The following is a 56,401-nucleotide window of genomic DNA, read 5'->3' as shown; positions in this document are numbered from 1 at the left end:
GGAACTCCCCGCCGCCATGGCCCGGCAGGTGGGCTACGGCCCGCTCCGCTCCGTCCTGCCCGTCCGGCGGCGCGACGGCTACTCCCGCGAGCGCACCCCGGCCGACGTCGAGGCGATCGTCATCGAGAACGACCGGCTGCGCGCGACGGTCCTGCCCGGCCTCGGCGGCCGCGTCCACTCCCTGGAGCACAAGCCGTCCGGCACCCAGCTGCTCTACAGCAACCCTGTCGTCCAGCCCGCCGAGTTCGCGCTGAACGGCGCGTGGTTCTCCGGCGGCATCGAGTGGAACATCGGCGCGACCGGCCACACCCCGCTCTCCATGTCCCCGCTGCACGCCGCCCGCGTCCCGGCCCCCGACGGCGGCGAGATGCTCCGCCTGTGGGAGTGGGAGCGGATGCGCGACCTGCCCTTCCAGGTCGACCTGTGGCTGCCCGACGACTCCGACTTCCTCTATGCGGGCGTCCGTATCCGCAACCCCCACGACCGGCCCGCTCCCGTCTACTGGTGGTCCAACATCGCCGTGCCGGAGAGCGCCACGAGCCGGGTCCTCGCCCCCGCGCGCGAAGCCTGGCGCTTCGGCTATGAGCGCAGTCTGCGCCGCGTCCCCGTGCCCGAATGGGAGGGCGCCGACCGCACCTACCCACTCAACAGCGAGCACGCCGCCGACTTCTTCTACGACGTGCCGGACGGCGCGCGCCGCTGGATCACCTCCCTGGACGCCGACGGCCGGGGCCTGGTGCAGACCTCGACCGATCTGCTGCGCGGCCGCAAGCTCTTCGTCTGGGGCGCCGGGCCCGGCGGCCGCCGCTGGCAGCAGTGGCTCACCGAGCCCGGCACGCCCGGCTACGCCGAGATCCAGGCCGGCCTCGCCCGCACCCAGCTGGAACACGTCCGGCTCGAAGCGGAGGGCGAGTTCGCCTGGCTGGAGGCGTACGGCCCGCTCGCCGCCGACCCGGCCACCGTGCACGGCGCCGACTGGCGCGCCGCGTGCGGCGAGGTCGAGACCCGGCTGGAAGCCGCGCTGCCGCGCGCCGACGTCGAGCGGGCGTACGCCGCGTGGCGGCCCTACGCCGACCTCGACCCCAAGGACAGCCTGGCCACGGGCTCCGGCTGGGGCGCCCTGGAGGTCGAACGCGGCCGCTTCGACCTGCCCGGCACGCCCTTCGCCCCCTCGACCCTCGGCGAGGAACAGGCCCCCTGGCTGGAGCTGCTGCGCACCGGCTCCATGACCCTGCCGCGGCGGGCGCTGCCACCGGGCCCGACGCTGGTGTCGCCCTACTGGCGCGACCAGTTGGAGACCGCCGAGACCGGCAACCCCCACTACGACCACTACCTCGCCTACCACCTCGGCGTCGCCCGGTGGCACGCCGGCGACCGCTCGCAGGCCGTCCGCAGCTGGGAGCAGATCGCCGACACCCACTGGCCCTCGATGCGCTGCCTTGCCGTCGCCGACGAGGAGGACGGCCACCCGGAGCGGGCCGCCGACCGCTTTCTGCGGGCCTTCACCGATGCCTGCGAGGCGGCGGGCGACGGCCCCTCCTGGACGGCCGCCGTCGCCGCGCTCGCGCGGGAGACGATCGAGGCCCTCCTCGCCGTGCACCGCCCCGCCGACGCCGCCCCGGTCCTCGCGGCCCTGCCCCCCGCTGTCCGCTCCCGCGGCCGCTTCCGACTCCTGCGCGCCCGCGTCCTCCTCGCCCTCGGCGACGCGCAGGGCGCGCGTGAGATCTTCGACGAAGGTTTCGAGGTCTCCGACCTGCGGGAGGGGGACGAGACGCTTTCCGATACGTGGTACGCGATCGCTGAGCGCTTGCTTTCGGGTGAGGGGCCGGTGCCGGACGAGGTGCGGCGGCGGGTCCGGGCGGAGGGTGTGCCGCAGGGGTACGAATTCCGGATGCGGCCGGAGTAGGGGGGCTTGTTGGCGCCTGCGGCGGGCTTTTCCCCTACCCGCCCCTTCCCGGAACTGGGGCGCGTGCCCCAGACCCCCGGCTGCGGGTTTCGTTACCGCCTGCGGCGGGAGCGGCCTGCGGCCGCGTCCTCAAACGCCGGACGGGCTGATATTCAGCCCGTCCGGCGTTTGAGGACAACGCGCGAAGCGTGTTGCGGGGGTCTGGGGGCTTGCCCCCAGTTCCGGGAAGGGGCGCGGGTAGGGGAAAAGCCCGCCGCAGGCGAGAGGGCTGGGCGCGCCGCCCAGGCCAACGCTGAGGGCGGGGCACCCCACACCCGCCCTCAGCCCGGCTTGCGGTCCACGTATTCGAAGATCAGCCCATCCGGATGCCGCGCCACCAGGTTCCGCCCGATAGGCGTCGGCACCGGACCCGCGATGATCTGCGCCCCCACCGCCCGGAGATCCGCCAGGGACTCGTCGACGTCCGAGACCGCGATCGTGGCCGTGATCTTCCGCAGGATCGACAACTCCCGCTCCGGACCGCTCATCAGAAAGAAGCATCCGACGGCGGCCACCGAGACACCACCGCGCTGGAAGCGGGCCGCTTCCGCGCCGGTGAGGCGTTCGTAGACGGCGACGGCGGCATCGAGGTCGTCGACGCACACCCTTAGCGAGGTCCCCAGAATGTTCATGGGAACAAGGCTAGTTGGAGGCGGTGCCCCCGCGGGCCCGGCGAACGGAACAAGCCCCCGGTCCCGTAGGCGTCATACCCTGCACAGGAGTTCGGCGTTCAGGACCGCGAACCACGCGTCCGGCGAGCCGCCCCAGGTGTGCCACGCCCCGGCGATCCGGCGCAGGCCCGCCTCGTCCGTGAAGGAGCCGGACACGGCGAGGTCCGCGAAGGACGACGCGACCGTGCGGTCCGCCCACAGGCCGCTCCACCACGCCCGCTCCTCCGGGGAGGCGAAGCACCACGCGGAGGCGGTGGCGGTGATGTCGGTGAGCCCGGCGGCGCGGGCCCAGGAGAGGAGGTGGCGGCCGGCGTCGGGTTCGCCGCTGCCCCTGCGGGCGACCCGGTGGTAGAGGTCCAGCCACTCGTCCAGCCCCGGAACCCGGGGATACCAGGTCATGGCCGCGTAGTCCGCGTCGCGCACCGCGATCACCCCGCCGGGCCGGCACACGCGCCGCATCTCGCGCAGCGCGCCCACCGGGTCGCCGAGGTGCTGGAGCACCTGGTGGGCGTGGACGACGTCGAAGGAGTCGTCGGGGAAGTCCAGGGCGTGGACGTCACCGACCGTGAAGTGCGCGTTCTCCAGGCCCCGTTCGCCGGCCACCGTGCGGGCCCGGTCCAGGATCTCCTCCGCGGTGTCGAGACCCACGACCCGGCCCTGGGGCACGAGCGCGGCGAGGTCGGCGGTGATGGTGCCCGGACCGCAGCCGATGTCCAGGATCTCCAGGCGCGGCGTCAGTGCGGGCAGCAGATACGCGGCGGAATTGGCGGCGGTGCGCCAGGTGTGCGAACGCAGGACGGATTCGTGGTGTCCGTGGGTGTAGACGGCGGACGTTTCCGGCATGGCGGTCCCCTCGGCGTGCGCCCGCTCCGGTGCGGGCGGGTCCCCTCACCGTACGCAGCACTCCCGCATCATGAGAACACCGTCTCGCCATTCGGTCAGGGTGTCGTCGGGAGGCGGTAGACGACCAGCGCCTCGTTCTCCTTCGAGAGAGTCAACGACCGTGGCGCCCGGGCCAGTTCACCGTCGTACGCCAGGTGCGTGCCCGGCTCGATACCGTCGATCCGCAGGCGCCGCAGCCGGGCGGATCTCAGTACGGGCGAGTGCTTGAGGTCGCCGGTCAGCGCCGCCAGGAGCAGCCGCGTACGGGCCAGCCGGCCGCCGGAGACCGTGCGGACGTCCAGCACGCCGTCCGCCAGGTCGTGCCGCCGCAAGGGCGTGAGCCCCAGGCCCCGGTAGGTGCAGTTGCCCGCGAAGAGCATCCACAGCTCCCGTGACCTGCCGTTGATCTCGATCCGCGTCGGCCGTGCCGTGCGCAGCACCTCGACGGCGGCCAGCACCCCGGCGGGCCAGGCGCCGATCCGCGGGGCCCAGCGCTCCCGCACCCGCACCAGCTCGGGGTAGGCGCCGATGCTGAAGGTGTTCAGGAACCAGCCGTGGTCACCCAGCCGCACCAGGTCGACCGCCACCGCCTCCCCGGACTCCACGGCCCGGCAGGCGTCGGCGACGGTCTCGATGCCCAGGTCGTACGCGAAGTGGTTGAGCGTGCCGCCGGGCAGTACGGCCAGTGGCAGCCCGTACCGTCTGGCGGCGGCGGCCGCCGCGCTGACGGAGCCGTCGCCGCCGAACACCCCGAGCGCGCCGCCGAGTTCGAAGGCGCGGTTGGCCGCCCGCTCCAGCGCCTTGTCCAGCGGCTCGCCGGGCCCGTCGGCGTTCGGGCCGGTCTCGATGACCTCCGCGCGCGGGAGCACCGCCCGCACCTCGTCGGCGGCGTCCGTGCGCATGCCCACCCGCTGCCCGGCGGCGGGGTTGGTGACCACGACGAGCCCCGCGCCGCCGGGCAGCGCCGGCGCGTCCGCCCGGGGCCGCGCGGGCGGCGCGAGCTGAGCGCGCGTGGGCGCGAGGCCGCGGACGGCGAAGGCGGCACCCGCGCCGAGCGCCGCGCCCGCGAGCACGTCACCCGGATAGTGGACGCCGGTGTAGACCCGCGAGAAGCACACGGCCGCGGCGATCGGCGCCAGCGCCAGCCCCCACCCGCGGTTCTCCAGGGCGACCCCGGCCGCGAAGGCGACGGCCGAGGCGGAGTGCCCGGAGGGGAAGGACGTCGTGACCGGCTGGCGGGCGAGCCGGCGTACGAGCGGCACGGCGTCCAGCATGGGCCGCACGCGGCGCACGGAGCGCTTGCCGAGGGTGTTGACCGTGGCGGAGGCGACGGCCAGCGAGGCGATGCCGCGGAGCGCCGCGCGCCGGGCGGGCCGGCCGCCCGTGGCCGCGGCGCCCGCCGCCAGACCGAACCACAGGAGGCCGTGGTCCGCGCAGCGGGAGAGCCGGGGCAGGGTGTGGTCGGCGCCCGGCCAGTGCCGTCCGGCCACCGCCAGGAAGGCTTTCCGGTCCCAGGTGTTCAGGGTGCTGTTCAGTGTGCGGCGCATGGAGTGCCGGGTACCCCCATGCGCCGCTTCGATGCCCCTCATGTCTGCGGAAGACCTCCGCGGAGGCCGGACGGGCCCGCTCCCGCGGCCAGTCGGGCCTCCGGGCGGGTCAGGACGTCATGGGAACCTTCGGGACGCCGCCGCGGTCGTGGTGGCGGCTGATGTTCTTCTCCAGCAGGGCCAGGCACTCGGCCACCCCCACGCTGTCCGCCGTGAATTCCGGCAGCCGGCCGTCCGCGGCCTTCAGGCCGGTCAGCGCCGCGTCCATCGCGGTCTGCGCGGCGAAGAGGCACGGCGTGCTGTAGATCGCCACGTCGACGCCGAGCGCGCCGAGCTCCGGCAGGGAGAGCCGGGGGGACTTCCCGCCCGCTATCTGGTTGAAGAGCAGCGGTTTGTCGCCGATGACCTCGCGGACCTTGCGTATCCAGTCGACGCTGCGGACGCCGTCGACCAGCACGACGTCCGCGTCGGTGGCCGCGAGCGCCTTCGCGCGGCGCAGGATCTCCGCTTCCTCCGTGGCGTCGGTGCGGGCCACGACGACGAGGTCGCGGCGGGATTCGAGGACCATGGTGAGCTTGTCGAGGTACTCCTCCAGCGGCAGCACCTGTTTGCCGTCCACGTGGCCGCAGCGCCGCGGCCGTTTCTGGTCCTCCAGGATCACCCCGGAGGCGCCGATGGCCTCCAGGTGCTGGACGACGTGGCAGGCCGTCTCCGGGTCGACGTAGCCGTCGTCGATGTCCACGAGCAGGTGCTGCGCGGGGAAGGCGAGCCGCAGCCGCTGGACGAAGGCCACCAGGTCGGGCCAGGCGATGAAGCCGATGTCGGGCAGGCCGTAGTGGGACGCGGCGAAGCCGAAACCGGAGACGAACATGCCGTCGTAGTGCTGGGCCGAGGCGGAGGCGGAGAACATGTCGAAGACACCGATCAGGGGTGTCGTTCCGTCTTCGGCGATGGCCGCACGTAGCCGATCGGGGTGGTTCACGGGTACCCTCCGGAACATTGGGTTGCGTCGATGCGACGCCCCGGCCAACTGCCTGCGAAGCTCCGGCCGGTACGCGCGCATTCACGGGACACATCTGGGAAACGCAGCAAGGACAGGGCCGAGACCCACGCCGGCGGGCGAGGGGTCCCGGCCTTTGTTCGTGTGGATCCGTGTTCGGGCGGTGCCGTCCGGACATTAGTCAAGGAATGGTCATGCGGCAATGTTGGGTGAGTAAAGAAGAGTTCGCCGCGATGCTTTTGAGCCGATCGGCCCAACGCCCTTGAACCACCGGCGCGTCCACCGCCGGGAGGCCCCCGGGCCCGCTGTCTCGACGCATTCCGGAGACCGGGGGAGAAGGGCGCGTCCGGGCGGCCCGCCCACAATGGCGCGTTCACCCCGCCCGCCTCGCCGCCGTCCGCATCCGCGCCGAGAATGGGTGCCATGAGTTCCGACACGCTGCTCGCGCGGCACGCCGAGGCCCTCGCCCTGTTCACCGACCGTGTGCACGCCGTCGGCCCCGGTCAGTGGGGTGATCCGACGCCCTGCGCCGAGTGGACCGTACGCGACCTGGTCAACCACCTCACCGCCGAACAGCTGTGGGTGCCGCCCCTGTTGGACGGCGCGTCCATCGCGGACCTCGGCGACTCCCTCGACGGCGACGTGCTCGGCGAGGACCCCGTCGCCGCCTGGGACGCCGCCGTCGCCGCGGCCCGCGAGGCGTTCGGCGCGCCCGGCGCCCTGAAGCGGACGGTCCAGCTCTCCTACGGCCCCACCGAAGCAGGCGCCTACGCCTCGCAGATGGTCTCCGACGCGGTCGTGCACGCCTGGGACCTCTCCCGGGCCATCGGCGCCGACGAGCACCTCCCCGCGGCCCTCGTGGAGTTCACCCTGCGCGAGGTCGAGCCGTACGCCGGCACCCTCTCCGGCACCGGCCTGTTCGCCGACCCGGTCGAGACGCCCAAGGACGCCGACGCCCAGACCCGGCTGCTCGCACAGCTGGGACGGAAGGTCTGAACCACCGGGCGCGCGCTCGGTCGCGCATCATCTCCTACGACGGCCGGGTGCCGAGCGGCCCCACCGCCCCGGTCACCTACGGCAGTTCGTCGCTCAGCGCGGCCTTGCCCAGCAGGGCCTTGGCGGCGCCCGCCCCCAGCGCCTGATCGACCTCTGCCCGATCAGGATCGCCGCCTGCGCACCGGCGTTGAGCATCTCCGCCGCCCGGTGCGGCGACTCGGCCGACGGCACCGTCCGCCGACCGCTGAGGTCCAGACCGGACGGCACCATCCTGAAGGCGTCCGCGGGCGGTGTGCAGCCGAGGTCCTGGACGTCGCCGGGGATGATGACGGGGCGGTCGACCGGGCATGTCCTCCTGGCAGATGCGGCGGTACGGCGGACGGGCGCGCGGCCGGGCACCCTCCATCGAAACCCCGCGGGCGGCACCGCGCCGGTCCGCCGACGGGCCCGGTTTACCCCCGGCGGCCCCGGGCAAGCGCACCGTGTGCTCCGGACCGGAAGCACGTCCGCGGGAGCCGTCACCGTGCTCCGGGCGTGCGCGGTTCCCGTCCGGAAGCCCCTCGTGCCGGCACTCCCGTGGTCACCGTCACACCGTTCCAGGGAGACCTCCATGCCCATGACCCGTGCGACGACAGCCCTCACCGCCCCCGCCCCGCGCGGCGGCGCCCACCGCGCCACGCCCCGCCCGCACCCCCACCACGACGCGCCCGACACCCAGCCCGCCTTCCGCCGCCTGGCCGCCCTGCCGGACGGGCCCGCCAAGGACGCCCTGCGCCAGCAGATAGTCCGCGCCTGGATGCCCATGGCCGAGCGGCTCGCCCTCCAGTTCCGCAATCGCGGCGAGACGGTCGAGGACCTCCGCCAGGTCGCGTTGCTCGGCCTGGTCAAGGCCGTGCACCGCTACGACCCCGACCGCGGCTCCGCGTTCGAGAGCTTCGCCGTGCCCACGATCGTCGGGGAGGTCAAACGGCACTTCCGCGACCACATGTGGGACGTCCACGTGCCACGCCGCGTCCAGGAGCTCCGCAACCGCGTGCGCGCCGCCTGCCACGAGCTCACCCGCTCCCCGGACGGCCGCGGCCCCGGCGCCGAGGAGATCGCCCGCCACACCGGCCTCACCGAGGACGAGGTACGGGCCGGGCTGGAGGCGCTCCAGAGCTACAACACGCTCTCCCTCGACGCGGAACTCCCCGGTACCGACGACAACTACGCCCTCGTCGACACCCTCGGCGAGCCCGAGCCCGGCTTCGACCTCGTCGTCGACCGGGAGTCCCTCAAACCGGCGTTACGCGCGCTGCCGGAGCGTGAACGCGAGATCCTCTATCTGCGCTTCTTCTGCGACATGACGCAGAGCCGCATCGCGGATCATCTGGGCATCTCCCAGATGCACGTCTCCCGCCTGATCTCCCGGACCTGCAGCCGGTTGTGCGAGCGGGTGTGTGCGCAGCAGGTGGCTTGACGGTTCCGGGTGCGGGTTGCTTGCGCCTGCGGCGGGCTTTTTCCCCACCCCGCCCCTTCCCAAAACCGGGGACAAGCCCCCAGACCCCCGGCAACACGCTTCGCGCGTTGTCCTCAGACGCCGGACGGGCTGGAAAACCAGCCCGTCCGGCGTCTGAGGACGCGGCCGCAGGCCGCTGGGGTCCGGGGTCTCCCCGGTTTCGGGAAGGGGCGGGGTGGGGAACAAAAAACGCCGCCGGGAGTCACCCGCGCAGCCCGTGTCGAGCCGCCCGCATGCCCGGGATCTGCCAAGGTGGTCGCAGAGCCAAGGTGGTCGCGGAGCCGAGGCGGGCGGAGGTACGGATGCAGGCGAGCCTTCCGGCGCTCCCGGCCGTCACCGCCCCCGAACGCGGGCTCCCCGTACTCCCCGAGCTCGCCGCCCACCTCGCCGAGGCCGCCGCCCGCAGCGAGCCCGAACCTCTCGGCGGCGGTCCCGCACTGCGCGCCGCCGCCTGCGGCTACTGGTCCCGGCGCGGCCTGCCCACCGGACCGGACCAGGTCGTCGCCGCCCCCGGCGGCCCCCCGCTGCTGCTCGCCCTGCTCGCCGCGGCGGGCGGCGACGTCCTCCTCACCCGCCCCTGCGCCGCGTGGTATCTGCCGCTCGTCCGGCTCGCCGGGCGCCCCGCCTTCCACGTGCCGGTGCCGGCCGAGTGCGGCGGCGTCCCCGATCCGTTCGCGCTGCTGGAGACGGTGCGCCGGATCCGTGACGAGGGCGGCAGGCCGCGGCTGCTCGTCCTGTCCGCCGCCGACGACCCGACCGGCACCATCGCCCCGCCCGAGATCCTGCACGAGGTCTGCGAGGCCGCGGTCGCCGAGGACATGACCGTCGTCAGTGACGAGACCTGGCGCGACACGCGCCACCACCGGGGCGGGACCGTCTTCCTCGGCCCCGCCGAGATGTGGCCCGAGCACGTCGTCGTGCTCACCGACCTCGCCGGGGCCCTCACCCCCGCCGCCTGGCCCGCCGCCGTGGCCCGCTTCCCCGCCGGCGGCCGCGGCCCCGTCCTGCGGGCCCGGGTCACCTCGGTGCTCGCCGCCGTAGGCGCCGAACTGGCGCCCCCCGTCGCCGCGGCCGCCGCCTACGCCCTGGCCGAACCCGGGCCCGTACGCGCCCGGACGGCCGCCGCCGCCCGGCTCTACGGCACCCTCGGCGCCGCCGCCCGCGAACGGCTCGCCATCGCCGGGGTGCTCAGCCGTCCGCCGCAGACCGGCCCGTATCTCTACGCCGACCTCGGCGAGCTCCGCACCGCCCTCGCCGCCCGCGCCATCACCGACTCCGTCGAACTGGAGGCCCACCTCAGCGCCGCGCTCGGCCGGCCCGTCCCCGGCGGCCACCGCTTCGGGGACGCCCCCGACGACCTCCGGGTCCGGCTGTCCACGCCACCCCTCCTCGGCACCACCGAGGCCGAACGGCAGCGCGCCCTGGCCGCGCCGGACCCGCTGGCCCTGCCCGGCGTCCGGGCGGCGCTGACCGAATTCGGCTCGGTCTTCGGCGCACTCGCCGACGGCTGACCTACCGTCGATGCCGACCGTGCGTACCGAGCCTCCAGCGCCCGCCGGGCCGCCGCCCCCGAGGCCGGCCGCGCGCGGCACCACAACGGTTCCCCATGGAATGGAGCCCTCTCGATGACCGAACAGACCGAGCGCTCCCTCACCGAGCCCCCCGACTCCCTCACCCGGCCCCGGCCCCGCCCTCTCGGCGAGAACCGCCTCTGGCCGCGGTCCTTCGCCCACCGCCTCACCACCCCGCTGCCCGGGATCCGCGCCCTCGCCCGGCTCGCCCGCGAGCGCAGACTGCGGCCCGACCCCGCCGCCCTCGGGCAGGTCCCCGCCCTGCCGGTCGAGCTCGGCCCGCTGCCCGTCGTCGACGCCACGACCACCGCCGTCACCTGGGCCGGGCACGCCAGCTGGGTGCTGCGCGTCGGCGGCCTGACGGTCCTCACCGACCCCGTCTGGTCCCGCAAGATCCTCGGCACGCCCGCCCGGCTCACCCCCGTCGGCGTCCGCTGGGAGGATCTCCCCGCCGTGGACGCGGTCCTGATCAGCCACAACCACTACGACCACCTCGACGCCCCCACCCTCAAGCGCCTGCCCCGCGACACGCCCCTGCTCCTCCCGGCGGGCCTCGGCCGCTGGGCGCGGCGGCGCCGCTTCACCCACGTCACCGAGCTCGACTGGTGGGAATCCGTCGAACTGCCCGGCCCGGCGGGCCCGGTCCGCTGTGACTTCGTCCCCGCCCACCACTGGAGCAAGCGCACCCTCACCGACACCTGCCGCTCCCTGTGGGGCGGCTGGGTGCTCACCTCCCCCGGCGGGCACCGGGTCTACTTCGCGGGCGACACCGGGTACGGCCACTGGTTCGAGGCCATCGGCCGCCGCTACGACGGCATCGACGTCGCCCTGCTGCCCATCGGCGCGTACGACCCGCGCTGGATGCTCGGCCCCGTCCACACCGACCCGGAGGAGGCCGTACGCGCCTGCGGCGACCTGGGCGCGCGGGCGATGGCGCCCATGCACTGGTCGACGTTCGTCCTCTCCGCGGAACCCCCGCTGGAACCGCTGCACAGGGTCCGCGCGGCGTGGGAGTCGACGGGGCGCCCCAGGGAAGACCTGTGGGACCTGCCGATCGGGGGGAGCCGGGTGCTTTAGCCGCCCGGCAGCGGGCCCCTGCCGTCACGCCTCCAGCACATGGACCCGTACCGGCGCCCCCGACGCCGGTGCGACCGTCTCGCGCTCCCGGCGCATGCCCAGCTTCCGCATGACCGCCTCCGAGGCGTCGTTGCCGACCTGGTGCACGCCCACCACCCGGGCGAGCCCCCGGTCCCGCAGGGCGAAGTGCAGCACGGCCCGCGCCGCCTCGGTCGCGATGCCCCGGCCCCAGAAGGGGCGGCCCAGACGCCAGTCGATCTCCACGGCGGGCAGGATCTCGGGCAGATAGTCCGGCACGGTCAGCCCCGTGAACCCGGCCAGGCGCCCCGTCTCCCGCACCTCCACCGCGAAGAGGCCCACCCCTCGCTCGTCCCACTCCCGCTCCCACCGCGCGATCACCTCGGCGGTCTGCTCACGGTCCCGCACGGAGCCGTCCACGACGCACCGCATCACCTCCGGATCGGCGTTGATGGCCGCCATCGGCTCCAGGTCGTCCTCGCGCCAGCGGCGCAGCGTCAGTCGGGGCGTACGAAGCGAGGTCATGCCCGCATCCTGCCCAGGGCCCCCGCCCCGGATGCCACGGCAAGCACTCTTCTCCCTTGGCCGACACCCGAGTTCAGCGCTGGAGCCGCGCCCGCGCGAGGTGCGCCACCCGGCGAGGACGCGTCCAGCCGCAGGGGTCGGCGTTGCCGTGGACGGGGGCGGTCCCGTCCGCCGTCCGCCACGCTTCGCGGGACGCCGCGCCCGCCACGGTGTCCCAGGTCACATGGGTGCCCGCGGCCGCCCCCGGGCGGGGGCGGCGGACGAATGACGGTGGGCGGGGGGCCTCGCAGCACCTTTTGCGGTCGGCGGTGCCGCTCCGCGGGACAAAAATCACGGATTTTGCGGAGGTCAACCCTCCGGTCACCATGTCCTGTCGCACAGATCCGCGACCTGCCCGCAGGACGAGAGGCGCACCACCTCATGCACGACACCGACGGCAAGAACAGCCGCCGTTTCGGCCTACCGACCGCGGTCGCCCTGGTGATGGGAAACATCATCGGTGGCGGCATTTTCCTGCTGCCCGCTTCCGTCGCGCCGTTCGGCACGGTCAGCCTGCTCGCGTTCGGCGTTCTCACGATCGGCGCGATCGCGCTGGCCCTGGTCTTCGGCCGGCTCGCCGAGCGCCATCCGCGTACCGGGGGACCGTACGTCTACGCCCGCGCGGCCTTCGGCGACTTCGCCGGGTTCCTGTCCGCCTGGTCGTACTGGACGATGACCTGGGTCAGCAACGCCGCCCTGGCCGTCGCCGGCGTCGGCTACTTCCATGTGCTCACCGGGGGCACCTCCTCCAAGGGCACCGACCTCGTCGTGGCCCTGGCCGCCCTCTGGCTGCCCGCGCTGGTCAACCTCGCGGGCACCCGCTGGGTGGGCGCCATCCAGCTGATATCCACCGTGCTGAAGTTCGTCCCGATGCTGTTCGTCGCCGTCGTGGGCCTCTTCTACTTCGACCCCGCGAACCTCGGCGCCTTCACCGAGGGCGGTGGTGACTGGGTGGGCGGCCTGACCGCGTCGGCCGCGATCCTGCTCTACAGCTACGTGGGCGTGGAGTCCGCCGCCATGAGCGCGGGCGAGGTCCGCGACCCGGAGCGCAACGTCGGGCGCGCGAGCGTGCTCGGCACCATCGGCGCGGCCGTGGTCTATCTGCTGGGCACGCTGTCCGTCTTCGGCACCGTCCCGCACGACAAGCTCGTGAAGTCCACCGCGCCGTTCTCGGACGCCGTGAACGCGATGTTCGGCGGCCACTGGGGCGGCACGCTGATCGCGGCCGCCGCGGTGATCTCGATCATGGGTGCCCTCAACGGCTGGACGCTGATGAGCGCCCAGGCCCCGTACGCGGCGGCGAAGGACGGCCTCTTCCCGGCGGCCTTCGGCAAGAAGCGCCGCGGGGTGCCCACGGTGGGCGTCCTCGCGGCCGCCGTGCTGGCCTCGCTGCTGACCCTCGTCAACTACACCCTCGGCGAGGGCGGCGTCTTCGAGATCCTCGTCCTGATCACCACCTTCTCCGCGACCGTGCCGTATCTGCTGGCCGCGGCCGCGCAGGTGTACTTCCTGCTGACGGGGCAGCGCGACAAGGTCCGCACGGGCCGGCTGGCGCGGGACATGGTGCTCGCCCTCGGCGCGTTCGCCTTCTCCTTCTGGCTGGTGGCCGGCGCGGGCTACGCGGCGATCTACCAGGGCGTGCTGTTCCTCTTCGCGGGCATCCTCGCGTACGTGTGGATCGCGGCCCGCCGCCCGGCCTCCGGCACGCCCCAGGAGGACGCGCCGGAAGCCGCCGAGCCGGTCGCGGAGGCCGTCAGGCGGTGATACCGCCGTCGAGGAGGAGGTCGGCACCCACGGTGAAGCCGGCCTCCTCCGACGCGAGGTAGAGGACCGCGGCCGCTATCTCGCCGGGGGCGCCCGCGCGCCCCGCCGGAACGGTCTGCCGCATCCGCTCCGCCTTGTCCTCCGCGGACTCGCCGGGGCGGCTGGACATCGGGGTGTCGACGGGGCCGGGGCTGACCGCGTTGATGCGGATCCCGTCGCCGATGTGGTCCCGTGCGGCGTTGCGGGTGAGCGCCGAGACGGCCGCCTTGCTCGTCGCGTACGCGCCGAGGCCCTCCACGCGCAGATGGGCGCCGAGGTTGGACGAGACGTTCACGATCGCGCCGCCGCCATGGGCCCGCATGTGGCCGATCTCGTGCTTCATCGACAGCCACACGCCCTTGACGTTGGTGGTCAGCGCCGAGTCCCAGTCGTCCTCGGAGATGTCGGCGACCTTGGCGGGCGGCACGAACAGACCGACGTTGTTGACGGCCACGTCGAGGCCGCCGAAGTGCTCGACGGTCCGCGCGACCAGTGCCTGGACATCCGCGGACACGGTCACGTCGGCGGTGACCGCGAGGGCCTCGCCCCCTTCCTTCTCCACCAGCGCGACGGTTTCCGCCAGCGGCTCGGCCCTGCGGCCCGCGACCACGAGCCGCGCGCCCTCCTGGGCGAAGGCGAGCGCGATGGCCCGGCCGATGCCCGTACCGCCTCCGGTGACGAGAACGGTCCTGCCGGTGAAGCGTGCGGTCATGACGACTACCCCTCGGTTTCTCTCAAACAAGCTTGAACAAGAACGATCGGTCTTGAATAAGGGCGGCGGTGGGCCCGGCCCCGAGCGGGAGCCGCGCTCAGTCCAGCAGGGACAGCGCCTGCGCGGCCGCGTCCCGCAGCCTGGCCGGCCCCGGGTCCGCCTTGCCCACCACGCGCATCCCCTGCATGAGCACCATCAGCATCCGGGCCAGCGCGACCGGGTCCCGCCCGGCGGGCAGCTCGCCCTGCGCCCTCGCCCGCATCAGCGCCGAGACGAGCGCGGTCTCCAGCGCGTGCCAGCTCTCCCCGACCCTGCGGGCCGCGGCCGCATCGTGCGCCGCGAGCTCGACGGCCGTGTTGGTGACGAAACAGCCACGCCGCAGGACGTCGCGGGTGGCCTCGTCGGCGAAGCGCCGCACCAGGGCCCGCACCGCGGGCAGCGCGGGACCGGGCTGCGACAGCTCTTCCACGATCCGCACGTCACCCTGCTCCCCGTAGCGCTCCAGGGCCTTCAGATAGAGCTCGCGCTTGCTCCCGAAGGTCGCGTAGAGACTCGCCCGCGCGATGCCGAGGTGCTCGACGAGATCCGTCAGCGACGTCGCTTCGTAACCGCGCTGCCAGAACAGCTCCAGGGCTGACTGAAGGGCGGCGTCCGGGTCGAATTCCTTGGTCCTGGCCACGCGTCCGACCGTAGACCTATCCAGAACGATCAGTCAATAATCGGCGGGCGGTGCCGCAGTGGGCTATCCGACGTCCAGCGCGTTCGGCAGCCCCAGGCCGTACCGCACCTCGTCGTTCCCCCTGAAGAACTCCAGCTCGGGCGCGCGGTACAGCGGGATCACCGCGCACCGCTCCGCTCCCGACCCCACCGCGTCCAGCAGCGCGTTGACCGCCGCGCGGGCGGACGCGTTGGCCCCCTCCATCGTGGCGAGGTCGATATCGGTGGCGATGTAGTCACCGCAGAGGAAGAGGTTGGGGATGGCGGTTCGCGCCTGCGGGCGATTGAACCAGGTGCCCACGGGGTGGATGAGGAGCTGCTCGTCGTTGACGGGTCGCGGGCCGCCGATCTCCACGGCCGGGTCGAGGAACCACGAGTGCAGGGAGGCGTCGCTCAGCACCGTGCGCCCCGTGTCGTTGAGCCCCGCCTTCATCTGCGCCCACACCTCGCGGGCGACCTCCTCGCGCGTGCACTGCTTGGCGGTCCTGCCGTAGAGGATGCCGGGCTTGTCCCACTCGGAGACATCCGCCGACAGGCAGTCGACGGCGACGCCGTCACCGTAGTCGGCGCGGAAGTCCCGGCCGGACCAGAACTGCGCCTGCCCCACGGAGGTGATCGACCAGGGGGAGTCGATGTGGTTGACGTGGCCGTGGACGATGGGTACCGGCTCCGTCAGATAGAATTGAATGCCCGTCATCCAGTCGGTCCGCAGCGCGTCGCAGCGGCCCAACTGCGGTTCGGCGGCGCGCACTTGCGCGTTCCAGGTGGTACGGGCGTGCTCCACCGGCATGGCCGAGACGAAGTGATCGGCGGTCACCGGCCGCCGGACCCCGGCAGGGTCCTCGACGACGGCCTCGGCGATCCGGCCGCCGTCGAGGCGGAGGTCCCGCACGGTCCAGCCGATGCGGAAGGTGACACCGAGCGAGCGCAGGCAGCTCACCCAGGGGTCTATCCACGCCTCGTCGGTCGGGGCGTTGAGCACCCGGTCGGGCTCGCCGTCCGCGCCCCGGCCCAGCACGTTGAAGAGGAACGCCTCCACGCAGGTGCAGACGGTCCGGGTGCTGGCGACCTCCGCCTTCGTCGCCACGATGTTGCGGGTGATGCCTATGGCCAGCAGCCGCTGGTAGTTCGGCGACATACGGGCGGCGCGGATGAACTCCCACCAGGGCATCCGCTCCCACGCGTCGAGCCGCCGCCGCTCACAGCTGGTGAACCAGACGAGCATCCGGTCGGCGAAGTACACCAGCTCGCCGGCCGGGATGTTCCCGAACGCGTCGAAGAAGCCGAGGAGCGCGCGGCGCAGGGCGTCCGGGGTGAGGACGGCGGGTGGCCGGCCGAGAGTGTGGAAGGGCAGCCGGATGTCCTCGTGGCCGATCCGGGCGAACAACTCCTCGGAGGACGGCACGAGATTGTCGTGGCAGCCGCCCGGGTTGCCGGGGAAGGGGATGCGGCGCATGGTGTCGGGGAGGTTGCGGTAGAAGCCGGGGAAGAAGCGGAAGCCGTGCTCGGCGGGCAGGGGCCTGCGGTTGCCCCGCGCGCTGCCCGGCACGTCCATGCTGCGGGCCTTGCCGCCGGGGGCCTTCTTCTCGTACACCGTCACCTGGAAGCCGCGCTCGGCGAGTTCATGGGCCGCGGTCAGTCCGGCGACGCCGCCGCCGAGCACCGCGACGCTCTGCCCGCCGGGTCTCCGGCGGGGGGCCGCGGCCGCCCGGCCGCCCGCGAGCGAGGTGGTTCCGGCCGCCGCGGCGACCGCCGCCGCGCCACCGATGAAACCCCTGCGTGTGCTGCCCGTTCCGCCCATGTGCCCAGCCCCCTGCCACCGGTGAACCGTCACTTCCGGCGCCGGAGCATATGGGTGTCACCCGCACCCCGGAAGGCTTCAGGGGACTCGCTGTGCGTCGCCCCGCACATTGACGCGAAACCGCCCCCGTCCCGTGGGACGCTTGGGTAACCGGCACCCGCGACGAAGGGGATACCTCATGGCCGTCGAACCGCTCTCGCAGAAGGACGTCGAGGACCGCCTCCAGGAGCTGCCCGGCTGGACGACGGACGGTGACCGGATCAGCCGCACGTACTCCTTCGAAGGGCACTTCCAGGCGGCGGCGATGGTGATTCACATCGCCCAGATCCAGGAGGAGTTGGGGCATCACTCGGATCTGACGCTGGGTTACCAAACGATTCGTCTGAGCGTGAACACCCACAGCGTGGGCGGGAAGGTGACGGGTCTGGACGTGGAGCTGGCGCGGCGGGTGGAGGCGATCGCCTCCGGGCACGGGGCGCGGCGGCCGTAGGCGGCCGGATTCCGGCCGCGGGCCGGACGGCGCCCGCGGCGGGCGGCCTCGCACGCCGGCCGGGCTGGTTGTCGCGGACCGTAAGTCAGCGGATTCAGCCCGCCCGGCGTGCGAGGACAACGCGGCGAAGCCGTGTTGCGGCGCGCCCGTGTCGTGGCGCGCGGCCCGGTCAGGGCAAGGGTCAGTGAACCCTGGCCTCCGATTCCAGCGGCTCGTCGTCGTCCGGCAGGCGGACGTCCACCACCGCTATGTTGACCTCGACCACTTCCAGGCCGGTCATCCGCTCGACCGCGGCGATGACGTTCTCGCGGACCTCGCCCGCGACCGCCGTGATCGGAACGCCGTACTCGACCACGATGTCGAGGTCGACCGCCGTCTGGCGCTCGCCGACCTCGACCTTCACCCCGCGCGTGACGTTCGACCGCGCGCCGGGCACCCGCTCGCGCACGGCGCCCAGCGTGCGGGCGAACCCGCCGCCGAGGGTGTGCACGCCCGGCACCTCACGGGCGGCCAGGCCCGCGATCTTCTCCACGACGCCGTCGGCGATCGTGGTCCGGCCGCGGGTGGCCGCCGGCGCGTCGGCACCGGGCGTGCTGGGCTGGACCGTCCTGCCCTGCTCGCCGGACGTGGCTGTGGACGGGCTCGTCGTCATGACCGTCTCTCCTCGACTCGGTGGTACGGCCGGTTTCCGCACCCGGACTTCTGTCCGGTACCGCCGAGCTCATCCATGCCCGTCCGTCAGAGGTCGAACTCGTCCGGATCCGGACCGAGCCGGGTGCCGTTGTCCAGCCCGGCGAGTGCCCGCAGGTCCTCGCCGTCCAGCTCGAAGCCGAAGACGTCGAGGTTCTCCCGGATCCGGGAAGGGGTCACGGACTTGGGGATGACCACATTGCCCAGCTGGAGGTGCCAGCGCAGCACGATCTGGGCCGGGGTCCGGTCGTGCTTGGCGGCGAGGCGGACGACGACGGGGTCGGAGAGCAGCCCCTTGCCCTGGCCGAGCGGGGACCACGCCTCCGTGGCGATGCCATGGCGCGCGTGGTAGGCGCGCAGCTCGGACTGCGCCAGGTTCGGGTGCAGCTCGATCTGGTTCACCGCGGGGACCACGGAGGTCTCGGCGATCAGCCGCTCCAGGTGGGCGGGCTGGAAGTTGCAGACGCCGATGGCCCTGGCCCGGCCGTCGGCCTGGAGCTTCTCCAGGGCCTTGTAGGTGTCCACGAAGGTGTCCCGCGCCGGCACGGGCCAGTGGATGAGATAGAGGTCCACGTAGTCCAGGCCGAGCCGCTCCAGGGACGCGTCGAAGGCGCGCAGCGTGGGGTCGTAGCCGTGGTCGGAGTTCCACACCTTGGTGGTCACGAAGAGCTCGCCGCGGGGGAGGTCCGACGCGGCGATGGCCTTGCCCACGCCCCGTTCGTTCTCGTAGACCGCGGCGGTGTCGATACTGCGGTAGCCGGTCTCCAGCGCGGTGGTGACGGCATCGAACGCCTGATCGTCCGGCACCTGCCATACGCCGTAGCCCAGCTGGGGCATCTCGACGCCGTTGTTCAGGAGGATGGAGGGGACCTTGCTCACGAGCATGGATCCTTACGTCGGTCGTGCAGTGACGTCCATCGTCAACCGGAATGTACGCAACCGCATTCCCGGTTCCCGTGCCACTCTGTGAGGTCATCCCTGGTAGAGCGCCTCCACCTCCCGGGAGTAGGCCCGCTCGACGGCCCGCCGCCTGAGCTTCAGCGACGGCGTCAGCAGCCCGTGCTCCTCGGTGAACTGGGCGGACAGTATCCGGAACGCGCGTATCGACTCCGCCTGGGACACCTGGGTGTTGGCCGCCACCACCGCCCGCCGCACCTCGGCCTCCAGCTCCGGATCGCGCACCAGCTCGGCCGGCTCCCGCCACGGCTTGCCCCGCAGCCGCAGCCAGTGCCCCACCGCCTCCAGATCGAGGGTGACCAGCGCGGCCACATACGGGCGGTCGTCGCCGACCACGACGCAGTGGGATATCAGCGGGTGCGAGCGCACCCGGTCCTCCAGCGGCAGCGGTGACACGCTCTTGCCGCCCGAGGTCACCAGGATCTCCTTCTTCCGGCCGGTGATGGTCAGATAGCCCTCCGCGTCGAGCGCGCCCAGGTCCCCGGTGGCGAACCAGCCGTCGCGCAGCACCGCGTCCGTGTCCCGCCCGTCGCCGAGGTAGCCGGCGAAGACCTGTCCGCCGCGCAGCCAGATCTCGCCGTCCTCGGCGATGCGCACGGTCGTGCCCGGCACGGGCTGCCCCACCGTCCCGAAGCGGGTCCGCTCCGGCGGGTTGGCGGTCGCGGCGCCCGTGGTCTCCGTCAGGCCGTACCCCTCCAGGACGCTCACGCCCGCGCCCGCGAAGAACAGCCCCAGCTCGCGGCCCATCGCCGAGCCGCCCGACATCGCGTACCGCACCCTGCCGCCCAGGGCCGCGCGCACCCGGGCGTAGACGAGCCGGTCGAAGACCTGGTGCTGCACGCGCAGCCCGGCGCCCGGCCCCGGTCCGGTGCCGAAAGCCCGTTCCTCCAGCGCCCGCGCGTACCGCACCGCCACGTCGACGGCCTTGTCGAAGGCGCCGCCCCGCCCCTCGGACTCCGCCGCGCGGCGGGCCGCCGCGAGGATCTTCTCGAAGACATACGGCACGGCGAGCACGAACGTCGGCTGGAAGGCCCGCAGGTCCGGCAGCAGCGCCGCCGCCGTCAGCTCGGGCTGGTGGCCCAGCTTGACCCCGCCGCGGACCGCCGCGACCTGCACCATCCGCCCGAAGACGTGCGCCAGCGGAAGGAAGAGCAAGGTGGCGGCCGTCTCGCCCGGCCGGGAACGGAAGACGCCCGCGTAGCGCTCCACGACGTTGTCGGCCTCCGCCATGAAATTGGCGTGGGTCAGCACACAGCCCTTGGGGCGGCCGGTGGTGCCGGAGGTGTAGACGACGGTCGCCGGGGTCGAGGCGGTCAGCGCCAGCCGGTGCCGGTGCACGACCTCGTCCTCGATCCGCTCGCCCGCGGCCGTCAGCGCCTCGACGGCGCCTGCGTCCAGCTGCCACAGCCGGGTCAGGCGCGGCAGCCCGTCGACGACGGAGCCGACGGTCATCGCGTGGTCCTCGTGCTCGACGACGCAGGCGCTGACGTCCGCGTCGCGCAGGATCCAGCCGACCTGCTCGGGCGAGGACGTGGGATACAGCGGCACGGACTGCGCGCCGACCGTCCACAGGGCGAAGTCGAAGAGCGTCCACTCGTAGCGCGTGCGGGACATCACGGCGACCCGGTCACCGAACCGGATCCCCTCCGCGAGCAGGCCCTTCGCCAGCGCCAGCACCTCGTCGCGGAAGGTCGCGGCACTCACGTCCCGCCACCGGCCGTCCGGGCCCTTGCGGGCGAGCGCGACCTCCTCCGGGTGCTCGGCCGCGCGGTCGAAGACGACGTCCGCCAGTCCCCCGACATGGGGTGCCGTCACCAGCGGTGGGACCGTGAACTCGCGCAACTGGCCAGCTCCTGCTTGTTTTCTCGTGACGCTCCGTGCAGCGCCGTGACCGTACCCGATCCGGGTGGGTCATGAACCCTTTTCCGTACGGCCTTGCCCCGTCCCGGCACGGAATCCCCACGGCGTCTGCGCTTGTCGTCCACCCCTGGGGCGGGTATCACCCCGCGCCGCCGGGCGGACCCGGGGTCTGGAGGCGGTCGCCGGAGGCCAGGATCGCCGAGGCCAGCGCCTCCGCCGGGCCCCGCGCGGCGGCACCCGGGCCGTACATGAGCACCACGTCGATCCCGCCCAGCTCCGGCAGGCCCGCGCGGGCCGGGATCCGCACCAGGCCCGGCGGGATCATGCCCTGCGTGTGGGCCATGACGCCGAGCCCCGCGCGGGCCGCCGCCACCAGGCCGTTGAGGCTGCCGCTCGTGCACGTCACCCGCCAGGCGCGCCCGTCCCGCTCCAGCACCTCCAGGGCGCGGGCCCGGGTCACCGCGGGGGGCGGGAAGACGACGAGGGGCAGCGGCCGGTGCGCGTCCAGGCGCAGCCGCTCGCTGCCGATCCACACCAGCCGGTCCCGCCAGACCAGCCGCCCGTGCGGCTCGTCGGGGTGCCGCTTGACCAGCACCAGATCGAAGCGCCCGGCCTCCAGCTGCTGGTGCAGCGTCCCGGAGAGGTCCACGGTCAGCTCCAGATCCACGTCCGGGTGGTCGCCGCGGAAGCCCTCCAGGATCTCGGGCAGCCGGGTCAGCACGAAGTCCTCCGACGCCCCGAACCGCAGCCGGCCGCGCAGCCGGGTGCCCGCGAACCAGCCCGCGGCGCGCTCGTTCGCCTCCAGGATCGCCCGGGCGAAGCCGAGCATCGCCTCGCCGTCCTCGGTCAGCTCCACCCCGTGGGTGTCCCGCGCGAACAGCTGCCGCCCGGCCGCCGCCTCCAGCCTGCGCACCTGCTGGCTCACCGTCGACTGCCGCAGCCCCAGCCGCCGCGCGGCCTGCGTGAAGCTCAGGGTCTGGGCGACGGCCAGGAACGTACGCAGCTGCACGGGATCGAACACCCCGCCAGGCTATCGCCATCCGTGATAACAGTCAGTGCGGTGAACGGGGTTCCCGATATCGCAGGTCAGAGGCAGGCTGAGGGCCATGCGACGCCCCGCCTTCCTCTCCCGCGTGCCCGTGGACCCCTACATAGCCGCCCTGCTCGGCACGGTGCTCCTCGCCGCCCTGCTCCCCGCTCGCGGCGCCGCCGCACCGGTCGCCGGCGGCAGCGCCACGGGGGCGGTCGCGCTCCTGTTCTTCCTCTACGGCGCCCGCCTCTCCACCCGCGAGGCGATGGACGGCCTGCGCCACTGGCGGCTGCACGTCACGGTCCTGGTCTGCACGTTCGTGCTCTTCCCCCTGCTGGGCCTGGCCGCCCGCGGCCTCGTCCCCTACGTCCTGACCCCGCAGCTCCACTCCGGACTGCTCTTCCTGTGCCTCGTCCCCTCCACCATCCAGTCGTCCATCGCCTTCACCTCCATCGCGCGCGGCAACGTGGCGGCGGCGGTCTGCGCGGGCTCCTTCTCCAGCATCGTCGGCATCGTCCTCACCCCACTCCTCGCGGCCCTGCTCCTGGGCAACAGCGGCGGCGGCTTCTCCGCCCACTCCCTGCTCTCGATCGTCACCCAGCTGCTGATCCCCTTCCTCGCCGGCCAGCTGCTGCGCCGCTGGGTGAGCGGCTTCCTCGTCCGCCACAAGAAGGTCCTGGGCTACGTCGACCGGGGCTCGATCCTCCTCGTCGTCTACGCGGCGTTCAGCGAGGGCGTCATCCGCGGCATCTGGCACCAGGTCACTCCCGTACGCCTGCTGGCCCTGGTCGGCGTCGAAGCGGTCCTGCTGGCCGTCATGCTCACCGTCACCACCTATGGCTCCCGCCGCCTCGGCTTCAGCCGCGAGGACCGGATCGCGATCATCTTCTGCGGCTCGAAGAAGAGCCTCGCGGGGGGCTTGCCCATGGCCGGGGTGCTCTTCGGGGGGCAGGCGAGTCTGGCTGTGCTGCCGTTGATGCTTTTCCATCAGATGCAGTTGATGGTTTGCGCGGTGCTTTCGAAACGGTACGCGAGGGCGGCGGTGGTGGGTGATCCGGTGGTTCGTGAGGTGGCGGGGCGGGTGTGAGTGACGCCTGCGGCGGGAGCGCCCTTCGGGCGCGTCCTCAAACTCCCCCAGCTACCGCTGGGAGGTGCCCCCGACGGGCTGATTGTGCGGACCGTAGCCAGCACAATCAGCCCGTCCGGCGATTGAGGACAACGCGGCGAAGCCGTGTTGCTGGGGTCCGGGGCGCGTAGCCCAGGTTTCAGGAAGGGGCGGGGCTGGGGGAAAAGCCCGCCGCAGGCGTCAGCGCCCCGCCCGCCCATCCAGCGGCAGCCAAGCCAAGAGCCCCCGCGCCCCCACCCCGCCATCCGACCCCCGCAAGAGAGAAAGCTCGCCGTCCGTCAGCCCCCGCCCATACACCCGCACTTCATCCATCGATCCCAGGAAATACCCCCGACCGTCCGGCCGTTGCCCCACATGCACGCCGAACGTGGACGTACGGCTCACCGACCCGGCAGCACCCCCCGCCCCCACCGTCGCCCCGTCCACCGTGAGGGTGAGGCGGTCGCCCCCGCGGCGCAGTGCCACGAAGTGCCAGCGTCCGTCGCGGTACGCGCCGGGCAGGCGTGCCGTCGCCGAGTGGGCCGGGCCCGGGCCCGTCACCGCGGTGAGGGAGCCGGTGACGCCCCGGGCGTCGCTCCGCAGGGACACCTGGGGCGCGCCGCCGACCCCGCCCATCCACAGCAGCGGCTGCTCCCCGCGCGCGGAGGCCGGCGCCCGGAACCACAGTGACGCGGTGAAGTCCCGCTCTCCCAGCGGGAGTTCCCGCCGGAAGGGCAGCCGCACCGCGTCGTCCGTGCCGTCGAACGACAGCGCCCCGCCGAAGCGGCCCTCAACAGGCCGGGCCCCGCCGAGGACGTACGCGGCCGGCGCGCCAGGGGCCCGGTCCGGTGTCGTCGGGTCGGGGCCGCGGCGCGGGCCCAGCCACTCCTCCGTGAAGCGGGCGAAGCGGATCTCGTCCTTCGCGTCGGCCTTGCCCGCCTCGTAGAGCAGGCCGGCCGTCCCGGGGGAGATGACGGCCAGGTCGGAATAGCCGGACCAGTCGGCGGTGACGCGCCTGCCGCGTTCGACGCTCTCCCAGGTGCGCCCCTGGTCGTAGGAGGAGCGGACGGTCATCGCGCGGCGGCGGTCGGGGTCCGCGGGCGCGGAGAGCAGCCAGCGGCCGTCGCGCAGCGGCACGACGGCTCCCTGCACCATGGGGGCGTAGAGGCCGGGCAGCGCGCGGAAGGGATGCTCGAAGGTCTCCCCTCCGTCGCGGCTGACCGCGACATCGCGGTTGCCGAGGTCGGTGCCGCCCTGTTCGCGGCCGTTGACGTGGATCGCGCCGTCGCTCCGCTCGGCGAGGGTGAGTTCGGAGGGCATCTGGTCGTACGTGCCGTCGGGTGCGATGCGGTGGGTGTCCACCGCGCCCAGCCGCCAGTGCGCGCCCCCGTCGTCGCTGAGGGCGAGCGCGGCGTGGGCGGCGGTGACCCGGGTGCCGTCGTGGCTCTGGGCGTTGACCCCGACGACGAGGCGGCCGCGGTGCGGCCCGCGGGCGAGCTGGATGCCGTGGCCGGGGCCGGTGGCGTACCAGGAGTTCCAGCCGCGCGGCCGGATCTGCCCGGTGATGTCGCGCGGCCGCGACCAGGTCGAGCCGTCGTCGTCGCTGTACTGCGTGTGCGGGGTGCGGTCGCAGGGGACGTCGCAGTTGCCCGCGTCCGGGCGGCCCGCGTTGTAGGTCGTCGTGACCACGATCCGGCCGGTGCGCCGGTCGACGACGGGCGCCGGGTTGCCGTGGGTGTCGCCGTGCCCCTCGTCGACGATCCGCAGCGGCCCCCAGGTGCGGCCGCCGTCGGTGGAGCGCTTGAGGACGAGGTCGATGTCGGTGGCGTCCCCGCAGTTGTGTCTTCGGCCCTCGGCGAAAGCGAGCACGGTGCCGCGGGCCGTGGTCACGAGCGCGGGGATGCGGAAGCAGGCGTAGGTGCTCCCACCGTCCTCCCCGGTCTCGCCCTCCTCCCCGGCGTCGGGCTCGTCCCGGCCCGCCGCGAACAGCACGCGCTCCTCGAACCCCGCCGGCCCGGCCGCCCCGGCCCGTACGGGCTGGAGCGCGAGGGCGAGCAGCGCGGCCGACAGGGCGGCCGCCGCCGTGCACCCGGCGGCGCGACGGGTGCGGGGGAGCGGGGAGGTGACGGTGTGTCGGTGACCTGTGCGGGGGAGCGGCGCCATGGCCCGGCCCTTTCGCGTCGAGGCACTGCGGGAGCTGTCGTGACACGCGGGAACCGGGCAGTGCGTCCGCCGCTGCCCGGTGAGCCCGAACGTACGGGGCGGGCCGTGGTCCCACAAGGCCGATTGCGCCAATGAGCTCACACGGGGCGCAGCACCACCTTGCCGAGGTTGACGCGCGACTCGATGATCCGGTGCGCCTCGGCGGCTTCCTCCAGCGGGAGTTCGGCGTGGATCCGGGGGCGCAGCCGCCCGGCGGCGAAGAGTTCCCACAGCTCCCGGCGCCACTGCTCCATCAGCGCGGGCCGGTGCCGGGCGATGAGCGCCATCTGGAAGCCGATCGCGGACTTCGCGCCGACCAGCAGGTCGTACGCCTCGATCGTGCCGCCGCCCGAGCTGTACGCCACCAGCCGCCCGCCGGGCGCGAGCGCTGTGAGCGCCGGGGAGAGGAGCTCGCCGCCGACCGCGTCCAGGACGACGTCGACCGGCGCGACGTCGGCGAGCGCGTCGTACGTCACGACCTCGTCCGCGCCCAGCGACCGCACGAAGCCGGCCTTCGCGGCCGAACTCACCGCGCCCACCACCCGCTTCACGCCGCGCGCCCTGGCGAGCTGTACGGCCAGGTGGCCGACGCCGCTCGCCGCCGCCGTCACCAGCACCGACTCGCCCTCGGCCGGTCGTGCGGCCGCGTAGGCGCCGAGGGCGACCAGGCCGCAGCGCACGAGCGCGACGGCGTCCGTGGCGCTCGCGGAGGCGGGCACCGGAGAGGCCATGGAGGAGTGCAGGAGGGAGTGATCGGCGTAGCCGTCGGCGAAGCACAGGCCGGTGACGCGGTCGCCGACGGCGAAGCCGGTCACCTCCGGGCCGAGGGCGACGATCTCGCCGGCGACCTCGCCGCCCAGGCTCGCGGGCAGCGCCGGGCCGCCCTCGCGCACCTTGCGTACGACGGGCAGGGTCACGCCGACGGCCTCGGTGCGCAGCAGGAGCTCGCCGGGGCCGGGGCGGGGGACGTCCGTGGTCTCGACGCGCAGGACCTCGGGGCCGCCGTTCTCGTGATACCGGACACGGCGCATGGATGCCTCACAGATGTCGTTGGGGTTCCCAATGTATACCTGTTTCATTGGTGGCTCCAATGTTTTCTTCGGTAGGCTCCCGCCATGGCAGAGAACGAGCCCGCGCTCACCCGGATCCGCGCCCTTCCCAGCTGGCTGCTCAACCGCGCCTCCGCGCGCGGCCGCCGCCTCGTCGGCGAGGCCCTCGCCCGCGAGGGGATGCGCATGCCGCACCATGCCGTGCTGTCCGCCGTCGCCGACCTCGGCCCGGTCGCCCAGGCGGAGCTCGGCCGCACCACCGGCTTCGACCCCAAGGACATGGTCGGCATCCTCAATGACCTCCAGGCCGCCGAGCTGATCACCCGCGCCCCCGACCCCGCCGACCGCCGCAAGAACGCGATCTCCCTCACTCCCGAGGGGCGCCGGCTCCGGGCCCGCCTCGCGATCCTCGGCGAGGAGGCCAACGAGACGCTCCTCGCCGTCCTCTCACCCGCCGAGCGCGAGCAGTTCCTGGCCCTCCTGACCCGGGTCGCGCAGGTGCGGGACTGAGCGCGGCGGCCGGTCCGGCGGCACCTGTGGCTCAAGGGCCGCCGTCAGTCCAGTACGACCCGCTGCTCGCCGGCGTACACGTTCATCGACGAACCCCGCAGGAAGCCCACCAGCGTCAGCCCGGTCTCCACGGCCAGGTCCACCGCGAGCGACGAAGGCGCCGACACCGCCGCGAGCACCGGGATCCCCGCCATGACCGCCTTCTGCGCGAGCTCGAACGAGGCGCGCCCCGACACCAGCAGCACTGTCCCCGACAGCGGCAGCAGCCCCTGCTGGAGCGCCCGCCCGATGATCTTGTCGACCGCGTTGTGCCGGCCCACGTCCTCGCGCACGTCGAGCAGTTCGCCGTCCGCGGAGAACAGTGCCGCGCCGTGCAGGCCGCCCGTCCGGTCGAAGACCTGCTGCGCGGCGCGCAGCCGGTCGGGCAGGACCGCGAGAAGTCCCGGCTCCAGCCGCATGGGTGACGGTCCGTCGGAGACCGGATGCCGCGCGGTCGTCCGTACGGCGTCCAGGCTCGCCTTGCCGCACAGGCCGCACGACGACGTGGTGTAGACGTTGCGCTCCAGCGCGATGTCGGGCAGCGGGACGCCGGGGGCGAGCCGTACGTCCACCACGTTGTACGTGTTCGAGCCGTCGTCCGTCGCACCGGCGCAGTAGACGATCTGGGCCAGCTCCTCCGCGCTGCCCAGCACACCCTCGCTGACCAGGAACCCGGCCGCGAGCGCGAAGTCGTCGCCTGGGGTGCGCATGGTGATCGCGAGCGGCTTGCCGTTCAGCCGGATCTCCATCGGCTCCTCGGCCACCAAGGTGTCGGGGCGGGTGCCGACGGCTCCGCCCCGGATGCGGATGACGCGGCGTCGCGCGGTGACCCGTCCCATGTCGATCAGTCCCGGTGCTGGTGGTGGCGGTGGACGCCTCATTCTCTCCGGTACGTCGCGCTTCGGGGTGGGCGGGGTTCGTGGCGCCTGCGGCGGGCTTTCCCGGCTGCGGGTTCGTTGCCGCCTGCGGGTCCGTTGTGCTTTCTGTGGGGTGGCCTCAATCGCCGGCCGGGCTTGGTTTGTGGTGGGTGCCGGGGGTGGGTCTTCCGGGCTGGGGACCTGGAACGCGGTGCGGGTGCCGTTTTGCGTATTGAGTGCCCCGAATTCGCACCGCGTTCCAGAACCCCACCCTCCAGCCCCACCCCCTCCCACCGGAGGGCGACATTCGGTTGTGGGGCGCGCCGGTCTTTCCTTTCAGCCCGGGTGCGCCGTTCTTTTCAGCCCGTCCGGCGTTTGAGGACAACGCGCGAAGCGTGTTGCTGGGGGTCCGGGGCGCGTAGCCCAGGTTTCGGGAAGGGGCGGGGCTGGGGAAAAAGCCCGCCGCAGGCGCCACCGACCCGCAGCTCGCAACGGCGAAGCCCCCTCACCCGATCCCCTGCCGGTCCGGCAGCAGAGCGAACGCCCGGTCCGCCGCCTCCGGCACCACCCGCTCTACCGCCTGCCGCAAAAGCACCCGATGCCGCAGCAACGGCACGCGCCGCTCCTCAGGGGCCAGCGCCGACAGGTCGTCCAGGGCGGCCATGAGCCGCCGGGTCACCTGCGGCGCGCCCGTCGCGCAGCCGCGGATCTCCGCGAAGCCCAGGTCGACGAGGTCCGTCCAGCCGGGCAGGTCCTGCACCAGCCGCACCGTGCCCTTGCGGTCGGGGTGGCGCAGCGCGCCCAGGGGGCGGCCGGCGACGGTGGCCAGGATCTGCATGATGCGGTCCAGGCACTGCACGGCTGTCGTCGGGTCGTTCACGGCGGGGGACAGGGCCCGCTGCGCGATGTCGGACAGCTGCCGCAGCCCGAACCCCAGGTCCTGGTGGAAGGTCCGCTCCACGCCCACGGACACGGTGTAGCGCAGCGCCCGCGGGGGCGGTCCCGTACCGCCGTGGACGGCGAGCACCGGGGTGCCCGGCACCACGAAGTCCCCGATGCGCGGGATGAGCCGCAGCACGACGCCGTACCGCCGGGCCACCCGCACCAGGCGCGCGATGTTCACGTCCCGCAGCACCCCCGCCCGCCCGCGGTGCGCGATCTCGGCCGAGGCGGGTCCCAGCTCGGGGACCTCGCCGCCCGCGGCGCCGTGCTTGTCCAGCACCCGGAAGGACTCCCACGCGATCCGGTCGATGACGTGGCTGACGCGCATCAGCCGGATCGTGGAGTTCACATAGGCGACGAACAGCACCAGGCTCACCATGACCATCACCACGCAGGCGATGCTGGAGATGATCGGCACCGTGCTGACCGTCCGGGGATCGGTGTCCCCCTGGTAGGAGGCTTGCACCAGCAGGGCGAAAAGGAACGTCGCGAGGAAGACCGCGAACGTGCACTTGGTGATCCGGCTGCGGACATAGAGCCGCACCACGCGCGGCGAGAACTGCCCGCTGGCCATCTGGAGCGCCACCAGGCTGATCGAGAACACCACACCGATGAAGGTCAGCATCGCGGACCCCACGGTGGTGATGATCGACTTCGTGTCGTCGGCGAGGTCGATCAGGGAGGAGACGGTGTCGTAGTCGCCGTCGCGCTGGAGACTCTCGATCAGCAGCCAGTCGAGCTCCAGCGCCACCCCGGCCGTCACCGCGGCCCCCACCAGTCCCACGGCCGGGGCGAACCAGAACGTGTCCCGCAGATGCTCCCGCAACGGCGACAGCGGCCGCGGTCTGCGCCGTGTGACGCCGCTCGCTGGCATGGTTTGCCCGGTATTGCCCATAAATGGAGCTTATGGCCCGCGTGGATACCCAGGTGAAAGGCACTCCGAAACCTTGGTATTGTTATCCATGTCGCCGCGGGGAACACCCCGCAGAGACACACACCTGGTCCGGGTGGCGGAATGGCAGACGCGCTAGCTTGAGGTGCTAGTGCCCTTTATCGGGCGTGGGGGTTCAAGTCCCCCCTCGGACACCAGTAGAAACCCCAGTTGATCTGGGGTTTTTCTGTTTCCTGGGTAGTGGCGTGACCAACCACGTGACCAACGGCCCAGCGGACTTCCTGGTCGGACCAGGGGTGGCAGACCGATCCGGCCCGCTCCGGAGGCGAGCCAGGCGCCGCGCTCCGTCCTTCCGTGAGGGCCCGTAGCGGGCCATGGTGCGGCACGGCGGAGGGCGCCTCTTCCGGGCCGGCGGGTGGTCCTGTCTCGCCTTCGCGTTCATCGATGGCCGGCATGCTGACCTCGGCCCTGGGACGGGCGACCTGGCGGCGGTTGCGGTCGCACCGCGGCGCATGCGGGTGTTCAGCGCTTCCGGCTTCCCCGCCCCGCCCCTTGGCCGCGTGCCGGCCCGAAATCGGTTGAGGCATTCGTGCACGTCACATGCCGGCATTGGACAGCACGGGTCGGCGGGCGGGGCGCGGAGCCGAGCAACGCCAGGTTTCGGGAACTGCTCAATTTCCCCCACGAGAGCCACTGCAAGCCGGGGCGGGGGGAGCTGGGAAGGAACTTCGTCGCGGCAGCGCTGGAATGGTCACGCCGGCCCGGCCGGGGCCGCCGCAGCTGATGTCATGGCCCGCGCGTGACCCACGGCGGCCGGGAGCGTTCGGGAACGCGCGGGAACAGCCAGGTAGGATAGTGCCGCAGCTAGGCCCTGTGAGGCTGGCGTTTCCGCAGGTCAGAAGCTTGTGATGCGGGTGCCCGAGGTGAGCGTTCACGTCCCTCCTCGGACACCGGCAAGAACCCCAGCGTTCGCTGGGGTTTTTCTGTGTCCGGGAGGCGGTCGTCACGAGCGCTCACCAGGAGATATAGCCGTTTTGCCCGGAGCCGGTACCTTTGGCCTCTCCGGCAGCAGCCGTCCGCTGCGTTCCCAGAGATCCACGAGGCATGAACGTTTCCCTTTCCGACCGCATCCAGGGTGACCGCCCCGTCCGGGTGAGCGTGCTCGTCACCGCTCTCCTCACGGCCTGCATCGCCTTCCAGCTCAACGCGAGCATGCTCAGCCCCGCCCTGAAGAGCATCGAGGACAGCCTCGGCGCCAGCTCCGCCGAGATCGGCCTCACCCAGACCGCGTTCTTCACCTCGGCCGCGCTCTTCTCGCTGTTCCTGCCGCGCCTCGGTGACGTCCTCGGCCGCCGCAGGGTGCTGGCCGGGATGCTGGCGCTGATGGCCGTCGGGTGCGTCGTGGCCGCGCTGGCGACCAGCGTGCCCATGCTCTTCGTCGGCCGCGTGATCCAGGGCGCCTCCGGCCCGGTCGTCCCGCTGTGCCTGATCATGCTGCGGCAGGAGGTGACCGAGCCGAAGAAGTACGGCACCCTCCTCGGCGTGATCACCGCCGTCAACGGCGGTATCGCCGGTGTCGACTCCCTCGCGGGCGGCTACCTCGCCGACAACCACGGCTTCGGGTCCGTCTTCTGGGCGATGGCGGTCGTGGCGGTCGTCGCCACCGTGCTCGTCGCCACCCTGACCCCCGAGTCCAAGGTCCCGGCCGCCGACCGGATGGACTGGCCGGGCGTCGGCCTGCTGGTCGTCTCCGTCGGCTCGCTGCTCATCGCGCTCAACGAGGCGGGCAAGCTCGGCGCCGCCAACTGGACGCTCTTCGGTGTCCTCGTCGTTCTCTCCGCCGTCGCCTTCGCGCTGTTCTGGCGGAACGAGGACCGCAGCACCCACCCGCTGGTCGCCACCCGGCACCTGCGCCAGCGCTCGACCTGGGCGACCCTGCTGACCACCGTGCTCACCATGACGGGTGTGTTCGCCGTCATGAACGGCCTGATCCCGGCCTTCGCGCAGGACGCCCGGGCGGGGCTCGGCATGAGCGCCGAGCAGTCCGCCTGGTGGACCCTCACGCCGTACGCGCTGGCCGGACTGGCCATGGGCCCGGTCGCGGGCCGGCTCGCCGCCACCTTCGGCTACGGGCGGATCCTGCGCATCGGGCTCGTCGGGTCGGTCGCCTCGGTCGTCCTGATGATCCTCACCATGCCCGCGCACTCCCGCGTGCTGCTGCTGGTGACCTCGGTGCTCGTGGGCATCACCTACGCGGGTGTGGCGAACATCGTCCTCAACGGGCTCGGCATCGTGCTGTCGCCCAGCGAGAACCCGGGCTTCCTGCCCGGGCTCAACGCGGGCGCCTTCAACCTCGGCGCCGGTCTCAGCTTCGCCCTGCTGTACGCGGTCAAGACCGCGGCCGCCCCCTCGGACACGGCGTCGTCCACCGGCTACACCTCCGGCATGATCGCCGGTGTGGCCATCCTGGCCGTGGCCATCGCCACCTCCTTCCTGATCCCCAAGCCGGTGGCGGCCGAAGCCCACGCCTGACGCGTCCCGTTCCCCTGTCCCCGCGGGGGCTGCCCCCGTGGCAGCCCCCGCGCGGTCATGTCACGGGCCATGTGGCGTACCTGCGCATGCCGTACAGCAGCGGCGCCGGCCGGGGCTCCGGCGCCGTCCCCGTGCGGACGACCTCGCCCAGCACGATGGTGTGGTCACCCGCCCGCGTGAGACGTATCACCCGGCACTCCGCCCAGGTGTGCGCGTCCTGCGCGAGGACGGGGAGCCGCAGCCCCGGGGACAGGTGCCAGGGGATCCGCGCGAAGCGGCCCGCGTCCCTGGTGGCGAACGCCTCCGCCGCGCGCCGGCCCGGCCCGTGCAGCAGGTTCACGGCGAACCAGCCGTGCGCCTCCAGCACCGGGAGCGTGCTGCCGGTGCTGGAGGCGCAGACCAGGAGCAGCGGCGGGGCGAGGGAGACGCCGCACCAGGCGGTGCACGCGAAGCCGTACGGGTTGCCGAGCCCGTCCCGGGTGGTCACCACGGCCACCCCGCTGGGATGGGAGGCCATCAGCGCGCGGAAGCCGTCGGGGTCGAGGGCGGTGAGCGTGGCGGTGCCGTCGTCGACGGCACCGCTTCCGCCGGATGCGGGTGTCATGGTGGGGTCCTCCCGGATGCGTCGGTCATGACGTCCTCGTCGGGTGTGCCGCCCGGGAGGCGACCGCGGCCGTGACCGTGACGCTCGCCACGCACAGCACCGTCACCACCCCGGCGAAGATGCCCGCCGCCGTCATCAGCGTGCCGTGCGACAGCAGCACGGCCACACCGACGACCGGCAGGGTCAGGCCCAGATACGCGGCGACGAAATAGCTGGAGACGAGCTCCGAGACCCGGCCGGGCAGCGCCTGCGACGCCACCAGCGCCAGGCCGGACTTGAAGGAGGTGCCCGCGCCCGCGCCCCCGAGCACCGAGCCGCAGAGGAAGAGCGGCAGCGAAGCCGCGGACAGCCCCGCCAGGATCAGCGCGAGCCCCAGCGGCACGCCGGCCATGCCCACTGCCAGACCGGTGCGCGGCGGCAGCCGCACGGCCAACAGCTGGGCCGCCCCCGCGGAGCCGAAGGCGCTGAACGCCACCAGTCCGACCGCGAGATGACTGTGGTCGTGCAAGCCCTGGACGAGGAAGTTCCCCGCCAGCGAGGCCAGCAGTCCCAGCAGGGCGAAGGAGGCGAACACCGCGACCGCCGCCGCGGCGAAGCTCCGCCGCGCGGGCGCGGGCACGCTCAGGCGCTGCGGCCGGATCCCGCCGCCGCGCGGTGCGACGGGTTCGGGCAGCGCCGCCAGGGCGAGCCCCGGCAGCAGCAGGACGGTCAGGACCACGTACGGCAGGACGGTGGGGGCGGGGGCGTACTCCACCAGCAGCCCCGACAGCAGGGAACCGCAGCCCAGTCCGGCCATGTTGGTCACCGACGCGATCAGTGCCGCCCGGGGCCGGACCGGGTGCAGCTCCGCCAGATAGGCGGTGGCCGCGCCCGTGGTCAGCCCGACGGAGACGCCGGACAGCACGCGCCCGGCGAACAGGCCGGGGAGCGTCGGGAAGAGGATGAAGACGACGCTGCTGACGGCGGCCACCAGCAGCGCCGGGGCGAGCGTGGCCCGCCGCCCGATCTGGTCCGAGAGCCCTCCGAACAGCAGCAGGGAGAGGAGGATGCCGCCCGCGTACGCCGCGAAGACCAGGGCCACGATCGGCGGGGACAGGTGCAGGCGCTGCGCGTACAGCGCGTAGACGGGCGTCGGGATGGTGCCGCCCGCCATCACCACGAACAGCACACAGGTGACGACGGGCACGGCGGTGCGCGGTGCCCCGGGCGGTGGCGGCACGGCGGTGGCGGGCGCGCCCCCGGTGGCGGTCTGCCCGTGCCGGCTGACGGCGCTCACCAGTCGAAGGCCGTCGCGTCGTGGAGGTTGACGCCGAGGGCCGCCTTGCCGAGGTACTCCAGGCACTCCTCCGGCTTGGCGGGCATCACGGAGGCGAACGACGCCTCCCGCAGCAGCCGTTCCAGCGGGAGCGAGCGGCTGAGCGCCGCCGACCCGCAGATGCGGACGGCGTCCTGGGCGAGTGCCGGGCCGACCTCGCCGACGACGTACTTCGCGGCGTGCACCGCCGCGTTGGCCTCCACCGTGCCCCGGCCGCTGTCGATCCGCGCGCCCGCCTCGTGGACCAGCGCCCGTGCCGCGCTGAGCCGCGCGGACATCCGGCCGAGCTCCCGTTGCAGCACCGGGGAGCCGGCGCGGCGGGGCGAGGCGGCGACGTGGTCGGTGGTGAAGCGCAGGACCGCCTCGGCGATGCCCAGATACGCGCCGGTGTAGCCGGAGATCATCCAGTGCGGCTCGCGCACCAGCTTGTACATCGACATCCCCTCGACCCCGAGGAAGAGCCGGGAGCGCGGCACGGGCACGGCGTCGAGGACCATGTTCGCGGTGCTGGTGCCGTACATCGCGGACAGGCTGTGCACCTCGCCGAAGCGGACGCCCGGGTCGTCGGCGGCCACCACGAAGTGCGAGACCTCGCCGCTGCCCGCCGTCCCCTCGGCGCGAGCCGCGACCACGTAGTAGTCGGCCACGCCCGCCAGTGAGACGAACGACTTCTCCCCGGTCAGGACATACCCCCGGCCGTCCGCGGCGGGACGGTGGGTGGTGCGCACGCCGCGGAGTTTGGCGCCGCTCCCGGCCTCGGAGGTGGCGGACGCGAAGATCTTCCGCCCGCTCACCACCTCGTCGTACACCCAGGAGCGGAAGGCGTCCGCGGCGGGCGGCAGCGGCATGGCCGCCGACTCGCACAGCGAGCCGATGGCGACGTTGTGCATGTTGAAGCCGAGGGCGGCGGCGCCGTTGTGGGCGCCCAGTACGGCCAGCACGCGGGAGTAGCCGGCGAAGCCGAGCCCGGCGCCGCCCGCCTCCCGCGGCACGAGCAGCCCCAGCAGGCCCGCGTCCTTGAGGACGCGGTACGTCTCGTGTCCGTCGGAACGGCCGGCGTCCACGTCGGCGGCCAGCGGCGCGAGGGCCGCGCCCGTCTTCTCGGCGAGTGCGAGGAGTTCTTCGAGGTCGGTGGGCAGCGGATCGATGGGCATGGAAAGGGCCATGAGGGGCCTTTCGGGAATCAGTTCTCTACGGGAAGGCCGAATTCTCGGGCGACGCCCACGCGCAGCAGGTCGTTGGGACCGGCGTAGGTGAGGGCCGCCATGGGGCTGTGCAGGTCCGCGGGGAGTTCGGAGTCGGCGATGAAGGCCCGGACGCCCGAGAGCGCGGTGGCGTGGCCCGTCAGCCGGACGTAGTCCTCCGACACGGAGATCTTGGTGAGCGCCGCCTCGGCGGACAGCCGGCGCGTGGGCGTGCCCGCGTCGAGCCGTGCCGCCATGCCGTACAGCAGGCTGCGGGAGCGGTGCAGGGCCAGCGCCATGTCGCTCACCCTGGCGGCCACTTGGTGGCTGGCGCCCATCCGGCGGCCGAAGTGGTCGCGCTCGGACGCCCAGGTGGCGATCCGCTGGAGTGTGCGCCGCATCGGCCCGAGGGCGTAGCCGAGCAGCAGGGCCCGCTCCCAGGTGGTGGTGGAGGAGAGGATGGCGAGGCCGGAGCCCTCCGCGCCGATCAGCCGGTCGGCGGTCAGGCGTACGCCGTCGAAGGCCAGCTCTCCCATGGGCACGCCCGGCAGCGCGGTCTTGGCGAACGCGTCGGCGCGGGTCACCCCTGGGGTGTCGACGGGGAAGAGGAAGGCGGACAGGGCGAAGGGCGACCGGTTCTCCTCGGTGCGGGCGAAGACCAGGGCCAGATCGGCCACCGGGGCCGCGGTGATGAAGGTCTTGGCGCCGTCGAGCACATAGCCGCCGTCCACACGGCGGGCCCGGGTGTCCATCGACAGCGGATCGCTGCCGCCCTTGCGCTCGGTCAGCGCGTGGCACAGCAGGGTCCGGCCGTCCTGGAGGCGGGCGAGGGAGCGCCACGCCTCCTCGGGGAGCACCGCCCGCAGGGGGTACTGCATGCCGAAGACCTGGGACGCCAGGGCGTAGACGATCCCGGGATCGACGCCCGCCAGGCCGATGCCCTCGATCATGGCGAGGGAGCGGGTGACGGGGCCGGGCTCCGCCGGCTCCGGTGCCGGCTCCGGCGGGTCCAGTCGCAGCACCCCGAGCCCGGCCAGCGCCTCCCACTGGTCGCGGAAGCCCTTGCCCGCCAGCTGCTCGGCCAGGGGCCGGGCCCGGTCGCGGCAGGAGCTCACCACGGCCTCGGTCGCGGTGGGGCCGGTGCGCAGCAGGCGGTCGGTCGCGGTCATCGCGCGGCCCCCGCCCCGATGTTCTCCAGGACGGCCCACAGGGCCGTGGGGCTGCGGAAGTTGGCGGCGACGATCTCGGTGTCCGGCAGGGTGAGACCGGCCTCGGTGTCGAGGGCGGTGACGATCTGCATGATGGTGAGCGAGTCGAGCAGGCCCGTTTCGAGCAGCGGGGTGTCGGGCCGGAGCCGCTGGGGCTCCTCCCCCCGACCCCAGGTGATCTTGCTGCTGATCAGGGCGCAGAGGTCTTCCACGGTGTGCACGGTCGGGCTCCTTCGGCGGGAGGTTCAGGCGGTGACGGTGGCGGTGGCGAGCGCGCGGCGGTCGACCTTGCCGCGGGCGTTGACGGGCAGCGGGCCGGTGGTGACGACCCGGTCGGGCAGCATGCGCAGGGGCAGGACGCCGCGCAGCCCCGCGAGGATGTCCTCCGCGGTCGCCGCGGTCGTGACGTACGCCCAGATCTCGCCCTGGTGCGCGCCGTCCTTGGCGACGACCGCGGCCGCGCCGACCCGCGGCAGGCCGAGCACGGCGCTCTCGACGTCGAGCAGGTCGATGCGGTGGCCGCGCCGCTTGACCTGCGAGTCGCCGCGGCCGCGCAGGAAGACGCGGCCGTCCTCGGTGATCCGGCCGATGTCGCCGGTGGCGTACGCGCGGCGCGGGACGCCGTCGCGGAAGACGACGGTGCGGGTGGGGTCGGTCAGCGCCCCGTCCTGGAGGTAGCCCTGGAAGACGGTGGCCCCGGCGACGAAGATCTCGCCCTGGCCGTCCGTGGGACGGCCGTCCTCGCCGAGGACGTCGACGGTGTCGCCCGCCACGGCCCGGCCGACGGTGATCTCCTCCTCGGCGGTCCAGTCGGCGGGCACCCGGCTGTAGGTGCACACATTGGTCTCGGTGGGCCCGTAGAGGTTGTAGAAGGGGATGTCGCCCAGGAGGCCGAGGTAGCGCTCCAGGAGGCGCGGCGGGAACGGCTCGCCCGCGAAGGCCGCGACGCGCAGCGAGGCGGGGAACCGCTCGGCGGCGCCGCCCTGTTCGAGCATGCCCTGATAGAGCGAGGGCACGGCGTAGAAGGCGGTGACGCGCTGTTCCGTGAGCCAGCCGACGACGTCGCGCGGGAAGGCCCGCAGCATGTCGGGCATCAGGACGGCGCAGGCGCCCGCGGCGGCCGTGCTGAACAGGTCGAAGGTCGTGAGGTCGAAGGTGAGCGCGGCCTGCGAGCCGACCCGGTCCGTCTCGGTCAGACCGAGCTCGGCGGCGGCCCAGAGGGCGAAGTGGGCGACGTTGGCGTGGGAGAGCAGGACGCCCTTGGGGCGGCCGGTGCTCCCGGAGGTGAACAGGACATAGCCGCCGCGGTCGGTGGGGGCGGGCAGGGGCGCGGGCCGGCCGGTGACGGGGACGGTACGGATCCAGTGGAGGCCGTGCTCCAGCTCGCCCTCCTCCTTCTGTGCGTCCGCCCCCGGCGGGGCGGCCTCCGCCGCGGCCTCGCGGGCTCCCGGCAGGGCCCGGCCGGAGGTGAGCAGGACGGAGATCCCCGCGCCGCGCACCATGTGCGCGGTCCGTACGGGCGGGTCCGCGACGTCGAGCGGGGCGACGACCGCCCCGGCACGCAGGCCCGCGTAGATGCCGAGGACCGCCGCCGTCCCCTTGGGGGCGTGCACACCCACCCGGTCGCCGGGCGCGACCCCGGCCGCGGCCAGCTGCCGCGCCAACTCCTCGACCGCGCCCTCCAGTTCGGCGTAGGTCCAGGTGCGTCCTTCGGCGCTCAGGGCCGGCCGGCCGGGGTGGCGGTGGGCGGAGGCGGTGAGCAGGGCGTCCAGCCGGACGCCGGCGGTGTCGCTCATGGGCGGGTCTCCTGGCGCGGCGCCGGTTCGGCGAGAGATGTGGAGAGGGATGCTGAGAGTGATCCGGTGAGGAAGGTGTGGACGGCTTCGATCACGTCGTCGGTCCGTTCCAGGTGCGGGGTGTGGCCGCAGCCGGCCAGCTCCAGGCGCTCCACGGGACCGGGCAGGGCGCGCCGCGCCGCGTCGAGGTGGGCCGTGGTGCCGTAGCGGTCGCGATCGCCCTGGACGAGGAGGACGGGGGCGGTGACTCCGGCGAGATCGGGCCGGATGTCCCAGTCGCGGAACTCCGGCGAGAGCCACACCTGGCTCCAGCCGTGGAAGACGGCCTCCGGGTCCTGGTGGTAGAAGGCCAGCTCACGGGCCAGCGGGCCGGACAGGAAGGCGGCGCGCGCCGCTTCGACGCCCCGCAGTGTGCGGTCCTCCACGAAGAGGTGCGGGGCCATCGCCACGGCGGCTTCGACGGGGTGCGCGGCCGCGTGCAGCAGCGCGATCGAGGCCCCGTCGCTGTGCCCGACGAGCACGGGCCTGTGCATGCCGAGCCGGTCGAGGAGCTCGGGCAGGACCTCGGACGCCTCCTCGTGCATATACCGGGGCGACCGCGGCAGCCGGGCCGGTCCCGAAGTGCCGTAACCATGGCGGGAGAAGACCAGCGCGCGCCGCCCGGTGGCCGCCGCGAGCCGTGCGGGAAAGCGCCGCCACATGGCGATGCAGCCGAGTCCTTCATGAAGGAGAACCAGAGGCGCCGCTTCGGGGTCGCCGCCGAGCACGGTGTATTCGACGGGGCCGCGCGATAACTCGATGGTGGACATCCGATGTCCTCGCTGTGAGTGCCGGTCGGGTGAACGGAGGAACGCCGACCATCGGCGGGTCCGATACTTGCTCACAGCAATGTATCCGTCAACTGCCTTCTGGATTAGGTGAGTTGAATCGGAAACGGCGGCGAGCACGGTAAACTGCGCGGTCCGCGGAATATGAAATTCCCACCCCGGCGGGGTGAGGTGCGCCGGTCCGGCGGTGGCCCGCCGGGTGTACACGCAGGGGGAGCCCGTTCGTCCATGATCAAGCGTCACATCACGGTGTACGCACTCCAGTTGGCGGCTCGCCGCATTCGAGGCGGTCCGGCCGGCACCCTTCCGGGGTGGTGGGTGCCGTCGAGCGAAAGGCGTCCTGGCCGCGGTAAAGCGGTGGTGTCCTGCCGCGCGTCACGGCTATCCTGAACTGCCCCTTTATTGCGTGGAGTCGATGCCATTCCATGCGCACCGGACGCCATTTCCTCGCGAGCCGTCCGGGAGCTCCGCCAGGGCCGTCCCGGAAAGAATCCTCCGGGCCCCCGAATCCTGCCCTTCCCGCCTCGCGCGGGCCTGTTCTCGTGCCGACGGTCGCGGTGGTCCGGCCGAGTCGGTGGATTCGCCCGGAAGGCGCGGCCATCGGGGGGTGGTCACACGTCGTAAAAATCCTCCTCATTTCCCGCTCCGCGCGGTGCCCGTCGGTGCCCCCGGAATCGGCGGCCATCGGGGCAGGCGACAAGGGGCGGGGCCGTCCGGGCGTAGGACGGCATACGGCAGAGAGCGGCACGCGGCCACCCGTGGTGCGTAGCGGCGAGGTGTCCGCGGAGGGGTTCCGCGCTCGGTGAGCGCGCGCCCGGGGTCGCTCCGCCGCGCGGGGCGGTCCGGGGCCGGAGCCACGGCGTCCGTACGTCAGCCGAAGGTGCCGGGCCCGCCGGGAGCGGCGACGGGCGACTCATATCGGACGGCGGAGGCCGTATCCGGCGAAATGGCCCCGCTCCGAGCCCGCAGATGTGCCGGAGCGGCGCTCGGCAGCGGGCAGGCCGCGCCCCCGTCACGCGGGACACCCTCCTGGCCGCCCCGGCCCGCCACTCGCGCGGGAGACGGCGCCGCTCCCGCCCGAATGCGGAATCCATAGCTCCGTAACCGGGGGTTTCCGCCGCCCGCGCGGAATTTCCCTGGATTCCGCGCGCCCATTCCACGCGAAAAGAAAAGGGAAAGGGTATTCAGGGGCTGTCGGGGGCGTCTCGGGGTGGCCCCTACGTGTGCCTGTGCACCCGTACTCCATCTGTAGTACCCGGCAGTCCGTTCTCAGGTACGACGACGCGCGCGGCCCGCAGAGGCATGGTGGAGGTATGAAGGGCTTCGGGACGGACCGGCGAGGGGTGACGTGAGCTCGCTGGTGATGTCGGTGCTGCTGTGTCTGGTGTCCGCCCTCTGCTACGCGGGCGCCGCCATCGTGCAGGAACGTGTCGCCACCACCAGCGCCGGTGGTGCCTGCGGTCCGCTGCGCCACCCGAGCTGGTGGGGCGCCGTGGGGCTGACCGGAGTGGGCGCCGGGCTGCACGTGCTGGCCCTGGCCTACGGCCCGCTCAGCCTGGTGCAGCCGCTGGGCGCGCTCACGATCGTCTTCGCCCTGCCGATGGCCGCGGTGTTCGCCCGCAGGCCCGTCGGCGCCGTCGGCTGGCGCGGCGCGCTGCTCGCCACCGGAGGGCTGATCGCGCTGCTGACGCTGACCGGGTCCCCGCGCACCGAGTTCCTGGACGACGGCGCGAGACCCGTGCTCGCCGCCGCGGGCCTCGGCGCCATCGTCGTCCTCATGGCCGCCGCGCGCTGGGTGCACCGCCCGGCCCCGCGGGGCGTGGTGCTGGCCTCCGCGGCCGGGGTCGCCTTCGGCCTGGGCTCCGTCTTCACCAAGGCCGCCGCCGAGGACTGGACCTCGCACGAGACCGGCTCCCTGCCGCTGGTGCTGGTCGGCGTCGTGGTCTTCGCCTCGGCCGGACTGCTGCTCTCCCAGACCTCCTACCGGGGCGCCGGTCTCGCCGCCCCGCTGGCCACGCTCACCGTCGTGAACCCCGCGGTCGCCGCCGCCATAGGGATAACGGTGCTCGGCGAGGGCTTCCGCTACGGACTGACCGGCGGGGTGCTGGCCGGCGTGGCCGGCGCGGTGGCCGCGAGCGGTGTGGTCACGCTGACGGTGCGCGACGCGGAGCGCGCGCCGTCCGGTCCGGCGTCCCTGCCCGCGGCGCGCGGTCCCGCCCCGGAAGCGCCGGGACCCGTGGGCCACGGGCCCGCGGGCGCGACCCCGTCGCGGCTGTGGCGGCCCGCCCCGGGCCCCGGCCGGACCGGCTTCGCCGCGTGCGGCCGCGACCGGCGGCCCGCGGCGCACTCGGGCTCGCCCCCAGGGGACTGAGACTCCCCGCGGGCCTAGAGCCCCGCGGACGCCGTGCGCAGAGCCGCACGGCACAGCGCGTCCGCCGCCCGCGTCGTCTCCGGCAGCCGGAAGTCACGGGCCAGCCGCAGGGTGAATCCGCAGGCGTGGTCCAGGCTCACCCGGTGGCCGACCGACACGAAGACCGGCTTCACACCGGCCCGGGTGCGCACGGCGCGGCCCACTTCCTCCTCGCCGTCCAGCAGCGGCGAGGCGTCACCGCGCAGCGGCCCCGGTTCCGCGTGGCGGAAGGTGAAGGGGTTCTTGGCGACGCCGATCGTCGGCAGGTCTGTCAGGACGCCGAGGTGGCTCGCCAGGCCGAAGCGGCGCGGGTGCGCGAGCCCGTAGCCGTCGCAGACCACGAGGCCGGGGCTGACCGGCAGCCGGTCCAGCACGGCCAGGACGGTGGGGATCTCACGGAAGGCGAGCAGCCCGGGGACGTACGGGAAGGCGATGCGGCCGACCGCCGTGGCCTCGGCCACCACCTCCAGGGTGCCGCTGTCGAGCGCGACGGCCGCCGCGGCGACGAGGTCCCGCTCGTCGTCGTAGGCGACGTCCACGCCGACGGCGATCAGCGGGGAGCCGGGGGAGGGGCCCGGCTCGTCCCGCACCACCCGGCCCCGCAACTCGTCCTGGACGGCGGCCGCTTCCGCCTCGGTCGTGGGCCAGCCCGCGGGCAGCTCGTCAGGTGTGTGGCTCATGATGCGCCTTACGCTACCGGCGGGGTGTGCCGAGGCGGCGGCGGGGCCGCGAGCGTAGCCTGTGGATCATGTTCGTACTTGAGCTGACCTACATCGCGCCGATCGAGCGCATCGACGCCGCACTCGCCGAGCACGTCGCCTGGCTCGACGCGCACTACGCCTCGGGCGTCTTCATCGCCTCCGGACGCAAGGTCCCGCGCGACGGCGGGGTCATCCTCGCCCTCGGCGACGACCGGGCGAAGATCGAGGAGATCACGAAGAGCGACCCGTTCATGGTGGCGGGGGTGTGCGAATACTCGATCACGGAGTTCATCGCGACGAAGACGGCGCCGCCGCTGGAGCAGTACCGCCAGGAGTTGCCGTCCTGAACAGTCAAAGATTCATCCTTTCGGCCCATGGCGGGTGGCTGTAAGGGCGATCCCCCGGCCCGGGGGCCGCTCATAACGTGAACGCATGGCCCCCATAACCCTGCCTTCGCCCCCCGACCGCCCTCCCGCCCCCCGGCCGACGCGCCGCCACGGGTGGCTGCTGGCCGGGCTGTGCGGGCTGTGGATGGTCGAGGGGCGGCTGCTCAGCCGGGGTGCCCCGTATCCCGGCTCGGCAGGGGGGCATCACGCGCACCTGGTGGTCTGGTGCGCCGGCCTGCTGGTCGCCGCGTGCGTGCTGCCCTGGGCCCCGCTCGCCGTGCGCGCGGTCGCGGCCGTCGCCGTCTCCTGGTCGGCGACCGGCTATCTGCTGACCGTCGGGGCACCCATGCCCGTGTGGGGGCTGACCGAGGGTGCGGCGCTGCTCGTCCTGCTGGCGCTGGTCGCCTGGCGGACGCCCGTGCGGGTCGCGGTGCCGCTGGGGGTCGCCCTGGCCGCGGGCGTGCTCGCGGCGCCCGTACGGGACGCCGACGCGCTGAGCACCACCGTGGTCGCCTACTCCCTCGTCGTGGCCGGGGTCGCCGCGCTGGGGCTGTGCCTGCGCTACCGCGACGTCGAGCGCGCCAGGGCCGTGGCCGCCGCCCGGGAGGCCGAACGGCTGGAGCTGGCCGGGGAGTTGCACGACTTCGTCTCGCACCACGTCGCCGCGATGACCCTGCTGGCGAAGGCCACCGGCTCGCTGGCCAGGGACGAACGGGTCGCGGCCTCGCTGCGGGACATCGAGGAGGCGGGCGGCGAGGCGATGACCACCGCCCGGCGGCTGCTGCGCGTGCTCCAGCAGGACGAGGCCTACCGGGAGCCGCTGCCCGGCCTGGACCGGATCGCGGAGCTGGTCGACGACTTCTCCCGCGCGAGCGGCGCCCCGCGCGTCTCCCTGCACGTCGACCCCTGCTTCGACGCCGGGCTGGCGCCCGAACTGGCCGCTTCCGTCCACCGCATCGTCACCGAGGCCCTGGCCAACGTCGCCAAGCACAGCCCCGGCGCCTCCTCCGTGGAGGTGGAGCTCCGGGACGCGGGCCCGCGCCTGTTCGTCTCCGTGCGCGACGACGGCCGCGGTCCGCAGCACGCCCGCCGCACCGCCGAGGACAGCGGCGGGCTGGGGCTGGTGAGCCTCACCGAGCGAGCCGACGCGATCGGCGGCTCACTGACCGCGGGACCGGTGCCGGGCGGGGGCTGGGAAGTGCTCGCGGTGCTGCCGGTCCAGCACTGACAGCGGGCGAGGGTGACGCAGGTCACATCCGATTCGTGCGGCTGACGTATTCGATCCGCCGTCTCTCCAGAAGAAGCAGAGAGAGGCACGGACCCGCACCACCCCATACCGACCGCAAGGGAGCACGCGTTGTCCACCGTCATCGACCAGGCTGTCCAGGCACGGCTGATCGCATCGGCCCCGAAGGACCGCGCCGTTCCCGCGCAGCTCCGTTATGTGCCCTCCGACCCCTTCGCGGTGCATATCGCGTTTCCTCCCATGGCGTCCCTCGACGGGGCGGACGTGGCATGGGAGTTCGCGCGCGAACTCCTGGCGCGCGGACTCACCTCCCCGGCCGGCGGAGGTGACGTGCACGTCTGGCCCTGCGGCCCGGACCGCACCGTGCTGGAGTTCCATGCCCCCGAGGGCATCGCCATGGTCCAGATCGCCACCTCCGAACTCCGCCGCTTCCTCGCCCGCTCCTACGCCCTCGTCCCCGCCGGCGCGGAGTCCGCGCACCTCGACCTCGACGCGGACCTGACGGCGCTCCTGCGGGAGGCGTAGCCCGGCCGGCGGGGGCTCTGCGGTGCTGCACAGGCGCGGGCCCGGCCCTACGGCGCCACGTACGCCACCCAGTCCGTGCCGCGCAGCGGGTGGGGCCGCCAGCCGCGCGCGTACGGCGGCAGATAGCCGTCCTCCGGGGCGTACAGCACGGCCATCGGCTCCCGTGCGGCGGCGCGTTCCAGCGCCGCCGCCGTGGTCGAGCGGTTGTTGCCCATCGTCTGCGCGGAGGCGCACCCCGCCTCGTACGCGATCGGCTGCGCCCGTGGCCCGCTGACCAGGCACGGCGCCCGCAGGCCCAGGCGCTCCAGGCCGTCCGCGGCGCGGCGGTAGCGCACGGTGGTGTCCCGCGCGTCCGCCGCGTTGGCCCGCAACCCCTCCAGCTGGACGACGAGATGCCCGGCCAGCACCGCGCACAGCAGCACGGCCACGGCGGTGCGGGCCCGGCCGCCCCGCGCGGACCGGAGCGCGCGGGCCGCGAGGCCGGCCACCGGCAGGGCGGCCAGCGCGTAGGTGGGCAGCAGGAAGCGCGGTGCGGAGTAGTCCAGCAGGAGCAGATAGGGCGCGGCGAGCGACAGCGCGCAGGCGACGGGCAGCAGGGTCACCGCCCTGCCGCGGCGGGCCCGCAGCGCCAACCCGCAGGCCGCGGCGGCGAGCACGGGGAGCAGCAGCCACCACAGCGAGTGGGTGAGCGGCGGCGCGGCGATGCGGCAGGGGCGGCAGAGCAGCGGCCCGTCGAGCCCGCGGTACGCCGCGGACAGTCCGCCGCCGAGGTGCGCGCCCATGCCGCCCTCGGTGTCGCTGGAGATGTCGAGCCGCTGGGCGATCCCGCCGAAGCGGACGTACGCCTCGACCGCCCACTGCGCCCCGCCCAGCGCGAGACCGCCGAGGACGGCCGCCACGGTGCCCGGGCGCCGCCAGGCGCGCACGGTCGCGCAGGCCGCGAGCAGTGGCAGGGCGAGCCAGACGCCGTCCGGCGCGCGGAAGAGGGTGGCCGCGGCCAGCGAGAGGGCGAGGCCGACGTGGGCCCGGCGGCCGCCGCCGTCGTCCCGGGCGCGCAGGAACCAGCCGACGGCCGCGACCGCCGTCAGCGCGACCCAGAGGTTCGGCATCACCTGAGGGCCGCTGAGCACCGTGATCCACAGACTGCCGAAGAGCGCGGCGGCGAGCGCGGGGCGCAGCCGCCCGAGCAGTGGCTCCCACACCTTGAACGCCGCGTACAGCGCCGCCGACGACAGCAGCACGAGCACCACGCGCAGGACGAGCGGGGAGGACGTCGCGGCGACGAAGGGAGCGACGAGGAAGGTGATGCCCCGGGAACGGGGAGCGCTGAAGAACGCGGCGGGGTGCCGGGGGTCGACCTGGGAGAGATAGACGGTCTCGTCCCAGCCGAGGTTCATGTGCGCGACGGCGTAGCAGAGTTGGGCGAGGCCGTAGAGGAGCGCGACGGCGGCGAGCGGCGGGATCCGCCGCGCCGGCGCCCGGTCCTCGGGCGCCGGCCGGTCCGGAAGGACCGGAAGGAGGGGATCGGGCAGCCGAGGGGGCGCCGTCCGCGCGCGGTCGGAGTGCCGTTCCGTGGGAGCCATGCCCCCTTCTACCGTATTTACGGCCGCTGTTGCCCCGCCTTCGCGGCGGCCGCCCGCCCCGCCGACGCGGCGATCTCCGCCTCCGCCGCCGCTCGGTCGGCCCAGCATGCTCCGCTGTCGACGGATTTGCCGGGTTCGAGCTCCTTGTAGACCTCGAAGAAGTGCTGGATCTCCAGCCGGTCGTACTCGGGCAAGTGCCGTAGATCTCTCATGTGTTCATGGCGCGGATCGTTCGCGGGCACGCACAGGACCTTGTCGTCCTCGCCCTGCTCGTCCCTCATCCGGTACATCCCGATGGCGCGGCAGCGGATGACCACCCCGGGGAACGTCGGCTCACCGGCGAGCACCAGGGCGTCGAGGGGCTCGCCGTCGGCGCCGAGGGTCTCCTCGATGAAGCCGTAGTCCGCGGGATAGCGGGTGGAGGTGAACAGCAGCCGGTCCAGCCGGATCCGGCCGCGTTCGTGATCCATCTCGTATTTGTTGCGGCTGCCTTGCGGGATCTCCACGACGACGTCGAAGTCCACGGGTGCCCTTCCCTTTGGCGGTCGGCTGCTCCCATGGTGGCGCGGTGCGCGACGGCACACCATGGTCCGGACCGGGGAGGCTGGAACGGATGTGGGGCGCCGCACAGCCAGCCCGGCCGGCGTTTGAGGCCGCCCGCCGCTGGGGGCACCTCCCAGCGGTAGCTGGGGGAGTCACGCACCCCCAGCCGAAATGAGTGCTCAGCCCAGCGTTTCCGCCCGCGGAGCCAAGGGCAGAGCCCTCGTCCGGAAGAAACGGTGGAAGGGGATCCGCATGCCGCTGTCCATGCCCCTCGGCGGGGTCGTGCCTCCTGTCTGTACGCCGCTCACGCCCGGCGGCGACGTGGACGTCCGCTCGCTCGGCGCGCTCGTGGAGCATGTGCTGGGGGCGGGCGTCGACGCCGTGTTCGCGCTGGGGTCCAGCGGGGAGGCCGCCTTCCTGACCGACGACCGGCGCGGCACCGCGCTGCGGGCCGTCGTGGAGGCGGTCGGCGGGCGGGTGCCCGTGCTGGCGGGGGCCATCGACATGACGACGGCCCGCGTCCTGGCGCACGCCCGCGTCGCGGAGTCCCTCGGCGCGGACGCGCTCGTCGTCACCGCGCCCTTCTACGCGGGTGCCCACCCCGCCGAGACCGCCGACCACTTCCGCCGGGTCCGGGCCGGCACGCGGCTGCCGCTGATCGCGTACGACATCCCGCCCGCCGTGCACAGCAAGCTCACCCCCGCCGTGCTCCTGCCGCTCGTGGAGGACGGCACGCTCGCCGGGCTGAAGGACAGCAGCGGTGACCTCGGCATGCTGCGCAGACTGCTCGTCGCCCTGCGCGAGCGCGGCCTCGACCGGAGGTTCGGCGTGCTCACCGGCTCCGAACTCGCCGCCGACGCCGCCCTGCTGGCCGGGGCCCACGGCGTCGTGCCGGGGCTGGGCAATGTGGACCCCGCCGGATTCGTACGGCTGTACGCGCACGCCCGCGCGGGCCGCTGGCGCGAGACGGCCGCCGAGCAGGACCGGCTGGCGGCGCTGTTCGCGCTCGCGGAGACGGGGGATCCGGTGGCGATGAGCGGCGGCTCGTCCGCGCTCGCCGGCTTCAAGACGGCGCTCCACCTGCTCGGCGTCATCGCCTGCCCGGCGACGGCTGCGCGTCCGGGCCTGCCACAGGAGTCGGTGCGGGTGGTGCGCCGACTCCTGGAAGAGGCCGGCTTGCTCTGACCGCTGACGCGCCGGCGCCTTCGGCGGGAGGGCCCTGCCCCCAGGCGCCGGACGGGCCGGGCGTGGCCGGTGCCGCCGTGCGAGCCGGCGCGGACTCACCCGTCCAAGTGCCGCCGGGCCACCGGGATTTTGCCCACCGCCGACCCCGGCCAGGTCTTGTGGAAAGGGGAACCCGTTCTTAACATCACGAGTGTTACAGCACTTGTGTCATAGGACTGGGGTCTGGATGGCAGAGACAGCGAACGGTCCGCTCACCGGCGTCCGTGTGGTCGAGCTCGCGGGAATCGGGCCCGCGCCGTTCGCCGCCATGCTGCTGGGCGACCTCGGTGCCGACGTCGTCCGCGTCGACCGCCCCGACGGCCCGGGGCTGCACATCGATCCGCGCCACGACGTCACCAACCGCAACAAGCGCTCGGTGATCGTGGACCTCAAGTCCCCGGACGGCCCCCCGGCCGTCCTCGATCTCGTCGAGCGCGCCGACGTCCTGCTGGAGGGCTTCCGGCCGGGCGTCGCCGAGCGGCTCGGCATTGGCCCCGAGGTCTGCCACGCCCGCAACCCCCGCCTCGTCTACGGCCGGATGACCGGCTGGGGCCAGGAGGGGCCGCTCGCCGACACCGCCGGGCACGACATCGCGTACATCGCCGTCACCGGCGCCCTCGGCCTGGCAGGGCCCGCCGGCGGCCCGCCGTACGCCCCCGCCAACCTCCTCGGCGACTTCGCCGGCGGCTCCCTCTATCTGGTCATCGGCGTCCTCGCCGCCCTCCAGCACGCCCGTGCCACCGGCACCGGCCAGGTCGTCGACGCCGCCATCGTCGACGGCACCGCCCACCTCACCGCACTCATCCACGGCATGCTCGCCGCGGGCGCCTGGCAGGACCGGCGCGGCGCCAACCTCCTCGACGGGGGAGCGCCCTTCTACGGGACGTACGAGACGGCCGACGGCGGCCACATGGCGGTGGGGGCGCTGGAGAAGCGCTTCTACGCGGAGTTCCTCGACCGCCTCGGCCTCACCACCGGGGCGCCCGACCGCGACGACCCCGCCCGGTGGGAGGCGCTGCGCGACGCCGTCGCCGTACGCTTCAAGCAGCGCACCCGTGCCGAGTGGACGGAGGTCTTCGCGCACTCGGACGCCTGCGTCGCGCCCGTTCTCTCCCTCCGGGAGGCCCCCGCCCATCCGCACCTCGCCGCCCGCGGCACCTTCGTCGAAGACGGCGGCCTCACCCAGCCCGCCCCCGCCCCGCGCTTCTCCGCCACCCCCGGCTCCGTGCGCCGCCCGCCCGCCCGGCCGGGCGCGGACACCGCCGAGGTGGCGCGCGACTGGGACGTCCCCCGCCTCGCCCCCCACCGGAAGGGCCCGCACCGATGAAGCGTCAGATCTTCACCGCCGACCACGAGGCGTTCCGCGGCACGGTGCGGACCTTCCTCGCCAAGGAGGTCGTGCCGCACCACGCCCGGTGGGAGCGCGAGGGCATCGTCCCGCGCGAGGTGTGGCTGGCGGCCGGGCGGCAGGGGCTGCTCGGCCCGGCCGTGCCCGAGGAGTACGGCGGCGGGGGCACCACCGACTTCCGCTACAGCGCCGTGCTCACCGAGGAATTCGCCCGCGCGGGCGCCGCCGGGCTCGCGGTCGGGCTGCACAACGACGTCATCGGGCCCTACCTCACCTCGCTCGCCACCGACGAGCAGAAGCGGCGCTGGCTGCCGGGCTTCTGCACCGGCGAGATCATCACGGCCATCGCGATGACCGAGCCGGGCGCGGGCTCGGACCTCCAGGGCATCCGCACCACGGCCGAGGACCGCGGTGACCACTGGCTGCTGAACGGCTCCAAGACCTTCATCTCCAACGGGATTCTCGCCGACCTCGTCATCGTCGTCGCGAAGACGACGCCGGAGGGCGGGGCGAAGGGGCTCAGCCTCCTCGTGGCCGAGCGGGGCATGCCCGGCTTCGAGCGCGGCCGCAACCTCGACAAGATCGGCCAGAAGGCCCAGGACACCGCGGAACTCTTCTTCCAGGACGTGCGGATCCCCAAGGAGAACCTCCTGGGCGAGCTCCACGGCGCGTTCGGCCATCTGATGACCCATCTCGCCCAGGAGCGCATGACCATCGCCGTGGCCGGGATCGCGGCCGCCGAGCACCTCGTGGAGCTCACCACCCGCTACGTCAAGGAGCGCGAGGCGTTCGGCCGGCCGCTCGCCAGGCTCCAGCACGTCCGCTTCGAGATCGCCGAGATGGCCACGGAGTGCGCGGTCACCCGCGCGTTCGTGGACCGCTGCATCACCGAGCACACCGCCGGAGAGCTCGACGCCGTGCACGCCTCCATGGCCAAGTGGTGGGCGACCGAGCTCCAGAAGCGCGTCGCCGACCGCTGTCTGCAACTGCACGGCGGGTACGGCTATATGGCCGAATACCCCGTCGCCAAGGCGTTCACCGACGGCCGGATCCAGACGATCTACGGTGGGACGACCGAGATCATGAAGGAGATCATCGGCCGCTCCCTGCTCGCCTGACCGCCGTCCTTGAGCCGCCCCCCGAGCCGCCCTGTTGAAGCCGCCCCCTCGAAAGGCCCACGACCTTGAGCACCGAAGCGTACGTATACGACGCGATCCGCACCCCGCGCGGCCGCGGGAAGGCCGACGGCGCCCTGCACGGCACCAAGCCCGTCGACCTCGTCGTCGGCCTCATCCACGAGCTGCGGCGGCGGTTCCCGGGCCTCGACCCGGCCGCCGTCGACGACATCGTGCTCGGCGTCGTCAGCCCCCTCGGCGACCAGGGCTCCGACATCGCCAAGGTCGCCGCCATCGCCGCCGGGCTGCCCGACACCGTGGCGGGCGTCCAGGAGAACCGCTTCTGTGCCTCGGGCCTGGAAGCCGTCAACATCGCCGCCGCCAAGGTCCGCTCCGGCTGGGAGGACCTCGTGCTCGCCGGTGGCGTCGAGTCGATGTCGCGGGTGCCCATGGGCTCCGACGGCGGCGCCTGGTTCGCCGACCCGATGACCAACTTCGAGGTCGGCTTCGTGCCGCAGGGCGTCGGCGCCGACCTCATCGCGACCCTGGGCGGCTTCTCCCGCCACGACGTCGACGTCTTCGCCGCCCGCTCGCAGGAGCGCGCGGCCCAGGCGTGGAAGGAGGGCCGCTTCGACCGCTCCGTGGTGCCCGTACGCGACCGCAACGGTCTCGTCGTCCTCGACCGCGACGAGCACGTACGCCCCGGCACCACCCCCGAGACCCTCGCGGGCCTCAAGCCCTCCTTCGCCACGATCGGCGAGCAGGGCGGCTTCGACGCCGTGGCGCTGCAGAAGTACCACTGGGTGGAGAAGATCGACCACGTGCACCACGCGGGCAACTCCTCCGGGATCGTCGACGGCGCCGCGCTCGTGGCCATCGGCAACCGTGAGACCGGCGAGCGCTACGGCCTCACCCCCCGCGCCCGCATCGTCTCCGCCGCCGTCTCCGGCGCCGACCCCACCATCATGCTCACCGGCCCCGCGCCCGCCTGCCGCAAGGCCCTCGCCAAGGCCGGGCTGACCGCGGCCGACATGGACCTGGTGGAGATGAACGAGGCGTTCGCCGCGGTCGTGCTGCGCTTCGCCCAGGACATGGACATCAGCCTGGACAGGATCAACGTCAACGGCGGGGCGATCGCGCTCGGGCACCCGCTGGGCGCGACCGGGGCGATGCTGCTCGGGACGGTCATCGACGAGCTGGAGCGGCGGGACCAGCGGTACGGGCTGGTCACGCTGTGCGTGGGCGGCGGGATGGGGATCGCCACCGTCGTCGAACGCCTGTAGTTCCCCGCCCCCGGCCCGCCGACGCCCGACGGGCCCCACCCACCCGAGCCTGATGGAGAACCCCCGGATGAGCCTGACCGACACCATTCGCTGGGAGCGGAGCGACGACGGCATCGTCACGCTCGTCCTGGACGACCCCGCGCAGTCCGCCAACACCATGAACGCCGCCTTCAAGGCGTCCCTCACCGCGACCGCCGACCGGCTGGAGGCCGAGCGGGAGTCCGTGCGGGGCGTCGTCATCACCTCCGCGAAGAAGACCTTCTTCGCGGGCGGCGACCTCAAGGAAATGATCAAGGTCGGCCCCGATGACGCCCAGCAGGTCTTCGAGACCTCCATGGCCATCAAGCGCGACCTGCGCCGGATCGAGACCCTCGGCGTGCCGGTCGTCGCCGCCGTCAACGGCGCGGCCCTCGGCGGCGGTTATGAGATCGCCCTCGCCTGCCACCACCGCGTCGCCCTCGACGCCCCGCACGTGAGGATCGGCCTCCCCGAGGTCACCCTCGGCCTCCTCCCGGCGGCCGGCGGCGTCACCCGCACCGTACGGCTCCTCGGCATCACCGACGCCCTGCTCAAGGTGCTGCTCCAGGGCACCCGCCACAGCGCGCGGCGCGCCCTCGACGCGGGCCTGGTCCACGAGGTCGCCGCCACCGGCGAGGAACTGCTGGCCAAGGCCCGTGCCTTCATCGACGCGCACCCCTCCTCCCGGCAGCCCTGGGACGAGAAGGGCTACCGCATCCCCGGCGGCACCCCGGCCAGCCCGCGCTTCGCGGCCAACCTCCCGGCCTTCCCGGCCACCCTCAAGAAGCAGCTCGGCGGCGCCCCCTACCCCGCGCCGCGCGACATCCTCGCGGCGGCCGTCGAGGGCTCGCAGGTCGACTTCGAGAACGCGCAGGTCATCGAGGCCCGTTACTTCACCGAGCTGGTCACGGGGCAGACCGCGAAGAACATGATCCAGGCGTTCTTCTTCGACCTCCAGACCGTCAACTCCGGCGCCGGCCGCCCGGCGGGCGTCGCACCCCGCAAGGTGACGAAGGCCGCCGTCCTCGGCGCCGGCATGATGGGCGCGGGCATCGCCTACGCCTGCGCCAAGGCGGGCATCGAGGTCGTGCTCAAGGATGTGTCCCAAGAGGCGGCGGAGAAGGGCAAGTCCTACTCCGCGGGCCTGCTGGCGAAGGCGCTGGCCAAGGGGCGTACCACCGAGGCCGAACGGGACGCGCTGCTCGCCCGGATCACCCCCACCGCCGACCCGCGGGACCTCGCGGGCTGTGACGCCGTCATCGAGGCGGTGTTCGAGGACCCGTCCCTCAAGCACAAGGTCTTCCAGGAGATCCAGCACATCGTCGCGCCCGACGCGCTGCTGTGCTCCAACACCTCCACCCTGCCGATCACCCTGCTGGCCGGAGGCGTCGAGAGGCCCGCCGACTTCGTCGGCCTGCACTTCTTCTCGCCCGTCGACAAGATGCCGCTGGTGGAGATCATCAAGGGCGAGCGGACCGGGGACGAGGCGCTGGCCCGCGCCTTCGACCTCGTCCAGCAGATCCGCAAGACGCCGATCGTCGTCAACGACTCGCGCGGCTTCTTCACCTCACGGGTGATCGGCCGGTTCATCAACGAAGGCGTGGCGATGGTCGGCGAGGGCATCGACCCCGCCTCAGTCGAACAGGCCGCGGCCCAGGCCGGCTACCCCGCCAAGGTGCTCACCCTGATGGACGAGCTCACCTTCACGCTCCCGCGCAGGATCCGCGAGGAGACCCGGCGCGCGGTCGAGGAGGCGGGCGGCACCTGGACCCCGCACCCGGCGGACGCGGTGCTCGACCGGATGCTGGACGAGTTCGGCCGCACCGGGCGCGGCGGCGGCGCGGGCTTCTACGACTACGTGGACGGCAAGCGGGCCGGCCTGTGGCCGGGTCTGCGCGAGCACTTCACCAAGCCGGACGCTGCCGTTCCGTTCGAGGACATGAAGGAGCGGATGCTTTTCGTGGAGGCGCTGGACACGGTGCGCTGCCTGGAGGAGGGCGTCCTGTCGTCGGTGGCCGACGCGAACATCGGGTCGATCCTGGGGATCGGCTTCCCGGGGTGGACGGGGGGCGCGCTCCAGTACATCAACGGATATGAGGGTGGTCTGCGGGGATTTGTGACGCGGGCGCGGGCCTTGGAGGCGGCGTACGGGGAGCGGTTCGCTGTGCCGGGGTTGTTGGCGGAGAAGGCGGATCGGGGCGAACGCTTCGAGTAGGGCGGATTCTTTCCCCAGTCCCGCCCCTTCCCGCGACTGGGGCAAGCCCCCAGCAACACGCTTCGCGCGTTGTCCTCGATCTCCCCCGGCTGACGCCGGGAGGTGCCCCCAACGGGCTGGATGTGGCTGAGCTCAGGCACATCCAGCCCGTTGGGCGATTGAGGACGCGGCCGCAGGCCGCTCCCGCCGCAGGCGGCAGACGGCCCCGCGGCCGGGGGCCCGGGGCACGCGCCCCGGTTTCGGGAAGGGGCGGGACCGGGCGAGAGCCCGCCGCAGGCGCAACGGTGTCGCACTCGCCCACCGCGGGGCTACCGCGCCCCACCCGCCTCCCCGTAGAGCCCCCGCAGCTCAGACCGCAGCGACCGCTGAAACGCCGTCACCAGCGCCTGCACCACGATCGGTTGCATATGCGCCGACAGGGACTTCATCGCCGCCACATCCGCCGCGTCCACCTCCTCCTCGAAGAGCCGCGTCAGTTCCCGCGCCGTCGCGCGGGCGTGGTCGAGGAGGATCGTGCGGGCGGCGACGAGTGCCTCGGGTGCGATGGGGACATCGAGCAGCCGGACGCCGAGGGGCAGCAGGGCCACGTCGGCCCGGAAGGCGTCCTCGGCGGCGAGGGGTTCCAGGACGCCCATCGCGGTGAGCCGCTCGATGTCCTCCTCGGTGAAGGCCCGGCCCGCCCGCCGCTCCAGCTGCGCGCGCGTCGTCTCCTGCGGCTTGTCCGGTGTCCAGGAGGCCACCAGGGCACGGTGGATGGCGAGGTCGTGCGGGCTGATCCCGTCGGGGAGCTGCCGCAGATAGCGTTCGATGGCGGCGAGGGTGAGGCCCTGGTGCTGGAGTTCCTCGATCAGGGCGAGCCGCGCGAGGTGCCCGGGGCCGTAGCGCCCGACCCGGCGGGGCCCGATCTCGGGCGGCGGCAGCAGCCCACGGGTGCCGTAGAAGCGCACGGTGCGCACGGTCACCCCGGCGCGGGCGGCCAACTCGTCGACGGTGAGGCCGGTTTCCTCGGTGTCCGTGGCCATCGGCGGCGCCTCGCTCTCTGTTCCGCACCTCTGGGGTTCAACAGTATTGCTGTACCACCGTCGCTGTGAAACCTCCCGGCCGCCCGGCCCGTACGGCACAGAGCCCGTCGCACCGCGGCGATCGCGGTGCGACGGGCCCTGCCGGCCGTGCGGGGATCAGTGCTGCGGGTGCGTGGCGGCCTGTGCCTCCTGGATCTTCTTCCAGGACTTCGGCTGGGCCGGGGCCTTGAGCGACTTCGCCGCCTTGGGCGCCGTGCCCGTGGAGTTCGGTGACACGGCCGGCTTGGAGGTGGCGAACAGCCAGGTGTCGAAGAGCTGCGCGAGCGGCTTGCCGGAGACCTTCTCGGCGAACGTCACGAAGTCCTGGATCGAGGCGTTGCCGTACTTGTTCGCGGCCGTCCACCCCTGGAGGATCTCGAAGAACGCCTTGTCGCCGACCTTGGTGCGCAGCGCCTGGAGCGCGAGGGCCCCGCGGTCGTAGACGGCGCGGTCGAACTGCTTGTCCGCGCCCGGGTCGCCCGGCTTGACCGTCCAGAAGGCGTTGTCGGCGGGCACGCCGCTGTAGATGTAGTCGGCGAGCTCCTGGGTGGTGCCCTCGCCCTCCTTCTCCGACCACAGCCACTGGGCGTAGGTGGCGAAGCCCTCGTTGAGCCAGATGTTGCGCCAGTCCTTCACCGAGACGCTGTCGCCGAACCACTGGTGGGCCAGCTCGTGCACGATCAGCGAGGTGTTGGCGCCGTTGCTGAAGCTGCCCGGGCTGTAGTACGGCCGGGTCTGGGTCTCCAGCGCGTAGCCCGTCTTCACGTTGGGCACGTAGCCGCCGACCGCGGTGAAGGGGTACGGCCCGAAGAGCGAGCTCTCCCAGTCGATGACCTCGGGGGTGCGCTCGATCGTCGCCCGGACGGCGGGGCCGTTCTCGCCGAGGTCCTTGCTGTAGGCGTTGAGGACCGGCAGCCCGTTGGCGGTGGTGTCCCGCGTGATGTCGAACTTGCCCACCGCGAGCGTGGTGAGGTACGTCGCCTGCGGCTTGGCGGAGCGCCAGTTGTAGCGCGTCCAGCCGAGCTTGGAGCTCTGCGAGGTCAGGACGCCGTTGCTGACGGTCTGGTAGCCGTCCGGCACCGACACCGAGATGTCGTACGTGGCCTTGTCCGTCGGGTGGTCGTTGCTCGGGAACCACCAGGCCGAGCCCTCCGGCTCCTGCGCCACGACCGCGCCGTCCGGGGTGCGGTTCCAGGCGGTGAAGTCGCCGACCTTCACCGTGGAGGGGGTGCCGCTGTAACGGACGACCACGCTGACGTCCTTGCCCTTGGGCAGGGCGGCGGACGGGGTGATCTCCAGCTCGTGGACGCCGGACCTGGCGAACGTGGCCTTCTTCCCGTTGACCAGGACCTCGTTCACGTCGAGCAGGAAGTCCAGGTTGAAGCGGGACAGGTCCTGGGTGGTGGTGGCGAGCAGGGTCGCCGTGCCCTCCAGCTTGTCCGTCTTCGGCTGGTACTTCAGCCTCAGGTCGTAGTGCGAGACGTGGTAACCGCCGTTCCCGGCGTCGGGGTAGTAGGAGTCCCCGACGCCCGGTGCGCCCGGCGTGGGCTCGGCGGCAGACGCGGGGATCGCCAGCAGCAGGCAGGCGGCGGCCGCGCCCGGAACGATGAGTCTGTGACGCACGAGTCACTCCAACTCGTAGACGATAACGATCACTCGGAGCCTATGAACTCACTGTGAGGGAGGGTATGTCCATGGGGCGTCCGACATGGGATCGTCATGCGCCTGTCACGAATCGGGTTTCCGGCCACCTTGTGCTTGTTCCTTTACATCGGGTGGTCACTCTCTGTATTGAGGCTGTGGTCGCTGTGGTCTGTTCCGGTCGCGTTCGATCAGCGTCTCGGGTCGCTTG

Annotated in this window: 47 protein-coding genes, 1 tRNA gene and 1 pseudogene (1 of these 49 cut by a window edge); 20 read left to right on the top strand and 29 right to left on the bottom strand. The window is 73.3% G+C overall.

The window, feature by feature from the left end; translation table 11 throughout:
- Window positions 1-1,906, top strand: partial view of a DUF5107 domain-containing protein gene (locus tag ACH427_RS02750; RefSeq protein ID WP_398867551.1) — the 3' portion only. Its footprint begins 122 nt before the window's first position; the window shows 1,906 of its 2,028 coding nt (coding positions 123-2,028); its start codon lies beyond the left edge, outside the window; the stop codon is at window positions 1,904-1,906.
- A gap of 320 nt (window positions 1,907-2,226) precedes the next feature.
- On the opposite strand, the gene ACH427_RS02745 is transcribed toward ACH427_RS02750, so the two are convergent.
- The 4 genes from ACH427_RS02745 to ACH427_RS02730 form a co-directional block, all read right to left on the bottom strand.
- The gene (locus tag ACH427_RS02745) at window positions 2,227-2,577 is read right to left on the bottom strand and encodes a VOC family protein (RefSeq protein WP_398867550.1); all 351 of its coding nucleotides are present in this window, start codon (window positions 2,575-2,577) and stop codon (window positions 2,227-2,229) included.
- A 72-nt stretch (window positions 2,578-2,649) separates the two neighbouring features.
- Window positions 2,650-3,459 (bottom strand): class I SAM-dependent methyltransferase, encoded by an 810-nt coding sequence (locus tag ACH427_RS02740; protein WP_398867549.1) that lies wholly within the window; start codon window positions 3,457-3,459, stop codon window positions 2,650-2,652.
- A 95-nt stretch (window positions 3,460-3,554) separates the two neighbouring features.
- Entirely contained in the window at window positions 3,555-5,045 is a 1,491-nt protein-coding gene (locus ACH427_RS02735) for a bifunctional phosphatase PAP2/diacylglycerol kinase family protein (RefSeq protein WP_398867548.1), read from the bottom strand.
- A gap of 109 nt (window positions 5,046-5,154) precedes the next feature.
- Window positions 5,155-6,027 carry an oxaloacetate decarboxylase gene (locus ACH427_RS02730; protein WP_398867547.1) on the bottom strand — a complete coding sequence of 291 codons (873 nt, stop codon included), beginning with the start codon at window positions 6,025-6,027 and terminating at the stop codon, window positions 5,155-5,157.
- Between the two features lie 441 nt (window positions 6,028-6,468).
- On the opposite strand from ACH427_RS02730, the gene ACH427_RS02725 reads away from it, so the two are divergent.
- A complete protein-coding gene (locus ACH427_RS02725; RefSeq protein WP_398867546.1) occupies window positions 6,469-7,041 on the top strand; it encodes a TIGR03086 family metal-binding protein in 573 nt (190 codons plus the stop codon).
- Window positions 7,042-7,120: 79 nt separating this feature from the next.
- Here ACH427_RS02725 and ACH427_RS02720 read toward each other — a convergent pair.
- Window positions 7,121-7,371, bottom strand: a pseudogene (locus ACH427_RS02720) (thiamine pyrophosphate-requiring protein); the annotation flags it as partial.
- A 286-nt stretch (window positions 7,372-7,657) separates the two neighbouring features.
- Between ACH427_RS02720 and ACH427_RS02715 the strand changes: the two are divergent.
- The 3 genes from ACH427_RS02715 (at window position 7,658) to ACH427_RS02705 (ending at window position 11,187) form a co-directional block, all read left to right on the top strand.
- Window positions 7,658-8,500, top strand: a complete 843-nt coding sequence (locus ACH427_RS02715) for a SigB/SigF/SigG family RNA polymerase sigma factor (RefSeq protein ID WP_398867940.1) — start codon at window positions 7,658-7,660, stop codon at window positions 8,498-8,500.
- A gap of 341 nt (window positions 8,501-8,841) precedes the next feature.
- On the top strand, window positions 8,842-10,050 hold the full coding sequence (locus ACH427_RS02710) for an aminotransferase class I/II-fold pyridoxal phosphate-dependent enzyme (protein WP_398867545.1): 1,209 nt from the start codon (window positions 8,842-8,844) through the stop codon (window positions 10,048-10,050).
- A gap of 114 nt (window positions 10,051-10,164) precedes the next feature.
- Window positions 10,165-11,187 (top strand): MBL fold metallo-hydrolase, encoded by a 1,023-nt coding sequence (locus ACH427_RS02705; protein WP_398867544.1) that lies wholly within the window; start codon window positions 10,165-10,167, stop codon window positions 11,185-11,187.
- A gap of 24 nt (window positions 11,188-11,211) precedes the next feature.
- Here ACH427_RS02705 and ACH427_RS02700 read toward each other — a convergent pair whose 3' ends face one another.
- On the bottom strand, window positions 11,212-11,730 hold the full coding sequence (locus ACH427_RS02700; protein ID WP_398867543.1) for a GNAT family N-acetyltransferase: 519 nt from the start codon (window positions 11,728-11,730) through the stop codon (window positions 11,212-11,214).
- A 420-nt stretch (window positions 11,731-12,150) separates the two neighbouring features.
- On the opposite strand from ACH427_RS02700, the gene ACH427_RS02695 reads away from it, so the two are divergent.
- Window positions 12,151-13,533 carry an amino acid permease gene (locus tag ACH427_RS02695; protein WP_398867542.1) on the top strand — a complete coding sequence of 461 codons (1,383 nt, stop codon included), beginning with the start codon at window positions 12,151-12,153 and terminating at the stop codon, window positions 13,531-13,533.
- On the opposite strand, the gene ACH427_RS02690 is transcribed toward ACH427_RS02695, so the two are convergent.
- From ACH427_RS02690 to ACH427_RS02680, 3 genes are all read right to left on the bottom strand, one after another.
- Window positions 13,523-14,284 (bottom strand): SDR family NAD(P)-dependent oxidoreductase, encoded by a 762-nt coding sequence (locus ACH427_RS02690; protein ID WP_398867541.1) that lies wholly within the window; start codon window positions 14,282-14,284, stop codon window positions 13,523-13,525. The two genes, ACH427_RS02695 and ACH427_RS02690, sit on opposite strands and share 11 nt — an antisense overlap.
- Window positions 14,285-14,381: 97 nt before the next feature.
- Window positions 14,382-14,963 carry a TetR/AcrR family transcriptional regulator gene (locus tag ACH427_RS02685; protein WP_398867540.1) on the bottom strand — a complete coding sequence of 194 codons (582 nt, stop codon included), beginning with the start codon at window positions 14,961-14,963 and terminating at the stop codon, window positions 14,382-14,384.
- A 63-nt stretch (window positions 14,964-15,026) separates the two neighbouring features.
- The gene (locus ACH427_RS02680; RefSeq protein WP_398867539.1) at window positions 15,027-16,802 is read right to left on the bottom strand and encodes an FAD-dependent oxidoreductase; all 1,776 of its coding nucleotides are present in this window, start codon (window positions 16,800-16,802) and stop codon (window positions 15,027-15,029) included.
- Between the two features lie 178 nt (window positions 16,803-16,980).
- Here ACH427_RS02680 and ACH427_RS02675 point away from each other — a divergent pair, with 178 nt between their 5' ends.
- Complete coding sequence (locus ACH427_RS02675) at window positions 16,981-17,292, top strand: 4a-hydroxytetrahydrobiopterin dehydratase (RefSeq protein WP_398867538.1); 312 nt, start codon at window positions 16,981-16,983, stop codon at window positions 17,290-17,292.
- 181 nt (window positions 17,293-17,473) lie between these two features.
- Here ACH427_RS02675 and ACH427_RS02670 read toward each other — a convergent pair whose 3' ends face one another.
- The 4 genes from ACH427_RS02670 to ACH427_RS02655 form a co-directional block, all read right to left on the bottom strand.
- Window positions 17,474-17,944 carry an Asp23/Gls24 family envelope stress response protein gene (locus tag ACH427_RS02670; protein ID WP_398867537.1) on the bottom strand — a complete coding sequence of 157 codons (471 nt, stop codon included), beginning with the start codon at window positions 17,942-17,944 and terminating at the stop codon, window positions 17,474-17,476.
- A gap of 86 nt (window positions 17,945-18,030) precedes the next feature.
- Window positions 18,031-18,861 carry an aldo/keto reductase gene (locus tag ACH427_RS02665; RefSeq protein ID WP_398867536.1) on the bottom strand — a complete coding sequence of 277 codons (831 nt, stop codon included), beginning with the start codon at window positions 18,859-18,861 and terminating at the stop codon, window positions 18,031-18,033.
- 93 nt (window positions 18,862-18,954) lie between these two features.
- On the bottom strand, window positions 18,955-20,781 hold the full coding sequence (locus ACH427_RS02660) for an AMP-dependent synthetase/ligase (RefSeq protein WP_398867535.1): 1,827 nt from the start codon (window positions 20,779-20,781) through the stop codon (window positions 18,955-18,957).
- Between the two features lie 157 nt (window positions 20,782-20,938).
- Window positions 20,939-21,820: a LysR family transcriptional regulator gene (locus ACH427_RS02655; RefSeq protein WP_398867534.1), complete on the bottom strand. Its 882-nt coding sequence runs from the start codon at window positions 21,818-21,820 to the stop codon at window positions 20,939-20,941.
- Between the two features lie 85 nt (window positions 21,821-21,905).
- Between ACH427_RS02655 and ACH427_RS02650 the strand changes: the two genes are divergently transcribed.
- A complete protein-coding gene (locus tag ACH427_RS02650) occupies window positions 21,906-22,916 on the top strand; it encodes a bile acid:sodium symporter family protein (RefSeq protein ID WP_398867533.1) in 1,011 nt (336 codons plus the stop codon).
- A gap of 219 nt (window positions 22,917-23,135) precedes the next feature.
- Here ACH427_RS02650 and ACH427_RS02645 read toward each other — a convergent pair whose 3' ends face one another.
- Entirely contained in the window at window positions 23,136-25,097 is a 1,962-nt protein-coding gene (locus tag ACH427_RS02645; RefSeq protein ID WP_398867532.1) for an exo-alpha-sialidase, read from the bottom strand.
- Between the two features lie 137 nt (window positions 25,098-25,234).
- Window positions 25,235-26,167 carry a zinc-binding alcohol dehydrogenase family protein gene (locus ACH427_RS02640; RefSeq protein WP_398867939.1) on the bottom strand — a complete coding sequence of 311 codons (933 nt, stop codon included), beginning with the start codon at window positions 26,165-26,167 and terminating at the stop codon, window positions 25,235-25,237.
- 84 nt (window positions 26,168-26,251) lie between these two features.
- On the opposite strand from ACH427_RS02640, the gene ACH427_RS02635 reads away from it, so the two are divergent.
- Entirely contained in the window at window positions 26,252-26,695 is a 444-nt protein-coding gene (locus ACH427_RS02635) for a MarR family winged helix-turn-helix transcriptional regulator (RefSeq protein WP_398867531.1), read from the top strand.
- Between the two features lie 44 nt (window positions 26,696-26,739).
- On the opposite strand, the gene fdhD is transcribed toward ACH427_RS02635, so the two are convergent.
- Complete coding sequence (fdhD, locus tag ACH427_RS02630; RefSeq protein WP_398867530.1) at window positions 26,740-27,573, bottom strand: formate dehydrogenase accessory sulfurtransferase FdhD; 834 nt, start codon at window positions 27,571-27,573, stop codon at window positions 26,740-26,742.
- A gap of 523 nt (window positions 27,574-28,096) precedes the next feature.
- On the bottom strand, window positions 28,097-29,407 hold the full coding sequence (locus ACH427_RS02625; protein ID WP_398867529.1) for a DUF2254 domain-containing protein: 1,311 nt from the start codon (window positions 29,405-29,407) through the stop codon (window positions 28,097-28,099).
- A 127-nt stretch (window positions 29,408-29,534) separates the two neighbouring features.
- On the opposite strand from ACH427_RS02625, the gene ACH427_RS02620 reads away from it, so the two are divergent.
- Together ACH427_RS02620 and ACH427_RS02615 are read left to right on the top strand one after the other, a co-directional pair.
- A tRNA-Leu gene (locus tag ACH427_RS02620) sits at window positions 29,535-29,622 on the top strand.
- Window positions 29,623-30,529: 907 nt separating this feature from the next.
- Window positions 30,530-31,957, top strand: coding sequence for an MFS transporter (locus ACH427_RS02615; protein WP_398867528.1), 1,428 nt, complete (start codon window positions 30,530-30,532; stop codon window positions 31,955-31,957).
- Between the two features lie 55 nt (window positions 31,958-32,012).
- Here the strand turns inward: ACH427_RS02615 and ACH427_RS02610 are convergent, their stop codons facing one another.
- The 7 genes from ACH427_RS02610 to ACH427_RS02580 are packed head-to-tail and all read right to left on the bottom strand — an operon-like array spanning window position 32,013 to window position 38,873.
- Window positions 32,013-32,561, bottom strand: a complete 549-nt coding sequence (locus tag ACH427_RS02610; RefSeq protein ID WP_398867527.1) for a flavin reductase family protein — start codon at window positions 32,559-32,561, stop codon at window positions 32,013-32,015.
- 25 nt (window positions 32,562-32,586) lie between these two features.
- The gene (locus ACH427_RS02605; protein ID WP_398867526.1) at window positions 32,587-33,837 is read right to left on the bottom strand and encodes an MFS transporter; all 1,251 of its coding nucleotides are present in this window, start codon (window positions 33,835-33,837) and stop codon (window positions 32,587-32,589) included.
- On the bottom strand, window positions 33,834-35,030 hold the full coding sequence (locus tag ACH427_RS02600) for an acyl-CoA dehydrogenase family protein (RefSeq protein ID WP_398867525.1): 1,197 nt from the start codon (window positions 35,028-35,030) through the stop codon (window positions 33,834-33,836). Before ACH427_RS02600 ends, ACH427_RS02605 begins: the two co-directional genes overlap by 4 nt.
- 29 nt (window positions 35,031-35,059) lie before the next feature.
- Complete coding sequence (locus ACH427_RS02595; RefSeq protein ID WP_398867524.1) at window positions 35,060-36,229, bottom strand: acyl-CoA dehydrogenase family protein; 1,170 nt, start codon at window positions 36,227-36,229, stop codon at window positions 35,060-35,062.
- Window positions 36,226-36,489: an acyl carrier protein gene (locus tag ACH427_RS02590; RefSeq protein WP_398867523.1), complete on the bottom strand. Its 264-nt coding sequence runs from the start codon at window positions 36,487-36,489 to the stop codon at window positions 36,226-36,228. Before ACH427_RS02590 ends, ACH427_RS02595 begins: the two co-directional genes overlap by 4 nt.
- Window positions 36,490-36,513: 24 nt before the next feature.
- Entirely contained in the window at window positions 36,514-38,064 is a 1,551-nt protein-coding gene (locus ACH427_RS02585; RefSeq protein ID WP_398867522.1) for an amino acid adenylation domain-containing protein, read from the bottom strand.
- Entirely contained in the window at window positions 38,061-38,873 is an 813-nt protein-coding gene (locus ACH427_RS02580; protein WP_398867521.1) for an alpha/beta fold hydrolase, read from the bottom strand. Before ACH427_RS02580 ends, ACH427_RS02585 begins: the two co-directional genes overlap by 4 nt.
- Window positions 38,874-40,239: 1,366 nt before the next feature.
- Between ACH427_RS02580 and ACH427_RS02575 the strand changes: the two genes are divergently transcribed.
- Window positions 40,240-41,262 carry a DMT family transporter gene (locus ACH427_RS02575; RefSeq protein ID WP_398867520.1) on the top strand — a complete coding sequence of 341 codons (1,023 nt, stop codon included), beginning with the start codon at window positions 40,240-40,242 and terminating at the stop codon, window positions 41,260-41,262.
- A 14-nt stretch (window positions 41,263-41,276) separates the two neighbouring features.
- Here ACH427_RS02575 and ACH427_RS02570 read toward each other — a convergent pair whose 3' ends face one another.
- Window positions 41,277-41,981, bottom strand: a complete 705-nt coding sequence (locus ACH427_RS02570) for an endonuclease V (protein ID WP_398867519.1) — start codon at window positions 41,979-41,981, stop codon at window positions 41,277-41,279.
- Window positions 41,982-42,049: 68 nt separating this feature from the next.
- On the opposite strand from ACH427_RS02570, the gene ACH427_RS02565 reads away from it, so the two are divergent.
- The 3 genes from ACH427_RS02565 to ACH427_RS02555 all read left to right on the top strand — a co-directional run bounded on the left by ACH427_RS02565 (window position 42,050) and on the right by ACH427_RS02555 (window position 44,159).
- Entirely contained in the window at window positions 42,050-42,349 is a 300-nt protein-coding gene (locus ACH427_RS02565; RefSeq protein WP_398867518.1) for a YciI family protein, read from the top strand.
- Between the two features lie 85 nt (window positions 42,350-42,434).
- A complete protein-coding gene (locus tag ACH427_RS02560; protein ID WP_398867517.1) occupies window positions 42,435-43,616 on the top strand; it encodes a sensor histidine kinase in 1,182 nt (393 codons plus the stop codon).
- A gap of 129 nt (window positions 43,617-43,745) precedes the next feature.
- A complete protein-coding gene (locus ACH427_RS02555; RefSeq protein ID WP_398867516.1) occupies window positions 43,746-44,159 on the top strand; it encodes an SsgA family sporulation/cell division regulator in 414 nt (137 codons plus the stop codon).
- A 47-nt stretch (window positions 44,160-44,206) separates the two neighbouring features.
- Here ACH427_RS02555 and ACH427_RS02550 read toward each other — a convergent pair whose 3' ends face one another.
- Both ACH427_RS02550 and ACH427_RS02545 read right to left on the bottom strand, forming a co-directional pair.
- Window positions 44,207-45,742 (bottom strand): hypothetical protein, encoded by a 1,536-nt coding sequence (locus ACH427_RS02550; RefSeq protein WP_398867515.1) that lies wholly within the window; start codon window positions 45,740-45,742, stop codon window positions 44,207-44,209.
- A 17-nt stretch (window positions 45,743-45,759) separates the two neighbouring features.
- Entirely contained in the window at window positions 45,760-46,266 is a 507-nt protein-coding gene (locus ACH427_RS02545; RefSeq protein WP_398867514.1) for an inorganic diphosphatase, read from the bottom strand.
- 271 nt (window positions 46,267-46,537) lie between these two features.
- Between ACH427_RS02545 and ACH427_RS02540 the strand changes: the two genes are divergently transcribed.
- The 5 genes from ACH427_RS02540 to ACH427_RS02520 all read left to right on the top strand — a co-directional run bounded on the left by ACH427_RS02540 (window position 46,538) and on the right by ACH427_RS02520 (window position 53,488).
- Window positions 46,538-47,470 carry a dihydrodipicolinate synthase family protein gene (locus ACH427_RS02540; RefSeq protein WP_398867513.1) on the top strand — a complete coding sequence of 311 codons (933 nt, stop codon included), beginning with the start codon at window positions 46,538-46,540 and terminating at the stop codon, window positions 47,468-47,470.
- A 226-nt stretch (window positions 47,471-47,696) separates the two neighbouring features.
- Window positions 47,697-48,836: a CaiB/BaiF CoA transferase family protein gene (locus ACH427_RS02535; protein WP_398867512.1), complete on the top strand. Its 1,140-nt coding sequence runs from the start codon at window positions 47,697-47,699 to the stop codon at window positions 48,834-48,836.
- Complete coding sequence (locus tag ACH427_RS02530) at window positions 48,833-49,975, top strand: acyl-CoA dehydrogenase family protein (protein ID WP_398867511.1); 1,143 nt, start codon at window positions 48,833-48,835, stop codon at window positions 49,973-49,975. The genes ACH427_RS02535 and ACH427_RS02530 overlap by 4 nt, the downstream gene beginning before the upstream one ends.
- Window positions 49,976-50,040: 65 nt before the next feature.
- Window positions 50,041-51,255, top strand: a complete 1,215-nt coding sequence (locus ACH427_RS02525; RefSeq protein ID WP_398867510.1) for an acetyl-CoA C-acetyltransferase — start codon at window positions 50,041-50,043, stop codon at window positions 51,253-51,255.
- Window positions 51,256-51,322: 67 nt separating this feature from the next.
- On the top strand, window positions 51,323-53,488 hold the full coding sequence (locus ACH427_RS02520; protein ID WP_398867509.1) for a 3-hydroxyacyl-CoA dehydrogenase NAD-binding domain-containing protein: 2,166 nt from the start codon (window positions 51,323-51,325) through the stop codon (window positions 53,486-53,488).
- A gap of 308 nt (window positions 53,489-53,796) precedes the next feature.
- Here ACH427_RS02520 and ACH427_RS02515 read toward each other — a convergent pair whose 3' ends face one another.
- Both ACH427_RS02515 and ACH427_RS02510 read right to left on the bottom strand, forming a co-directional pair.
- Window positions 53,797-54,510: a MerR family transcriptional regulator gene (locus tag ACH427_RS02515; protein ID WP_398867508.1), complete on the bottom strand. Its 714-nt coding sequence runs from the start codon at window positions 54,508-54,510 to the stop codon at window positions 53,797-53,799.
- Window positions 54,511-54,666: 156 nt separating this feature from the next.
- Window positions 54,667-56,172 (bottom strand): M1 family metallopeptidase, encoded by a 1,506-nt coding sequence (locus ACH427_RS02510; RefSeq protein ID WP_398867507.1) that lies wholly within the window; start codon window positions 56,170-56,172, stop codon window positions 54,667-54,669.
- Window positions 56,173-56,401 lie beyond the last annotated feature (229 nt).

Source organism: Streptomyces sp. NPDC020379 (genome assembly GCF_044387105.1).
Taxonomy (GTDB): domain Bacteria; phylum Actinomycetota; class Actinomycetes; order Streptomycetales; family Streptomycetaceae; genus Streptomyces.
This window is presented reverse-complemented; position numbering and strand designations above follow the sequence as displayed.

Coding starts and splice junctions, on each gene's coding strand:
- ACH427_RS02610 (WP_398867527.1), bottom strand. CDS start 32,561: ATGACACCCGCATCCGGCGGAAGCGGTGCCGTCGACGACGGCACCGCC.
- ACH427_RS02565 (WP_398867518.1), top strand. CDS start 42,050: ATGTTCGTACTTGAGCTGACCTACATCGCGCCGATCGAGCGCATCGAC.
- ACH427_RS02515 (WP_398867508.1), bottom strand. CDS start 54,510: ATGGCCACGGACACCGAGGAAACCGGCCTCACCGTCGACGAGTTGGCC.
- ACH427_RS02715 (WP_398867940.1), top strand. CDS start 7,658: ATGACCCGTGCGACGACAGCCCTCACCGCCCCCGCCCCGCGCGGCGGC.
- ACH427_RS02705 (WP_398867544.1), top strand. CDS start 10,165: ATGACCGAACAGACCGAGCGCTCCCTCACCGAGCCCCCCGACTCCCTC.
- ACH427_RS02520 (WP_398867509.1), top strand. CDS start 51,323: ATGAGCCTGACCGACACCATTCGCTGGGAGCGGAGCGACGACGGCATC.
- ACH427_RS02530 (WP_398867511.1), top strand. CDS start 48,833: ATGAAGCGTCAGATCTTCACCGCCGACCACGAGGCGTTCCGCGGCACG.
- ACH427_RS02670 (WP_398867537.1), bottom strand. CDS start 17,944: ATGACGACGAGCCCGTCCACAGCCACGTCCGGCGAGCAGGGCAGGACG.
- ACH427_RS02550 (WP_398867515.1), bottom strand. CDS start 45,742: ATGGCTCCCACGGAACGGCACTCCGACCGCGCGCGGACGGCGCCCCCT.
- ACH427_RS02700 (WP_398867543.1), bottom strand. CDS start 11,730: ATGACCTCGCTTCGTACGCCCCGACTGACGCTGCGCCGCTGGCGCGAG.
- ACH427_RS02710 (WP_398867545.1), top strand. CDS start 8,842: ATGCAGGCGAGCCTTCCGGCGCTCCCGGCCGTCACCGCCCCCGAACGC.
- ACH427_RS02570 (WP_398867519.1), bottom strand. CDS start 41,981: ATGAGCCACACACCTGACGAGCTGCCCGCGGGCTGGCCCACGACCGAG.
- ACH427_RS02725 (WP_398867546.1), top strand. CDS start 6,469: ATGAGTTCCGACACGCTGCTCGCGCGGCACGCCGAGGCCCTCGCCCTG.
- ACH427_RS02740 (WP_398867549.1), bottom strand. CDS start 3,459: ATGCCGGAAACGTCCGCCGTCTACACCCACGGACACCACGAATCCGTC.
- fdhD (WP_398867530.1), bottom strand. CDS start 27,573: ATGGGACGGGTCACCGCGCGACGCCGCGTCATCCGCATCCGGGGCGGA.
- ACH427_RS02650 (WP_398867533.1), top strand. CDS start 21,906: ATGCGACGCCCCGCCTTCCTCTCCCGCGTGCCCGTGGACCCCTACATA.
- ACH427_RS02535 (WP_398867512.1), top strand. CDS start 47,697: ATGGCAGAGACAGCGAACGGTCCGCTCACCGGCGTCCGTGTGGTCGAG.
- ACH427_RS02675 (WP_398867538.1), top strand. CDS start 16,981: ATGGCCGTCGAACCGCTCTCGCAGAAGGACGTCGAGGACCGCCTCCAG.
- ACH427_RS02690 (WP_398867541.1), bottom strand. CDS start 14,284: ATGACCGCACGCTTCACCGGCAGGACCGTTCTCGTCACCGGAGGCGGT.
- ACH427_RS02640 (WP_398867939.1), bottom strand. CDS start 26,167: ATGCGCCGTGTCCGGTATCACGAGAACGGCGGCCCCGAGGTCCTGCGC.
- ACH427_RS02645 (WP_398867532.1), bottom strand. CDS start 25,097: ATGGCGCCGCTCCCCCGCACAGGTCACCGACACACCGTCACCTCCCCG.
- ACH427_RS02615 (WP_398867528.1), top strand. CDS start 30,530: ATGAACGTTTCCCTTTCCGACCGCATCCAGGGTGACCGCCCCGTCCGG.
- ACH427_RS02635 (WP_398867531.1), top strand. CDS start 26,252: ATGGCAGAGAACGAGCCCGCGCTCACCCGGATCCGCGCCCTTCCCAGC.
- ACH427_RS02695 (WP_398867542.1), top strand. CDS start 12,151: ATGCACGACACCGACGGCAAGAACAGCCGCCGTTTCGGCCTACCGACC.
- ACH427_RS02560 (WP_398867517.1), top strand. CDS start 42,435: ATGGCCCCCATAACCCTGCCTTCGCCCCCCGACCGCCCTCCCGCCCCC.
- ACH427_RS02540 (WP_398867513.1), top strand. CDS start 46,538: ATGCCGCTGTCCATGCCCCTCGGCGGGGTCGTGCCTCCTGTCTGTACG.
- ACH427_RS02585 (WP_398867522.1), bottom strand. CDS start 38,064: ATGAGCGACACCGCCGGCGTCCGGCTGGACGCCCTGCTCACCGCCTCC.
- ACH427_RS02580 (WP_398867521.1), bottom strand. CDS start 38,873: ATGTCCACCATCGAGTTATCGCGCGGCCCCGTCGAATACACCGTGCTC.
- ACH427_RS02595 (WP_398867524.1), bottom strand. CDS start 36,229: ATGACCGCGACCGACCGCCTGCTGCGCACCGGCCCCACCGCGACCGAG.
- ACH427_RS02735 (WP_398867548.1), bottom strand. CDS start 5,045: ATGCGCCGCACACTGAACAGCACCCTGAACACCTGGGACCGGAAAGCC.
- ACH427_RS02745 (WP_398867550.1), bottom strand. CDS start 2,577: ATGAACATTCTGGGGACCTCGCTAAGGGTGTGCGTCGACGACCTCGAT.
- ACH427_RS02625 (WP_398867529.1), bottom strand. CDS start 29,407: ATGCCAGCGAGCGGCGTCACACGGCGCAGACCGCGGCCGCTGTCGCCG.
- ACH427_RS02680 (WP_398867539.1), bottom strand. CDS start 16,802: ATGGGCGGAACGGGCAGCACACGCAGGGGTTTCATCGGTGGCGCGGCG.
- ACH427_RS02600 (WP_398867525.1), bottom strand. CDS start 35,030: ATGCCCATCGATCCGCTGCCCACCGACCTCGAAGAACTCCTCGCACTC.